The organism is Dyella sp. NPDC103356 (assembly GCF_055584465.1).
Genome location: NZ_JBVJLZ010000002.1, coordinates 517,553 through 575,020 on the forward strand (window position 1 = coordinate 517,553; position 57,468 = coordinate 575,020).

Consider the following 57,468-nt stretch of genomic DNA (forward strand, 5'->3'; position numbering starts at 1 on the left):
GACTCGACCGCGATCGGGTCATGGCCTGGATACGCAAGAGCGCCACGGCGGTAACGACTTATTTTGGTCGCTTTCCCGTTCGACACGTCGGTGTGTTGGTGATCGCCGAAGACAGTGGTCGCCTGGGTCCGGGCACCACGTACGGGTTCGATGGTTCGGCCATCCGCCTGCATGTCGGGCGCGATGCAAGCGACGATGCATATCGCAACGACTGGATGCTGGTCCACGAAATGACGCATCTGGCCTTGCCTGAAGTGCCGCAAGAAGGAGCATGGCTGCTTGAAGGCAACGCCACCTATATCGAGCCGATCGCGCGTGCGCAGGCCGGTCAGCTCGATCCTGACAGCGTATGGCAATGGTCGGTCGACGATATGCCCAAGGGGCAGCCCGCCAGCGGCGATCAGGGTCTCGATCACACCCATACCTGGGGCCGCACCTATTGGGGCGGCGCGACATTCTGGCTGCTCGCCGAGGTGGCGATCTACGAACAGACCCAGGGACGCAGCAGCCTGCAGGACGCCTTGCGCGCGATCAATCGCGAAAGCGGCGGCAATGGCAGTACATGGAGTCTGGACAAGGTCATGCAGGTCGGCGACAAGGCCACCGGTACGACCGTGCTCGCCAAGCTCTATGCCGACATGAAAGACAAACCCGTGCATGTCGACCTGGACGGCATGTTTCGCAAGCTCGGCGTCGGCGAGGCGAACGGCAAGATCGTATTCGATGACCACGCACCACTGGCACGCCTGCGCGAGCGCATCACCCGCAAGCCCTGAATGTCCAGACTCCGCATCGGCTAACATCATGCGCTTTGCGCCGATGGTTCCGAGGACAACGCCATGATGGCAACGCGCTGGTTTGCGATGATGTTGGGCGGCTTGGCCTTGTGCGCCTGTCAGGACAAAGACCCGAACACGGCGAAGACCGCGCCGGCTGTTGCAGCCGCCACCCCGGTATCGGTAGCCACGCCTCAGCCTTATCCGCGTTGCCCCGCCGATAACTACAAGTGCATCGATCTGCAGGATGCGTTGGATCCCGGCGAACACAGCAGCGTCCAGGTCCATTTCGCGGCGATCCCGCTGAAGATGGATACGCGTGTGGCCGATGGCGCGGTGTTGACCGGCACGGATGCCGTGCTGACGGATCTGCAGGTGTTGCCTTCAGGCAAGTTGATTGCGGTGGGCGGCTCCGGTCTTGCCGTGGCCCGTGCGGCGAACGAAGCGGCCGACACCTGGCAGATGGACAACTACTCGCACTTTGCCGATTCGCTGCGCGGGGTGAGCTTTCGCGACGATCAGCATGGTTTCGCGGTCGGCGACGGTGCACGTATCTTGCGTACGCAAGACGGCGGCGCGCACTGGGAAGTCTTCAATCGCAGTTTTACCGATCTGAAGAATCCGGAGTATCGCGACCTGAAGTTCGAAGGCGCGGCCTATTCGGTCGCGTTCGCTGATCCTCTGCATGGCGTGGTCGGCGGCGAAGGGCGTCTGTTGCGGACGAGTGACGGCGGCCAGCAATGGCAACGCGTGGCACAAGCGCTCGATGGCATTGCGATTCAGCGTGTGACCTTTGTCGACACCAAGCGTGGCTGGGCGGTCGGTAGCAGCGAGACCGTCTTGCGTACCGACGATGCGGGCGAGCACTGGGTCGTGGTGCCATTGCGTGTTGGAGCCTCCAGTGACCATGCAGACCGGCTCGCACATCTGATGGCGGTGAGTTTCGGTGACGCGATGCACGGCTGCATCGGTGGCGGCTTCAAGGTCTGGTGCAGCCAGGACGGCGGTGCCACCTGGACCGCCAGCGACGTGGCGTGGCCCAAGGGTGTCGACACCGGCGAAGACATGGCGATCACCGCATTGACGATGCGAGACGCTAACCAGGGCTGGCTGGTAACGCGCGAGGGCGCGCGGATTTTTCACACCGACGATGGCGGCCGTCACTGGTCGTTGTGGATGAGCGTCCCGCAGGCTTCCCAGGGCAAGCTTGGCGACGCGAATCTCTGGGGCCTGACTCTCGGCCACGATCACGCCTGGGCGGTTGGTGTCGGTACCCTGGCCAAGCCCGATGACGGCGTGGCACCTGAGAGCAAGCCCATCGTGGTGTCCTGGAAACTGTAGGGCACCCCTCCAAACGCGCTAGAATTAGGGGCTTACAAGCTCAAGGAGCGCGTTTTATGTGGTTTGCCATCATCGCCGAGGACGTTGCCGACTCCCTGGAAAAGCGTAAGGGTGCCCGGCCGGCGCATATCGATCGCTTACAGAAGCTGCTCGACGAAGGCCGCCTGTTCGTCGCGGGTGCCTTCCCGGCGATCGAATCGGAAGATCCGGGCCCGGCCGGCTTCACTGGCAGCATGATCCTGGCCCAGTTTCCCTCGCAGGCCGAGGCGCAGGCCTGGGCCGACGCCGATCCGTATGTGGCTGCCGGAGTCTATGCCCGGGTCACCATCAAGCCCTTCCGCAAGGCGTTGCCGGCGGCATGAGCATGGTCGACGACATCCGCCAGCGCCTCAGTGCAGCGCTGGCCCCGACTGAGCTGGACGTGCTCGACGAGGGCTATAAGCATGCCGGCCATGCCAATGAAGGCAAAGGACATTTCCATGTGCGTATCGTCAGTGCAGCCTTTGCGGGCCAGCTGCCGCTCAAGCGCCATCGCATGGTCTACGCCGCCCTGGATGGGCTGATGGACCAGGGAATCCACGCCTTGTCTATCGACGCGCAGGCCCCAAACCCGTAAATTAAAATAAATTCAATAACATGAATAATTAACCTCATGTTATTTCCACGCGCCAAACGCATTGCGGCTCCGGCCTGCGTTTGGCACAGTGCCTTGTCGCCCAACTGTCATGGGCCTACCCGATTCGCCGCTGGGAACGCATGCGCCTTACCACGATAAAACTCGCCGGTTTCAAGTCCTTCGTCGACCCGACCACCCTGCATCTGCCGAGCAATATGACCGGCGTGGTGGGGCCGAACGGCTGCGGCAAGTCCAATATCATCGATGCGATTCGCTGGGTGATGGGCGAAAGTGCCGCCAGTCGTCTGCGTGGCGATTCGCTGACCGACGTGATCTTCTCCGGCTCCAATGCGCGCAAGCCGGTGGGCCAGGCCACGGTCGAGCTGATCTTCGACAACTCCGACGGCACCATCCAGGGTGAGTACGGGCAGTACGCCGAAATCTCGGTCAAGCGCCAGGTGACCCGCGACGGGCAGTCGGGCTATTTCTTGAATGGTGCGCGCTGCCGTCGTCGCGACATCACCGATCTGTTCCTCGGCACCGGTCTGGGACCGCGCAGCTACTCGATCATCGAGCAGGGCATGATCAGCCAGATCGTCGAGGCCGCGCCCGATGAGCTGCGCACGCACCTGGAAGAAGCCGCCGGCATTTCCAAATACAAGGAGCGCCGCAAGGAAACCGAGAGCCGCATCAAGTCCACGCGGGAAAACCTCGATCGTGTGCGCGACGTGCGCGACGAGGTCGACAAGCAACTCGAACACCTCAACCGCCAGGCACGTGCCGCCGAGCGCTGGAAGGCGTTCAAGGAAGAGCAGGTACGCAAGGAAGCCGAGCTGCGCGCGCTGGAATACCGCGGCCTGAAGGGCCAGCACGATGGCGAAGGGGCCAGCCTGTCCGCCGCCGAAACCGAGATCGAAAAGCGCCTCGCCGAGCAGCGCCATATCGAAGCGCAGCTCGAAAGCGTGCGCGAGCGTCACACCGGCGCCAGCGAACACCTCAACAGCGTCCAGGGCGAGGTCTACAAGGTCGGCGCCGAGATCGCGCGCGTCGAACAGCAGGTGCGCTACAACCGCGAAACCGCCGACCGCCTGCAACGTGCGCAGAGCGATGCCGAGCGCGAACAGGCTGAATTGGCCGAACACATCGCCAACGATCGCCAACAGATCGAAACGCTGCGCACCGCGCTGGCCGAAGGCGAGCCGCGCCTGGAAGCGTTGCAGCAGATGCAGGACGACACCTCCGAAGCGCAGCGCGATACCGAAACCAAGCTAGCCGACTGGCAGCAACGCTGGGACGGCTACACGCGCACGGCTGGTGAAGCCAGTCGCGCGGCGGAAGTCGAACGCACCAAGCTGGCGTATCTCGATCGCCAGGCCGTCGATCTGGCCAAGCGTCGCGAAGCGCTGGAATCGGAGCAAAAAGCCACCGACGTGGCGGCGCTCGATGCCGCCGCCGAGCAGTTGCATACCGAACACGATACCCAGCGCGAGCGCGTCGAATCGCTAGGCACCTTGCTCGACACGCACAAGCTCAGCCATGAGAAGGTGCTCGACGAAGAGCGTCAGGTGCAGTCCGCACTGAACGAAGCGCGTCAGCAATTGCAGACCGCGCGTGGGCGCCAGGCCTCGCTCGAAGCCTTGCAGCATGCAGCGCTTGGCCAGGAAGAAAGCGCAGCCAGCGGTTGGCTGTCGCGCCTGGGCCTGGACAAGTCGCGCCGGTTGGGCGAAGCCCTGCAGGTCGACGCGGGTTGGGAAACGGCGGTCGAGACCGCTCTGATCGGTTTTATCGACAGTGTTCTGGTCGACGGTGCGAGCCACGTCGCGGGCGAATTTGCCGGGCTGGAAAACGCTGACATCGCTTTGATCGACGCTGCCGAAGGTAGCGCCGGCACGCCCGGTACCTTGGGCGCGCATGTGCGTGGCCCCGCAGCGGCGATCGCACTGCTCAACCAGGTCTATGCCGCGGAAACGTTGAGCGACGCGCAGCAGCGCGCCACTGGCTTGTCGGGCACGCAATCGGTCATGACGCGCCAGGGCGAATGGCTGGGTGCCGGCTGGGCGCGCCTGTTGCGCGGTCAGGGCAATCAGGTCGGCGTATTGGCGCGCGAACGCGAAATGCGCACGCTGGCCGAGCAGATCGTCACGCTTGAAGCGCGCATCGACGAGTTGACCGAGCAGCTCGATCAGCTGCGCACCGACAAGTTCGAGGCCGAACGCGCGCGCGACGACGCGCAGCGCGAGCTGTACAACGCGCACCGTCGCCAATCCGAACTCGCCGGCCAGCTGCAAAGTCACCGTGGCAAGGTCGAGACGGCACGCGCTCGCTCGGAAAAAGTCAGCGGCGAGCTGAGCGACCTGATCGCTCAGGTCGATGAATTGCAAAGCAGTACGCGCGAAGCGCGGGCACGCCTGGACGAATCGGTTGGCAACATGGGCGACCTGGAAGACCAGCGTCGCGAACTGGAAAACGAGCGGCGCGCCTTGCTCGAATCGCGCGAAGAAGCGCGCATGAATGCACGCGAGGCAGCCGACCAGGCGCATGCATTGGCCTTGAGCATGGAATCGAAGCGTTCCTCGCTGAGCTCGCTCGAGCAAGCGTTGGCGCGTATGGATTCGCAGCATCGTCAGGTCGAGATGCGCCGCAACGAGATCGTCGAGCAGCTGGCGGCCGGTACCGATCCGATCGCCGAACTGGAAGCCGAGCGTCAGACCTATCTCGATCAGCGCCTGCTGGTAGACAAGCAATTGGTCGAAGCGCGTCGCGCGCTCGACGACTGCGACGCCGAATTCCGTCGCCTGGATCAGGAGCGTCAGCGCACCGAGCAATCGTTGAACGGGCTGCGTGAAAAGCTCTCGGAGAAGCGCCTCGCCGCGCAGGCCTTGCAGCTACGCGCGCAGCAGCTCGCCGAGGCGATCACCGCCTCTGGCCTGGAACTCGATGCATTGTTGACCGAGCTGGCCGAAGACGCTGATGCCAGCCAGTGGCGTAAGGACCTGGGCGATCTGGCGCAGAAGATCCAACGCCTGGAGCCGGTCAACCTTGCCGCGATCCAGGAACACGCCGAACAAAGCGAGCGCAAGACCTATCTGGACAACCAGTTGGGCGATCTGACCAGTGCGCTGGAAACGCTCGAAGGCGCGATCAAGAAGATCGATCGCGAGACCCGCCAGCGCTTCAAGGAAACCTTCGACCGCGTCAATGCCGGCGTGCAGGAGCTGTTCCCGCGTCTGTTCGGCGGCGGCCATGCCTACCTGGAGCTCACCGGCGACGATCTGCTCGATACCGGCGTGGCCATCATGGCGCGCCCGCCCGGCAAGCGCGTGTCGAATATCACGTTGCTCTCCGGCGGCGAGAAGGCATTGACCGCCGTGTCGCTGGTGTTCGCGATCTTCGGTCTGAACCCTGCACCGTTCTGTCTGCTGGACGAGGTGGACGCGCCGCTGGACGAGGCCAACGTCGGTCGCTTCTCGAACATGGTCAAGGAGATGAGCGAAAAGGTGCAGTTCATCTTTGTCAGCCATAACAAGGCCACCATGGAGGCCGCCTCGCAATTGTGCGGCGTCACCATGCGCGAGCCCGGTGTGTCGCGTCTGGTGCAGGTGGATCTGGCCGAAGCGGCTAAACTTGCCGGAGCAGCTTGAGGAGCTATGGTCATGAGGATCGAACCCATCATCGCATTCGCCTGGAATCCCGCCGTGGGCATTCCGTTGGCCATTGTCGGATTGATCGTGGTGGCGCTGATCTGGTTGTTCGGACAGCCCAAGAAAGAGCAGGGCACACGCCGCCCATCGCCCGAGGCGCCACGTGGCGAGCGCCGCGAACCGAGCTTTGGCGACGACGCGATCGATAGCGATGATCTTTCTTTCAGCGCGCTCGACGAAGAAGAACACGGTCACGAGCCGGTCATCGGCGACAAACCCGCACAGGGCGAGTTGGAAATGGGGCTGCGCGGCGAACTGGAACGTCTCGGTGCCGCACTGGCCGGCGATCGCGGCCGCGTGACGGCCGCACCGTTGCCCAAGCCGACCGGCCACGCTGCATCGATCGTTGATGCGTTGCGCGCGCCGTCGATGCCCGAGGACGGCTTGATCGAACCCAAGCCCATCGTGTCGCCATCGATGGCTGCACCGGTTGCCGCACCCGCACCCGTTGCTGCACCGGCATCCGCTCCGGCACCGGTACAGCCAAAGACACCTGCGCGCTCCGACCTGGGACGTCGTCCGGTGCAGATGCCGGTGGAGCGTATCGTCACGCTGTTCATGGTGGCGCGCGAAGGCTCGCTGTTCAACGGTGCCGACCTGATCGTCGCCGCCGAAAAGGCCGGCCTCGAATTCGGCGACATGGGTATTTACCACCGACTGGTCGACGGCAAGCGCGAGCTCGGCCCGATCTTCAGCGTGGCGAACATGCTCAAGCCGGGCAATTTCGACCTGGGTCGGCTCGATGCCCTGCATACGCCGGGCCTGAGTTTCTTCATGACACTGCCTGCGCCGATTCCAGCGCTCGATGCATGGGATGCCATGTTGCCGACCGCACAACGCTTGGCCGAGCTGCTCGACGGACAGGTGCTCGACGAAGAACGCAACGCGCTAGGTCGTCAACGCATTGCACACATTCGTGATGAACTGCGTGGTTGGGATCGCGATCACGAAGGCAAGGAAATCACTTTCGGACGCTGATCCGAACCACGACAGAAATAGCGAAACGCCGCCTCAGGGCGGCGTTTTTTATGGGTGCCCTCACATGAACGCCGTCATTCATGTCTGTCACCGCGATGTGGATATGGCGTGGTTGCACGATAACGCTTCACAGCGCGATTCATGAAAGTGATCACTCGTTTGGAGCCACGTAGGCATTTGTCTCACACAGTGCCAACGCGATCTGCACGTTTCGATTCATACATTCGTTCCAACTTTGTCAGGGAGCGGAACCGATGAAATCATGTTTGACCAAACCCCTTGGATCACGCGCAGCTGGGTGTCTGATGCTTGTTCTACCGATGGCTGTCGCGAGCACGAGTGCTTTTGCCGATGACGATTTTTCGCATTCGCCGGCACTTGATCGTGTAAGCATCTGGGTGGGTGGTTACTATGCCAAGACCGATACCAATATCGGCGCCAGCGATAAAAGCGATCAACTCAAGGGTCACGTCAATCTCGAAGATGCTCTGGGATTCAACGAGCACAAGACCGTGCCGCGTGCGCGCGTGGACCTGTTGTTGGGCGAACATCAGGGTCTTTCGTTTGACTACTACAGCATTGATCGCAGCCGCAGCAAAACGCTGACGCAGGATATCAGCTACGGCGGTAACGACTATCTCGCCTCGGCACAGGTGCGTGGCAAGCTCGATTTCAACTTCGGCAGCGCCGCGTATCGCTGGTGGTTCGGCACCGGCAACGACGTATTCGGCGTGGGTCTCGGTGCGGCGTACTACGGCGTGCATGCGAGCATTCGCGGGCAGGCCTCGCTCAATGGCGAGACCGCACAAGCCTATACCAGCGCGGACGAAACTGCCTGGGCACCGATGCTTCAGCTAGGTTGGCGCCACGCGTTCAGCGACAACTTGCGCATGTATATCGATGCGTCGGGCGTAAAGAAGAACGGCAGCGATCTGGGCGGGCATATCTACAACGGAGCGATAGGCCTGGAATGGTTCCCGTGGCATAACGTGGGCTTCGGTGCCGAATACAACTACACGCGCATCAAGCTGCATCAGGATCATCACAACTTCAACGACAGTCTGGATATGAAGTTGAACGGGCCGTCGGCATACGTGCGCTTCCGTTTCTGATCCCGCAATACCTGCGCTCAATAGGGGATGGCATGCCGCATAGCGCGGCGTGCCAGTTCTCTTGCGATGGATAAGCCATCGCGCCCCAGCGGATGGCATGAGATGGATTCACGCACGCGTTGTGCCGCCGGAAGATCGCCGGCCTTTGCCAATAGGAGGCTATACGCCAGCCTGCCGGACAGACAATCGCGGCTTAGTCTCAGCGCCTGTGCCGTGTGGACTTCGGCGTCATCGACCTTGCCTTCATAAAGGCAGACGATGGCCAGGCCGCCATGTGCTTCGGCAAAGCCGTTGTCGACACGGCAAGCTCGTTCGAAACGCGCGCGTGCTTGTACCATGCATTGATTGAGCAGATGGACCCAGGCAGCCACTGCCCAGGCGTCGACATGCCGTTCCAACAGCAGGGCGGCCTGATCGAAACATGACGCCGCCGCCGCATGATTTCCGAAACCAAGCAGACACAGACCCTCTCCCAGTCGAGCGCGTCCACTGTTCGGGTTCAACGACACGGCCTGCCGGAAAAAAGCCAGGGCTGTTTGTCTATCGAGTACATCGAGTGCGAGAAGACCATTGGCCGTGCAGCCATCGGCGGTGCCATGGGCACGGTCGGCGAACTTGTGCGCGTCGTTGCAGCGGCCGGCATCGATCAACAGGTTGGCCAGCAAGCCGCAGATATCGTTTCTCAGTGTCGCGTGCGCCTGTGAGCGCATGCCAAGCTCGATCGAGTCGTCCAGGCGACCGAGTCGGTGCAAGGCGCGCATCTTGAGAACGATGGCGGTGGGCACATCCCGCATGGTGTCATCGTCGATAAGCACGATGACCTGCTCATGGCAGCCTAACTGCGCATGAGCATAGGCGAGCTGGTAGGCGACCTGCGAATCGCGGCCGCTTGCCGCGGCCATTTCCAGCGTGTGCACCGCCTCGTCCAGCCGGCCTTGTCCCATGAGACTCCGGCCACGCAGTATCAATAGCTCCGTGGGCAGCGGGCATTGCGCTTCGTAGCGAGCAAGCAGGGCATCGCATATCTCGTAGTCGCCCGATTGACAGGCTTCCTGGGCGGTATGCGAGATCAGCCGCTTGTTCTCCATGAGATCGGTTTTGCTGCAGAGGCGTGCCTGGAATGTCATGGCACAAAGGTTCCAGCGAACGTGCGGGGATATCCATTGAACTAATCCGAAAAGCACGGCTCAGTGGCCTTTTCTGATTCAGGCTTGTCAGGCTGCAATCGATCACTCATATTGAAACCCAGCTTCACAGTGGCACCTGCCCAAAGCCGATACCCATGGAATCCAGCGAAGTTCTATTGCGTCAGCATCAACTCGACGGCATGGCCGCCTTTCTGGCTGTAGCTGAAGAGAAAGGGTTTTCCGCCGCCGCCGTGCGTCTGGGGGTCTCGCCATCGGCGGTGAGCCAGGCGATTCGTCAGTTGGAGCAGCGCCTGGGCCTGCAGCTATTCAATCGCACGACCCGCAGTGTCAATTTGACCGAGGTCGGTGCACGTTATCTCGAGCGCATCCTGCCGGCGGTACACGAACTAATGGCCGCCGCTGACGATCTCGGTGCCGAAGCCGAAAAGCCGACCGGTCTGCTGCGCCTGAATGTCCCGCGGTCCGGCTATATGATCGCGCTACAACCGGTACTGAGAAAATTCCTCGCGGCTTATCCGGACATTCGCCTGGAAATCATCATCGAGAGCCAGTTGATCGATATCGTCAGTCGGGGATTCGATGCGGGTATCCGCTTTGGCGACCTGGTCGAGCGCGATATGGTCGCGGTGAAAATCGGGCCGGCGCTCGGCGCGCATATCGTGGCCTCGCCCGATTACCTGGCACGCCATGGCATGCCGAAACATCCGCGCGATCTGCTCGAGCACGAATGCATCAATTTTCGTCATGTCACCAGCGGTCAGATCGAACGCTGGGAGTTCGAAAAGGATGGCGAAAAAATCGAGCTCAATGTCGGTGGCCGCCTGACTTTCAACGATTCGGCGGCGTTGACCCAGGCTGCGCTGGACGGCCTGGGTATCGCTTACATGATCAACGGCTATATCGATCGCTTTATCGACGATGGTCGACTGGTGCGTGTGCTTGGCGATTGGAGCCCGCCGCTGGACGGCTTGTATCTTTATTTTCCCGATCGCCGCGGCGTGCCACCGAAACTGCGCGCCCTGATCGACTTCTTGCGCAGCGAGCCAGCGACAGAACATCCGGCGACCGATGTTTGGGTAGTGAGCGAATAAGGGAAATCTTCAATAGCCTCAGTTTTTATTATCGTCATCCCGGCGCAGGCCGGGATCCAGTGGCTTTAGTTTCCGATCTTCGCGATAGAGCGAAGTTTTGTTGGCTCTCGCGATAACCGATCACAAGGCCACTGGATCCCGGCCTGCGCCGGGATGACGACTAGGAGGTCATTCGCGTTTCCAAAAAGTTGCTTCCGCGATGGGGGATTTAAAAGCCGAATCAATCAAAACCCCGCCACGCGATGCGGCACATACGGTGCCTCCAGCACAGCGATCTCCTCGTCGGTCAGTTCCAGTGACAGCGCAGCTATCGCATCGTCCAGGTGGTGTGGTTTGGACGCACCGACGATCGGCGCGGTCACCGGAGACTTCTGCGCCACCCAGGCCAAAGCGACCTGTGCACGCGGCACGCCCCGCGCTTGTGCAATCTTCGCCACGGCATCGACCACGCGTTTGTCCGCTTCGGCCGTAGCGTCGTAGAGCGTACGTCCATACACATCGCTTTCCTGTCGCTCGCTGGTTTCATCCCACTCGCGCGTCAGGCGTCCGCGTGCAAGCGGGCTCCAGGGGATCACGGCAATGCCCATGTCTTCGCAGAAGCCAAGCATTTCCCGCTCCTCCTCGCGATAGAGCAGGTTAAGGTGGTTCTGCATGCTGACAAAGGGCGTCCAGCCATTGAGGTGCGAGGTATAGATCGCCTTGGCAAACTGCCAGGCATGCATCGACGACGCGCCGATATAGCGTGCCTTGCCCGCCTTCACCACGTCATGCAGCGCTTCGAGCGTCTCCTCGATGGGCGTGGAATGGTCCCAGCGGTGGATCTGATACAGGTCGACATAGTCGGTGCCGAGTCGGCGCAGGCTGTGGTCGATCTCGGTCATGATCGCCTTGCGCGACAAGCCGGCGCCGTTCGGCCCCGGCCGCATCCGATTGAATACCTTGGTGGCCAGCACGATGTCTTCGCGGCGTGAAAAGTCGCGAATGGCGCGCCCGACGATTTCCTCGGAGCTGCCGTCGGAATAGACGTTGGCGGTATCGAGGAAATTGATACCTGCCTCCAGAGCCTGCCTGATCAAAGGGCGACTCTTTTCCTCGTCAAGCGTCCAGGTGTGATTGCCGCGATCCGGAGCGCCGTAGGTCATGCAACCCAGGCAAATTCGCGACACTTCCAGGCCGGTAGAGCCGAACTTCACATATTCCATGAGGATTCCTTGCGCAGACTCGTTGAATAGATGGCGGCCGGGCCGCTTGCGTGGAGCCTAACCCGCCCCAAGTGTCTATGGAATGCACAAATCGCGGATGGGCTTTGAAGCAGCGGTAACGAATGATTATCCACCGCAGCTTCAAAAGGCATCGCGAGCAGCCTGGGTTATCGGCAGGGAGAGCGCGTCTTAGCATGCGCTTTCCTTTTCGGTGGAGACAGCTATGAACCAGTCGCAAATCAAGACGTTTTTAATTACGGGTGTAAGCACTGGTCTGGGGCGTGCCTTTGCCGAAGTCGCCTTGCGCGAAGGACATCGTGTGGTCGGTACCGTCCGCCATGAAGACGCCGCAAAAAGCTTCGAGGCGCTGGCGCCGGGCAGGGCGTTTGCGCGTCAGCTCGATGTCACCGAGACTGCGAAAATTGCGTCGTTGGTGGCCGATATCGAAGCCCATGTCGGGCCGATCGATGTGTTGATCAATAACGCCGGCTACGGTCACGAAGGCATACTGGAAGAAGCTTCGCTCGACGATTTGCGTCGCCAGTTCGAAGTAAACGTGTTTGGCGTAGTGGCAGTCATCCAGGCGGTGCTGCCCTATATGCGAAAGCGCCGCGCGGGGCGCATTCTCAATATCACTTCGATGGGCGGCATCATCACCATGCCTGGCATCAGCTTCTACCATGGCAGCAAGTTCGCGCTGGAAGGCATTTCCGAAAGCCTGGCCAAAGAAGTGCGTAGCTTGGGGATCTATGTGACGGCCGTGGAGCCTGGTGGTTTCCGTACCGATTGGGCAGGGCGCTCGATGGTACGCAGCGACCGCCATATTGCCGATTACGATGCCGTATTCGATCCGCTGCGCGAACGCCGCAAGAATTTCAGCGGCAATCAGCCGGGTGATCCGCACAAGGCAGGCGAGGCCATATTGAAACTCGTCGCCAGCGACGACCCGCCGATGCATCTCCTGTTGGGCCGCGATGCCATGAACATGGTTCGCGAAAAGCTCGGCTTGCTCAAAAGCGAGTTCGATGGCTGGGAGCAGGTCACGTTGTCTACCGATTTTTCGTAACGATCCATTTCATCTACTTGAGGACATCCCATGTCTAACGCAAACGCAGCTTCATCGGGCAGTTTCAAGATCGGCGGCGATATGCAGGTCAATCGTCTCGGCTTCGGCGCGATGCGCATCGTCGGCGACGGCGTCTGGGGCGAGCCCGCCGATCGTGCCGAAGCCATCCGCGTGCTCAAGCGCCTGCCGGAACTCGGCGTCGACTTTATCGATACCGCCGATTCGTATGGCCCGGATATTTCGGAGCAACTGATACGCGAGGCCTTGCATCCCTACAAGAATCTCGTTGTCGCAACCAAGGCAGGCCTCACGCGCACCGGCCCGAATATCTGGATCCCCGTCGGCCGCCCCGAATATCTGATTCAGCAGGCGCATAAAAGCCTGCGTCAGTTGGGTGTCGAGCGCATCGATCTGTGGCAGCTGCACCGCATCGATGCCAAGGTGCCGCGAGACGAGCAATTCGACGCGATCAAGTCATTGATCAAGGATGGCCTGATTCGCCATGCGGGTCTTAGCGAAGTGAGCGTCGATGACGTCAAGGCCGCTGCCAAGTTCTTCAAGGTGGCCACGGTGCAGAACCGTTACAACCTGGTCGATCGCACCAGCGAAGATGTGCTCGATTACTGTGCGCAGCAGAATATCGGTTTTATTCCGTGGTTTCCGCTTGCGGCAGGCGACTTGGCCAAGCCGGGTTCTTTGCTCGACAAGATCGCCAAGCAGCATAACGCGGCACCGAGCCAGATCGCGCTGGCGTGGGTGCTCAAGCGCAGCTCGGTGATGTTGCCGATTCCGGGGACGTCGAAGGTGAAGCACCTGGAAGAAAATATCGCTGCGGTCGATATCCGTTTGTCGGATGAGGAGTTTGCGGCGTTGGATAAGGAAGGCAAAGCGGCCTTCGCTCGCGGGGCCTGACCTGATCTGCTCCCTCTCCCCTGGCTTTGACGGGGGAGAGGGCTGGGGTGAGGGGGCGCTCTTAAGCGCTAGCCGCTGGCCGTCTACGTCGCGCCCGCCAAAACAAAAAGCCCGTCACCAACATAAACGACGGCATCAATCCCCCCAGTACCGCCAACGTATGCCACACCGGCCCACCAACTGCCGCCGAGTGAATCGGAAACAGTGAGTTAGCCAGCCGCCCACCGGTGCCAAGCTTGGTCGCGTCGTCACCGCCGATCACACGCGCAGCAAAGGGATCGAGCCAAAGCATGCTACGTCCGGCAAGATTCCATTCACCGGGTCGACGAACGCGTATTACCAAAGCGGTGTCGTTTTTCGCCGGCAAACTGATGCGCGTGATCGCGGCATCCGGTGCGGCAGCTTGTGCGGCAAGCAATACAGCGGACCAATCGACCTTGATATCCGGCGCATTCTGCAACTTCGGTGGCTTGGCTGGCGCAGGTTCGCCAAATGCATGCGCCAAGCCAGTGCGTACCGCACCGCGATACGCCATGGTCGTACCGGTACCGATCATGATCAGCAGCAAGGGCAGGCCAACCACACCCACAAAACGATGCCAACTGCCCCAGCGCAGAATCGGCGGTCGCGGGTGAGGGCGAAGGTGCGATAACGCTCGCTTGCGCCCCGGCCAATAAAGCCAGACACCGGAAAAAATCATGAATAAGCCGGTGCAGGCGACCACGCCCAGGATAGTCTCGCCAACATCTCCGGACAGCAGATGCGTGTGCCAATCGAGCAGGACCAGCATCGGATCGCTGCGCCCACTGCGATGCGTAATGACATCGCCGCTGGTCGGATCGAAGTAGACGCGGTCACCACCCTTGGCCGTACCCTCGAAAGCCGTCAGGTCGCCATTGGGCAAGGCGATACCGCGCAGCTTGCCGCCTTCGGGGGTCGCCAGAATATGTTCCAGCGAATGCCCCAGCCCCGCATTGTCGGGAACGGCGCGACCGGCCAGCTCGGGATGCATGGTCGTGAGCAGCGGCGCCTCGAACGTCAGGATGCAGCCGGTCAGCGTTACCAGCGCCAACACGAGGCCAAGGCTCAGGCCGAGCCACAGATGCAGAGTCTTGAGTACTTGGCGAACACGGCGTGGCGAACGACCAGGCTGGCGCGGTGTGTTGCTCATGATGGCTTAGAAATCCACGTTGGCTTGCACGTAATACGTGCGCGGCTGACCCACATAGAGACCACCGTTGTTATCGGTGGAACGCGTAAAGTAGCGACGATCGAAAACATTCTTTACGCCGACGCCCAGGCGTAGATTGGAAAACGCCTTGCCGAACGCGTACTCCGTGCGCAGATTCCAGGTCGTCCAGCCGGGGATGTCGCCCAACTCGCCGTCGGGTGTGCCGATGGTCTGGTAGGGCGTGGGGTTGGCCGGATCGAAGCTGGGTGAGCCGGGCGAATGCTGCCGCGATTGCGAGAACGCATCGACATTGAACGTCCATTGCGCCCGCGTGTAGCGCAGGCCGGCATTGGCAGTGCGGCGCGAGTAGAACGGCAGATCGCGACCGGCAAACGAACCGAACTTGGACACGGCATGCGTATAGGTGGCCGTGCCCCAGAGGGTCAGGCCGTCCAGGCGATCGTCGAACGCACCAAAATCGACATGGCCCGCCGATTCGACGCCCTTGTGCGTGGTGGCACCCAGGCTGGTCCAGCCATCGAACGAATCGGGCACGTTGGGCAGCTTGCCGACCAGCTGCAGTTCGTTGTCGAAATTGATTCGGAACAGCGACACCTCACCGCCCCATGCCGGCGTGTCGTAACGCGTGCCCAGCTCATAGGTACGCGCTTTCTCAGGCTGCAGGCCTTGGGCGAATTGATTGGTCGTGTCCTTCTGGCCGATCTGGAAATATTGCAACGCGCCGAAAGACGTTTCCGCATTCGCGTAAAGCTTCCAGGTATCGGTCAGGTGATAGATCACATTGAGCGACGGCAGCGGTTGCGAGTAGGTCTCGCGGCGGAACGTCGGGCCTTTGACGATTACCGTGCTGCTCGGGTGTGCTTCCCACCAGCTGTTGATGTGCTCGTAGCGCAGGCCGGGCGTGATCGTCCATTTATCGACATTGATCGTATCGTCGACATAGACGGCGTTGGCCTTGTTGGCGCCGGTGTTGTTTCCGCTCAATACATAGGGTGCGTTGTAGACCCCGCTGTCGAACGGTGTGAAGTCCTGCGCCGAAACAAACTTGCTGTTGCGCAGCGTCTGCTCGTGCATGTATTCGGTGAGATAGCGATAGCCCACGCTGATCTCGTGCGTCCACTGTCCCCAGTTGAACAACTGCGAGTAGCGCGGTTCGATCGCGAAGGTGTGGTAATTGCGCGGGTAGGCATTCAATTGATGCGTGTAGAGGCCGCTCTTCGGATCCTGCGTGATCGTTTCGATATGGCTGCCGCGGAAGCTGTCGGTGTAATAGGTCTGCAGTTCGAAGCTACGCACGTCGTCGCGGTGGCTGTACTTGAGCACGGCGTCCTGGCGGCGACCGTGGAAATCGTCGAAGGGACGCAGCGACTGGAACGGATTAGCCTTGTACTCGGCCTGGCTGAGGCCGCCGGGCATGCCCGCCTGACCGTCGTAGTAGTGCAGGCTGCCGGTAATCTCGTCGGTGCTGCTGATGGTGTACTTGGCCTTGAGCATCAAGTCGTCGATGCTTTCGTTATCTTCCTTCTCGCGATAACCCGGGCCATGCGCGCCGCTATAGAGCAGGGCAAGGCCGAAGCCCGATGCCGTAGTTCCACCGATAAACGCATGGCTCTGCGTGCGGATGCCACCGTACTCGCCACCCTGTAATTGCACGCCGGCATCGCCGCCGAACGTCTTTGGGATATCGCGGGTCACGAAGTTGATGATGCCGCCGACGTTCTGCGGCCCGTAGCGCACGGAACCGCCGCCGCGCACCACGTCCACCGCCTGCAGGTTGCCCAGCGCAACCGGTGCCATCGATACCTGCGGTTGACCATAGGGAGCCACAGCGATGGGAATGCCGTCGAGCAGCAAGGTCGAGCGCGGGGACAGGCGTGAGGTCAGGCCGCGTACGCCGACGTTGAGCGAAACATCACTACCGCCGGTGCCATTGCTTTCCTGCACTTGTACGCCCGGAACCATGCGCAGCGCGTCGCGCAGGTTGGTTGCGCCGCTTTCCAGTAGTTGCTCGCGGCGCACCACCGTGCGCGCTCCGGGATGGTTGACCACCACGTTCTGGTCCGCTTCGGCCAGCCAGTCGCCAACCACGCTGATGCCTTCCAGATTCGCGGTCGGCTTGTTCAAGGGCTTTTTGTTGCTGTCGGTACTGTCTTGTGACAGCGCGGTACCGGCATAGCCGCTACCGGCCAGGGCGATCAGGATGGCGGAGCAAAGGGAACGCATCTAGGAGGAATCTCGTTACGATAGCCCGCTATCGTAATTGCGACTCATTATCATTTCAATTGGCCATGCGATTTCCCTGGCCAGAAGCCAGGTAGGACATAAGGACGCCTATTCAATTGCCGCGTGCTCGCTTAATGTGATGGCTTACTCACTTCGGGGTGGCCCATGCCGTTGCACAACGTGGTCGAACAACCGCTCAAGGTGGGCGAGGAGCAGTTTGTCGAGGGACCTGCTCCGGGCGGCAGATATGCCGCCATCTTCGAAGACGATGGCGACACCGGCTATTTCTACGCCTTGGACCTGAGCGAGGCCGAGCAGCCCGTGCAGGACGCGCTGCATATCTACAATGTCGTCAACATTGTCGACCGCGATACCTTATCCACCGTTACGATCGGCTGGTCCGCCGACAGCCAGAAGGCGGCGCTGCTGATCAACGGCAACCCCCATGCCATCGTCGACTTCACCACCAAGCGCGGCTACTGCCGCACCGGCTTCCCGCCGCCGTCAACGGAAAGCGGCTGGACCGGGCACGATTGGGACGATGCGGCGGTGGATTTGTTTGCCTGAAGTCGCTCCCGCAAAAACCGGCTGGTTCTTAACCGCGCTTGAGCTCATCAAGCAAAAGCTGCACTGGCTTTTGCAATCGGTTGGGCAAGGGACGATGCACCAGCCACGAAATAACGTCGGTTTTAAAATCACTGACCGATAGCACCTTGAGCTCATGGCGATGACGGCTCGTCGCGAGCGCATCGGGCGTAACGAGCCCTATGCCCGCGCCACGAGATACCAGCGATAGCTGCAGATCGGAACCGAACGCCTCCACACCGACATTGAAAGGCAGACCTTGCCTCTCGACCGCGTGGCGCAAGGTGGAGCGCATGCCGCAGCCGTTCTGGCTCAATACCCAGGGATGCGGGGCCAGATCGCTCAGTGAAACCCGGCTCTTCAATCCCAGCTTGGGTGAGGCGACGATCTTGATCGTCTGGCGCTTGAATGCATGAGCGGTCATGCCGATAGGTGGTTGGGAGCTTTCGGCATAAACGATGGCAGCCACATCCAGATGGCCTTGTTCGACTTGCTCCACTAGCCCCGGCGACCACCCGCCCTGGATCCGCAGGGTCAGTTTCGGATAAGTCTCCCGCAGTGCATCGACCGGCCCGGCCAAGGCCATATCGGCCAGCATCGGCGGCATGCCAAGACGCAATTCGCCAAACGGTTCGATGTCCTCGCGAACGCTCGCCATCAAGTCGGCTTCGGCGTGCAGAATCTGCCGCCCCTTTTGATAGACCTCCTTGCCTGCTGCCGTAGGGCGTAGTGGCTTGGACTGACGGTCGAGCAATTCGACGCCAAGCAAGGACTCGAGACTCTGCACGCGTCGAGTAACGCCCGGCTGCGTGAGGTGCAGCGCGGCTGCAGCCTGCACGATCGAGCCGGTATCGACGACGGCGATAAAGGCGGTGATATCGCGGGTGTTCATGGGCGTGGTGGCCTCTTAAAAATTATGCTGAGTGAGCATAAAGGTGAAGATAGTTATCTTATTGGATCATATTGAGGTCTGTGGACGGCGGCCAGCGTTCAATTGCATATGCCGGACAGAGCGGTCGACAGCTACTCGAATTCGCAAGATCTTGCTGCTTGCAAAGCCGCTGGCTGGTAGCTACGTTTTTGCGAGCCCGTTCGCAAAGTACGGGCCTAAAGAAATCAGGGGAAAATCTATGTGGTCGCAAGTCCGGCGCGGGACGCGCTTGGTGTTGGGCGTAGTTTTTTTCGGCATGTTTTCGATGCACGCGTGGTCCCAATCGGCGCCGGTAACGCCCGAAAGCGAGTACCAGAAACGCATCAAGGTCAGTGAAGACATCCAACCGCTGGGCGAGAACCCATTCGGCGAGCACGTCAGCCTCTACACCGGCGCGACCTCGTTCGAACAGACGGACGTGAGTTCCAGCGGCATCGGTCCATCGATGCAGATCTCCCGGACATTCAATACGCCGGACCAGACGCCCAATGTTTCCTACCAGACTTTTCTAAACAACGCCTTTGTCGATTGGGCGCTCGAAGTGCCGCATATCGAGACGATGTCGGCGCCGGAAAAGAACACCGTCAATGGCCAGGTTGTGATTACCTGGTTTTTTATCGACGACTACTACGGCACGAATCGTTGCGATAGCTTGTCGCAGGCGCCGACGATGTTTGCCACTTCGGGCAACGTCACGGCCAACTACGATGTAGATAGCTGGTGGCATGGCTATCAGCTGATTGTTCCGGGAGCAGGGAGTCAGGATCTTCTAAGTCGAGACGCGTCCAACACCGTGGCTCCTCAGATGACTGCGGCGGATGGCTCTGCGATCTCGTTTCCGATCGTAACCAAAGAAAAATGGGCGGTCGGTTGTCTCGCCCAAACCGCCAATGGTTACCCAGGCAAGGGCTTTTTGGCTGTTTCGCCCGATGGCACCAAGTACTGGCTCGACTGGCTGATCTACAAGACCGCCGATGCCGTGGTTGGCCAGCCGGGCGTACCGCTGCAACGCCGTACCGTGATGATGATGGCGTCCAAGGTGCAGGACCGCTTTGGCAACACCGTCAACTACACCTACGACGGGAACGGCAATCTCACCGATATCCAGGCAAGCGATGGCAGGCAGATTCATCTGGCCTACGAGACCTGGCAGAACCCGACCAAGGATCCTTTCGGGAACTACTACAATCCAGCCGCATATCGCGTACATTCGGTAACGCTGCAGCCGTCGACTGGGTCGCCAAGAACCTGGAACTACACGTATGGCAGCGACCCTATTATTCCTCGCTTGAGTTCTGTCCAACTTCCGGATGGAAGCGCCTGGTCGTTCAACCTCGGTAGCATCGCTACGGTTCCGGGCGACGGTTATCTGATCGACGACGATAGTCCCTGCAACACCACGCCTAAGCCACAAGATGCGGTGACATCCTCAGCGAGCATGACGCATCCCTCGGGATTGTCGGCGACCTTTACCTTCCTGAGTACGATACGTGGGCGTTCTTATGTGCCCTATGTCTGTAACAACCCCAATGGCGCGGCGACGCTGCGCTTTCCCAGGATCTACAAACAAACGTCGCTGACTCAAAAGACCTTCACGGGAGCTGGCCTGCCCACGCAAACGTGGAGCTATAGCTATGCGGCGGCCAATTACAGTTGGGCGAGCGACTGTGCTTCGGGCTGCCCGGCTACCGCCACCACCGATGTGATCGATCCGGCCGGCCGCGATACCAAGTACACCTTCAGTAATAAGTTTGATGCCACCGAAAGTCTGCTTCTGGAGACGGACTATTACGTGGGCGGCGCGGGCTCTGCGTTGGCGCGCTCCGAAGTAAGCAGCTATGCCAGTCCCACCGGCAATACGTGGCCGGCGGTTATCGGCAATACGCAGCAGCTGTCGGTGAACAACGACCAGCTGGGTCGTTACGCGCCCGAAAACCAGCGTGTCACCACGCAGGACGGAGATACCTATACGTGGTTGGCCGAAGCGTTCGATGTCTTTGCGCAGCCGACCAAGATCAAGCGCTACAACTCGATTGCCGGTCAGACCGCGATCGAAGAGCAGACGACGCTACTGAACGATCTGCCGCATTGGGTACTGGGGTTGCCGCAAGAGACGGACAACCTCACCAACGGCGAGACCGAAAGCGTCAATACCTATAACCTGTCCAATGTGACGCTGCAGTCGCGTTCGCGCTTCGGCCAGTCGTTGATGAGCTACGGCTACGACGCGCAGGGCAACCTGGCGAGCTTCACCGATCCCAGCAATCACACGACGAACTTAAGCAACTACAAGCGCGGCATCCCGCAGACCATCGGCTATCCCGACGGTCATGGGCAGAGCCTCGTCGTCGATGACTTTGGTCAGATCAGCAGTCTTACCGATCAGGCAGGCAATACCACCAGCTACAGCTACGATGCGATCGGTCGTATCACGGGGATCACGTATCCGGCCGGCGACGAAGTGGCCTGGGCGCCCAAAACGTTCAGCTACGCCTTGGTCCCTAGCGCGGAGCGTGGTATCGCCGCCAATCACTGGCGTCGCATCACCACGCAAGGCAATGCCGTCAGCATGACCTACTTCGATACGATGCTGCGACCGATCCTGTCGGACACCGGTATCGCTGGCCAGACGTCGACCAGCACAGTGCGTACCGACTACGACTGGAAAAGCCAGAAGATCTTCGTGTCCTATCCGGGTTCGGCTAGTCCCGATATCACCGCGCTGACCACCGGCACGCACAGCGTGTACGACGCGCTGGAGCGCCTGACCGATACCCAGCAGGATTCGGAACTGGGCACGCTGACCACGCACACGGCGTATCTGTCCGGTGCTCGCCAGCAGGTCACCGATCCCAAGAGCAACGTCACTACGACGGCGTACCAGGTCTTCGATCAGCCGGCGTATCAGTCGGTGATCCAGGTTCAGGCGCCGGGTGGCATCACCCAGACCATCAGTCGCGATATCTACGGCAACCCGCTGTCGATCACCCAATCGGGCCTGTACGGCACCGAGACCGACACGGTCACCAAGACGCTGACCTACGACAGCTTCCATCGCCTGTGCCGCACGGCCGAACCGGAAAGCGGCAGCGAAGTCACCGCCTACGATGCGGCCAACAATATCGCCTGGACCGCCTCGGGTCTGAGCATCACCGGCACCGGGTGCGGCCAGGAACAGGTCGCGGATGCGGCCAAGACCAACCGCAGCTACGACGCGATGAATCGCGTGCTGACCCTGGTGCCACCCAGCGGCACGCAGAGCACGACCTATACCTACGATCCGTTGGGTAACGTGCAGACCAGTGCTTCCGGTATCGCTACCTGGACGGCGGCACGCAACAAGCTGGCCCAGCTGACCTCGGAAACCTTGAACGTCACCGGCAACGGCAGCAACGTGCTGCGTTATAGCCACGATGCCAATGGCCACGTGGCGACGATCAGCTACCCCGATGGCCTGGTGGTCAACTACGCCCCCGATGCCTTGGGCCGCCCGACCCAGGCCGGCAGCTTTGCCAGCAACCTGAGTTATTTCCCCGACGGCGATGTTGAGCACTTCACCTTCGGCAATGGCGCGGACTACCTGGTGCAGAAGAACACCCGCCAGCTGCTGAGCAACTTCAGCTACGCCAAGGGCAGCACGCTGAATCTGAGCGAAGACTTCGTCTACGACCCGAACGGCAATATCACCAACATCAACGATCTGGCCGGTGGCCCGCGCACCAAGAGCTTCGGTTACGACGCGCTCAACCGCCTGACCAGTGCCCAGGCCACCGGTCTATGGGGCACGGAAACCTACAGTTACGATCCGCTCAACAATATCCGCAGCCGGGTCAGTGACGGTCAGACCTATAGCTACAACTACGATGCGACGAATCGTCTGGCCAGCATCACCAACGGCAGCACGACCACCTTCAGCTTCGGCTACGACAACCGCGGCAATGTCACGACCAAGAACACTACCAGCCTGGTGTTCGACCAGAAGAACCAGCTGACGCAGATTCCGGGCCTCGACAGCTATGCCTACGATGCCTCGGGTCGGCGTGTATTGAAGACCCCAACCAGCGGCAACCCGACCTATTACTTCTATACCCAGGACGGCCAGCTGCTGTACCAGTTCGAGGCGAACTCGACCAAGAGCACCGATTACATCTTCCTGGGCAAGAAGCTGATTGCACGTAACGAGGGCTATGCCACCACGGTCACCGGCAATGTCGATGGCGTCAACATCGATGGCTCGGGCAATGCGACGGTCTCGGGCTGGGCGTGCTCAACGGGCATACCGGCGTCCATCACGGTGGAAGTGTTCGCCGGCGGTCCCTCCGGGGGCGGCGGGACGCGGGTGGCGGCCGCCACGGCGAACCAGGCCAGTGAGCCGGCGGTGGCAGCCATCTGCCAGACCAGCGGCACGACCTACCGTTTCAGCATTCCGCTGACGACGGCGATCCGCTCGCAGTACGCGGGCATGCTGATCTATATGTACGGCGATTCGCCGGTGGGTAACGGCAACCTGGTGTTGAACGGTTCGGGGAGCTTCCAGGTGCCGGCTGCCCCCACGGCCCCGGCTGCGCCGACCAGTGCCACGGCGACCGTTGCCGGCGATCTGAGCAGCCTCACCGTGACCTGGAGCAGTTCCGCCACAGCCACCAGCTACGTGCTGCAGCAGAAACAGAACAGCAACCCGTGGAACCAGATTCTCAACAGCAACGTCACCAGCTACACGCTGAGCAACCCGGTGGATGCCAGCTACAGCTACCAGGTGCAGGCGTGCAATGCGAACGGCTGCAGCGCGTTCAAGGCATCCAACACGGTCAGCGTGGCGCATCTGCCGACCACGCCGTCCAGCATCAGTGCGCCGAGTAGCAGCACGGGCACGATCGGTATCAGCTGGGCGGCCGCCACGTATGCGACCAGCTATACGCTGGAACAGAGTCTCAATGGCGGTGCCTATGCGGCGATCTACAGTGGTGCGGCCACCAGTAACAGCTTCAGCGTCGGAGCGACCGGCAGCTATACCTATCGCGTGAAGGCCTGTAATGCGAACGGCTGCAGTGGTTATGTCACCAGCGGTGCGGTGGCGGTGACGATCCCGCCAACCAGCGCACCCGGTATCGGTGTGCCCAGTAGCAGCAATACCGGTAGCTATACGGTGAGCTGGAACGGTGTCGCCGGTGCAACGACCTATGTCCTGCAAGAGCAGGTCAACGGTGGTGGCTGGACGACAGTTCAGAATGCCAATGTGGGTAGCTGGGCGGCGAGCGGAAAGGGCAACGGTACCTACGGGTATCAAGTGCAAGGCTGCAATGCTGGCGGATGCGGGCCGTTCAGTGCCACAGGTTCGGTAACGGTGGCGCTAGTTCCTGCGGTACCGACCGGGGCGTGGGTGCAAACATACTTCCCGAACTCCAAGGTCGAGGACTACCGAGCCACTTGGAATGCGGTCAGTGGGGCGACTCGTTACGAAGCCATACGCAACGATACCGGCGCCAGTGTTTATAGCGGTACAGCAACCAACTTTATTATCGGCTCGGCTTTCCTTCCGGATACACCGGAGTACTACCAGTTCTCCGTGCGCGCATGCAATGCGGTTGGATGTTCGGCTTGGGCGATTGGGGTCTGATCGTGGCGAATAGAGAAAATGAAGCAGTGAGCGATCAAGTTCAAGTGCAATGCGTTCGGAATGTGTGGCATTCATTGCATCCTGTCGACTTTTCTTCAACCAGAAGGTCGAATGCCATAACAATATTGCGAGGGGCATTTTTTATCCGCTTCACTATGCTTATGTTCGCAGTCGTGGCGGTGTCGTCCTCGCCTAAATTGTATGCTGGCAATGTAACCTACATTTATACAGATCCCCAAGGAACACTGCTTGCGGAGGCTGATTCTCAAGGCAATGTCATCAGTACTTCTGACTATAGACCATACGGTCGGCAAGCCCTGGGAAACGCAAAAGACGGCCCAGGCTATACCGCGCAGGTGAACGATACTGATGCCGGTCTAATGTACATGCAGGCTAGATACTATGATGAACAAGTTGGAGCGTTTTTGAGCACGGACGCACAGGGCGTACATGCTGGCAACATATTTAATTTTGACCGTTTTGGGTATGCTTACAACAATCCGATTGCTCTGCAGGATCCGAGCGGAATGGTTCCTACTCGGGGCAGTCAAGATGGCTATCCGTTTGAATACTACGGGCCAGATAGCGGTATGTGCGACAGTTGCAATAGCGCTACAGTGGCTCAGGCCCAATCCACGAGTCAGGGAACGGATTCGAACAATAAGCAGGTTCTATCATACAAGACGTTAAGTGACTCGAGAGGACTGGCTGATGGATCCTTAGACTGGAAGATAAAATGGATTTTAAAGTCGGCTTCGAAGAATGGTGGTTACATAATTCAGGAGTTTGCCGCAAGGGCTGACGCAAAAGACTCAGATGGTAAGAGTATGGGTACGTTTTACACGCATTTTTGGGAAGCTTTTCATGTAAGTAAAGGTGAGACGTCAATGGATAATATGAATGATTATGACGATGAATTTCGTTTTGGAGGTGCTCCGGGGAGTGCCAGTGGACACTATTCAGCGGAAGGTACCGCGAGATTCTATGAGGGCTTGACGCTCCCATCAGATTTTGTGCCGGGTTCAGTGAGATATGCTGGTGATCTTCCTGCGACGACAGTCAATCCAAATCTATCGTCGAAAAATGCAACAGATCCCGTGGTAAGAAAGGTCTCGACTTCCTGGGGAACAAAATGATTAAAGTGCTACTCTTTTTCTTTCTGTCTATGGCGCCGCTGACGTTATTTGCAGATCAAAGTAACCAAGTTGAAATGTCTAACAATGACAGGGTCTTGCTTGACCTGTTAAAAAAAGTTGCTTCGTCGCATGATGAGGCGGCACAGGTTGGTTTGATGAGTGATTTTCAAAAGAAAATAGAAGATATGGATATTTCGGATCGATCCAGATTGAATTTGTCAGTTATAAAGAATGTATCTGGTCTGCTTAGTAACAAGAATGCTTATATAAGATCATCTGCGGCGCGTTCTTTAGGGGATATTGGTCAGGCGGCCTGTTCAGAAAAGCCTTTATTGGAAAAGGCTTTATACGACGAAGAGCATCCGCCCGGTGTCTTTAAGGTTTTTCCATCACATGGAAACGAAGGTGTTTTAAGAGAGGCTATATTAAAGATGCATTGCGATTGACGTTTTGCTGGGCTATGAAGTGTCGTCCGACCTGGTTAGCCTCTGCTTTCCTTGCTATTTGTATGCGATGATCGCATAAAGACTATAAAGATTATTCAATTGAAGCATGGTGCGTGCCTATTTAGCATGATCAACCATTCTTCACGCAAGGCCTCGCTGTCATGCAGTACGCCACACGCCCCAAGCTGGCTGTCGAGCCCGCTCAGGAGCAGCTCGAAACCCTGACCGGGCCGTTGACCTTCCTGTTTGCGCTAGCCGTTGGCGTAATCATCGTGAATCTTTCGGCTGCACAGCCACTTACGGGGCCGGTGGGGCAGGCATTGCATCTACCGTCATCGTGGACCGGGTTGGTGGCGATGTTGCCACAGTTGGGCTATGCGGTAGGCATGTTGTTTCTGGTGCCGTTGGCGGATCTGTTCGAGAACCGGAGTCTGACGGTGGTGACCTTGAGCTGTTGCGCGGTGATGCTCGGTCTGGCGGCGATTGCGCCAACCGCTCCGTGGTTCCTGTTTGCCGTGTGCATCGCTGGCGCAACGTCGTGCGCAATCCAGATTCTGGTGCCGCTGGCGGCGGCGATGGCGCATCCGGATCGTCGTGGCACGGCGGTCGGTAATGTAATGAGCGGGGTGATGATCGGCATTCTGCTATCGCGGCCGTTGGCGAGCGTGGTGGCAGGTAGTTATGGCTGGCGCTCGTTTTACGGCCTGCTGGCGATGATGAATGCTGTATTGGCCTTCGCTCTGTTTCGCTGGTTGCCGCAGCGGCATCCTGAGCGTGTCAGTTCCTATCGGGCCTTGATGACCTCCTTGGTCACGCTGTGGAAGCGCGAGCCGGTGCTGCGCCGCTATTCGCTTTCTGCGGCGATCGGCATGAGTGCGTTCACCGCGTTCTGGACGGCAGTGGGTTTGCGGTTGGTGCAGCAGCCGTTTGGACTGAGTGCGCATGGCGTGGCGTTGTTCGCGTTTGCGGGTGTGGCGGGAACGGTGGTTGCGCCTATTGCGGGGCGTATCGGTGACCGCGGTTACAGCGTGGCTGGGATGCCGGTTGCGCATGCCATCATGGTTCTGGGCGTGTTGATTGCCGCGATGGCGGGAGCCGGCTGGTTTGGGTTTTCGCTTGATGCGCACCCGATGCTTGCATTGGGGGCGTTGGTGCTTGCGGCTATCGTTATCGATGCCGGGGCCATTGGCGATCAGACGCTTGGGCGGCGTGCGGTGAATATGTTGGATCCGGCAGCGCGCAGTCGATTGAATGGGTTGTTTGTCGGCGTGTTTTTTGTGGGTGGAGGTGCGGGGGCGCTGGCTGCAGGCGCTGCCTGGGCGGCTGCGGGGTGGAGCGGGGTGTGTGTGCTTTGCCTTGTGCTGTGTGCGCTGGCGTTTGCGTTGGATATTGTTTCCCGGCGGGCTATGTTGGCCTCGCGGATTTAGAGCGGTTGCGAATGCACGATTGCGCTGTGGTTGGTCGCGTATCCGCTCAGGGCTCGATATCGATCGGCCCGCCAGGCGCTTCGCTGATCGCCAACACATGCATATCGGCCCGATAACGATCCACATGAAAACCATCTGACTGCCGCTTAGCCGTCCGCTTTGCCTGGGCGGCCAGGCTGGCGACGCTCTCGGCTTCAGTGGGGAAATCGTCGACGATGGCTACGGCGCCGACCGAGACGGTGGTCAGCGGAAAGAAGCGCAGGTTGCCGTGGCGGTCCTCGGCTTCGATCCCGCCGCGTAGCCGGTCGACATCGTCGAACAAGGTGGCGGCCATGGTGTTGAAGCGCTCGCGCATCTGCCGGCAACGTTCTTCCCAGTCGTTGCTCTGAAACAGCACGATGAAATCGTCGCCGCCGATATGCCCGACGAAGTCGCTGTCCTGGCGCAGGTCGCCTGTCAGGGCGCTGGCCAGCAAGCGGATCATTTCGTCGCCGCGGAAATAGCCGTAGTGATCGTTGAAGGGCTTGAAGAAGTCCAGGTCGAAATAGGTCGTCACGAACGGCCGTCGCGCCTGCAACAGGCGCTCGAGATGTTCGGTAACCGGGATGTTGCCGGGCAGGAAGGTCAATGGGTTGGCATAGCGCGCGGCTTCGACACGAATTTCGGTCACTCTGCGCACCAGCGATTCGCCGGTGCCCAGGCCGAGATACATGCCACCACGCGTGATGATGAAACCATCACTCAGATAACGCTGATCTTCGCCGCGCAGGATGTCGGCCATGCTTTGCAGCGATTGCTCGGCATCGCAAAGCAGGGGCGCGTCGTTCATGAACGCGGTACAGACCTTGCGTGCGAACAACTCGCGCGCGAACGGCTGGGCCATCCGTTCGGTGAAATGGCGGCGATTGATGATGCCCACGGGCCTGCCTTGGTCGACCACGGCAATGGCGTGCAGACGCTCATGCAAGGAGAAGATCGCCGCCACGTGGTCGTTGTTCTGCGCTAGCGATACGGCCGGCGCTTCGATCAACAAGTGCTCCGCCTTGAGCGGCCGCGCGGTGACCGGGCCGCTTAAACTGGGCGGCACGACGACATCCGGATCGGTGACGGCATCGATGTATTGCCGGCTCACCTGGACGATCGGCACCGGCGCGGGACGAGCAATCAGAAAGCCTTGCGCATAGGGGATGCGAAGTTCGCGCAGCATGCGCAGGTCGTCGGCATCTTCGACACCTTCGCCGACCAGGTCCGCGCCCAGGGTTTCGGCCACGGTGCAGAGCGCACGCACGATGGCCAGCTTCTCCGCGCTGCGCGAAAGGCCGTTGATCAGGTAGCGGTCGATTTTTACCACCTCCGGATGAATCTCGTTCCACATCTCGAAGTTGGAATGGCCGTTACCGAAATCGTCCAGCGCGATGCGGATGCCGCTGGCGCGCAGGTAACCCAGGCTGTGCGCGAGCTTGGCCGCATCCTCGACGATGTCGCGTTCGGTCAGTTCGATGGTGACGCGGCTGAGGTCGAAGCCCGGCACGGTCAAGGCGTCGATCACGTCTTCGGGCCTGACGCCGGCTTGCAGGATGGCATGCGCGCTGAGGTTGATCAGCAGGCGACCACCAACGCCGGTTTGCGCAAACTGGTTGACGATGCAGCGCGCGGCGCCGAGTTCGAAATCGGCCAGGCGGCCGCGCGCCCGCGCCAGGTCCAACAGATCGATCGGTGTCAGCGCCGTGCCGGCCAGGACGGAACGTATCAGCCCTTCGTGCGCCACGACCGCATGCGTTTCGATATGTACGACCGGCTGGAAATGGGCGGTCAGCGCATCGGAGGCCAGCGCCTGGTCAAGCAGCGATCGTTCTCGCTCGGCGGCGTCGGACATGGCTTTGATCATCACAAGGCTGCTCTCGGAAAGCGCAGAACTGGCAGATTTCATCGGCGCTTCGGGCGGAAACTTGATGTCGGCGACGAGCCGACGTTGCAGCGCGACATGATGCGTCTGCTTATGTGGCAAACGGATGTCAAACACCCAAGATTTCATGACAGTGCCGGCCGCGACCCCTGCCAGAAGTCGTGTGTCCTCGGGTGTCGTTGCGGCCTATGATCGTTATGTTATAACGTTTCTTATCGAGCCGGAGCCGCCATGAAACTTGTCCTGTCGCTAACCGTCGGTGTGGTGCTGGCATCGTCCCCGGTGGCCGCGTCCGCTCAGACGGTGCGCCAGCAACAGCCCCATGTGCATGGCACGACCACGGTGGATGTCGGGCTGGACGCGACAGTGCTGCAGGTTGTGCTGGATGCCCCAGCCATCAACATGCTCGGTTTCGAACACCCGCCGCACGATGGGCAGCAGAGCAAGCAGGTGGCCGATGTTCTCGCCACCATGCGCGATCCAGCGCCCTGGTTGATTCCGGCGAGCGCGGCTGCCTGCGTGCTGACCCATAGTAGCGTGCAGGCGCGCGGGCTCGATCCAGCCGTGGTTACGCAAGGTCATGCGGATATCGATGCACGCTACGACTATCGCTGCACCCAGCCTGGTCGGCTGGACCATATCGATATCCACCTAGCTGATCGTTACCCCGCGACGCATCGCCTGGTGGTCAATATCGTGTTGCCGCAAAAACAGGATCGGCAAGAGCTGGGGCAGGGCGAATATCGCGTGATGTTGGCACCGTGATTCCGTGGGGCGATGCGATGTTGCTGAGTTGCCTCGATCTGCGCTTTGGCTGGGACAAGAGCGATGTCATTGCCTTGTCGCGCTTCGAGGTCGCGCGCGGCGAGCGCGTTTTCGTCTGCGGTCCGAGCGGCAGCGGTAAAAGCACGTTGCTCAGTTTGCTGGCCGGAATTGCGGTGCCGCGCGAAGGCCACGTGCGCGTCGAAGATACGGTGTTGTCCAGCTTGCCGGCTGCGGCACGCGATCGGTTTCGCGCCGATCATATCGGTTACATCTTTCAACAATTCAATCTGCTGCCGTATCTGGGCGTGCTCGACAACGTATTGCTGAGCTGCGCATTTTCGCCGCGACGCGAACAGCGCGCCGGCGGGCACGTGGCCGCTCGCCTGGAAGCCATCCGCCTGCTCGCGGCGTTGGGCCTGGATGAAACCAGCCTGCGCAAACGCAGGGTGACCGAACTGAGTGTGGGGCAGCAGCAACGCGTTGCCGCCGCGCGTGCCTTGATCGGCAGTCCGGAGCTGATCATTGCCGACGAACCTACCTCGGCCCTGGACACCGATGCGCGCGATATCTTTCTTCGCCTGCTGCTGGCCGAATGCGAACGCGCCAGCAGCAGCCTGGTGTTCGTCAGCCACGACATGGCGCTCGCCCGTCATTTCGATCGGGTGGTCAAGTTGGGCGCCCGCACCATGCAACGGGAGCCGGCATGATGGGTGCCTTGGGCCTTGCGCTACGTAGTTTGCGGCAGCGGCGTGTCGCCGCGGTGCTTACGGTGGTCACTATCGCCTTGAGCGTATGGCTGCTACTGGGTGTCGAGCGATTGCGCCAGGATGCGCGCAGCAGTTTTGCCAGCACCGTATCGGGTACCGACTTGATCGTGGGCGCGCGTTCGGGGCCGGTGAACCTGCTGTTGTACTCGGTGTTCCACCTGGGCGATGCCACCAACAACGTGTCCTGGCAGAGCTACAAGGAAATTGCCGCTTTACCCGAGGTCCGCTGGACCGTACCGATTTCCCTTGGCGATTCGCACCGCGGTTTTCGTGTCATGGGTACCACGGCGGAGTTTTTCCAACGCTATCGGTATGGCAGCGATCATGAGCTCGTGTTCGAGCAAGGCCACGCCTTTGGCGATCTTTACGATGCGGTCATCGGCGCTCAGGTAGCGCGCCAGTTGAATTACCACGTTGGGCAATCGCTGGTGATCGCACACGGCTTCGGCGGGATGCGGCAGATGCTGCATGCCGATAAGCCCTTCCGCGTGGCCGGCGTGCTCGCGCCGACCGGTACCCCGGTCGATGCGAGCGTCATCGTGAGCTTGCAGGCCATCGAAGCGATTCACGTCGACTGGCAGTCGGGCATGCGTCTTCCGGGGCAGGCGGTCAGCGCGGATCAGGCGCGTGGCATGGACCTGACGCCGACGTCGATCACGGCGTTCCTGGTCGGACTCAACTCACGGCTTTCGTCGTTCGCGGTACAACGCGCGGTCAACGAATACACCCAGGAACCCTTGCAGGCGATCTTGCCCGGCGTCGCGCTCAGCCAGCTATGGGGCCTCGTCGGCGCCGCCGAGGGCGCATTGCGTGCGATCAGTGCGATGGTTGTGCTGGTCGGCTTGTGCGGCATGCTGACCGCATTGCTGACGACGCTCAACGAACGTCGACGAGAAATGGCGATCCTGCGTGCGGTCGGCGCTTCGGCAAGAACCGTATTCCTGCTGCTGGTGCTCGAAGCAGGGCTGCTTGCGGTGGCGGGAATCGTGCTGGGTGTAGCGCTCATGTACGTCACTCTATTCGTCCTGCACGGTTTTCTTGCCGGGCAACTCGGGCTCAACCTGAGCCTTGGGTTTCCTGGCGCCAACGAATGGCTGTTGATCGCCGCTGTGATCGGCGCGGCACTGCTTGCCGGTTGCCTCCCTGCATGGATTGCCTATCGCCGTTCGCTTGCCGACGGTTTGCAGGTGCATCTGTGAGAAAGTTTGTTCTTATCGCGATCTTTGCGCTGGTCGGATGCGCCCGCCAGTCTGGTGACGAAGCGGGTCCCGCCACCGCGGGAACCAGCGCGCAGGCGGTATTAGCGCGTGCCGAAGCGAGTGCGCAAGCCGGTCGCCAGCAGCGTGCCAAGGCCATTGCCGATGGCACGCTTGCGGCGCAAGCGGTGGCTGCCTCGCGAGGCATCGCGCTGCCTGATGGGCTGGCTCCAGGCACGCTTGGCGATGCGGATGACGACGGTTACGCCGAGCTGGAATGGACGCGGATGATGCCCAAGGAAGACTACGACCAGCTGCAGCATGCGCCGCCGGTCGTGCATATCGGCAACAAGCAGGGCAAGCAGATCGGCACGTTGCATACGATCCCCGCACTGGCTGGTCGAAAGGTTCGGCTGTCCGGCTATGTCGTGCCGCTCGCTTCGGACGACCAGAACCGCATGACCGAGTTCTTTTTCGTGCCGTTCTATGGCGCCTGCATCCACGTACCGCCACCGCCGCCGAACATGATGGTGCACGTGGTGCTCGCACATGGCATCGACCCGCCGCAGCTATGGGATCCGTATTGGCTGCGCGGCGTGCTGCGTATCGAGACCACCAGCAACAGCATGGCTGCATCCGCCTACGACATGCAGCAAGCGGCCTTGCTTCCCTATAACGAAGATCACGCCAAGGATTTGCGCCACGCGTTCGAGTGATGCGTGCGCGCTGTTCCGTCCACCCTGCCCAACAGGTCAACGATCATGTCCGACCGCCTTCCCGTTACCGTACTTTCCGGCTTTTTAGGTGCCGGCAAGACGACTCTCTTGAACCATCTGCTGCTGAACCGCGAAGGGCGTCGCCTCGCGGTGATCGTCAACGATATGAGCGAGGTCAATATCGACGCCGACCTGGTACGCGAGAGCGGCTTTACGCTGACGCGCACCGACGAGCGCCTGGTCGAGTTCAGCAACGGCTGCATCTGCTGTACCTTGCGGGACGATCTGATGCGAGAGGTACGACGGCTCGCCGAAGAAGGCAGTTTCGACTATCTGTTGATTGAATCGACCGGCATATCCGAGCCGATGCCGGTCGCCGCAACGTTCCATGTTCGCGACGAGGCCGGTTTCAGCCTTTCTGACGTGGCACGGCTGGACACCATGGTGACGGTGGTGGACGGCCGCAGCTTCGTCAACGATTTCTGTTCCAGCGACATGCTGGTGGCACGCGGTGAAACGGCGGGCGAGGACGATCAGCGTGCGCTGGTGCATCTATTGACCGACCAGATCGAGTTTGCCGATGTCATCGTGATCAACAAATGCGACACCCTGGGCGAGGCGCAGTTGGCTCAGCTTCGTCGCTTGTTACGCGCGCTCAACCGCAACGCGCGTTTGATCGAGGCCGAGTATGGCCGTGTACCGCTCGACAGCGTGCTCGATACCCATGCATTCGATCACGAGCAGGCCAAGCTCGCGCCCGGTTGGGTACAGGAGCTGATGGGCCAGCATCTGCCGGAAACCGAGGCATACGGCATCACCAGTTTCGTCTATACGAGCCGGCGTCCCTTTCATCCGGCACGCTTGCAGGACCTGCTCACGGGTGGCATTCCGGGCGTGCTTCGCGCCAAGGGCTTTTTCTGGTTGGCTAGCCGCATGGATTGGGTTGGCGAACTGATCGTTGCCGGTGGCGCTACCGAAACCAAGCCCGCAGGACTTTGGTGGGCAAGCCGGCATCGAAGCCGCCGCACCGGACAGCCGTTCAGCACAGCAGATATCGGCGTGCCGCCGCCGGGGCCGGCCGAGCTGGCCGATGCCGAACAACGCGAGGCGCTTCGTGCCACCTGGGATCCAACCTATGGCGATCGTCGCCAGGAATTGGTGCTGATCGGCATCGACCTGCCCGAGAGCGACATCCGGGCGGCGCTCAACCGCTGTCTGTTACGCGATCATGAGCTGATGGTCGGGCCGTTGGCGTGGTCGATGTTGCTCGATCCCTTTCCGCATTGGGAATTGCCTGCACGGCGTGCTTCGTAGCCCACGATGAGGAAGCACTGGCTGTTCGGTTGTCTCGTCCTGGCGGCCGTGCTGGCGGGCATGGCCTGGTGGCGGGCAGAGCGGGGGCCGGATGTCTATCAGACGCTTGTCGTTGTTCGGACCGAACAGCATCGTGTCGATGCCGGTGCATGGTTGTCGCCAGACAACCGCGGCGCCGTCGCTCGGCAACTCGAAGCGCATGACGGTTTCGAACACGACCTGCTGTTCCTGTTCAATAGCAGTCTCTACGGTAGATGCCATCCCGAGCACGCGCATGACATGGGGCGAATGGCGGTTGCGGCACGCTTGCCTGTGCTCGATGCCATGGCACCGCTCTGGCATCAGGATCCATCGTTGCGCGATGAGCTCTACCGCATGATCCGGTCGGTCGTTGCCGCAGCCGACTGCGATCGGCCGTTGTCGCTGGCCATAGGAAACTATGCGGCCACGTTGCAGCCGGCGCGTTACGCGGCATTCTTTCCCGATAGTTATTTCGATCCGGGCCTTGCCGCGCCGCCTAATGAATTTGCCGGTCGCAGCCTGGCAGAGCGTGTGGCTGATTCCTGTACTGCGGTCGGTTATGCGGTGTTACCCCTAGGTGGCGATCGGTCCTGGGTATGCTTGGGCGCCCGGGCATCCATGCGCCGTCACGTAATTGCCGATCTATGCGGTTCGGCTTTTGATCATGCGGCGCCCGATGCGTCTGCGTTGGCCCGGCTGATCGATACATCGTTGCAGGCTCTTCCACCTGCTTGCCGATAAAGGACGGCGACAAAGCCGCCGTTGCGCCTCACCGAATCGATCAAGCGACCGAGGATTGATTTTTCTCTACCAGCGCGCGACCTTGTCCGGACAACGCCGGGAGACACTCGATGAAACTGGTGACATGCGAACATGAAGGGCCGGTGTGGGTTGCCGAATGGGATCCGGAGCGAAAAGTCGTTCATCCTTTGCGTTTGGCCGACGGCGAGCCCGTGCATAGCATGATCGGCCTGATCCAGGCGCATCTGGCAGGTCACGATCATTGGCAACGTGGCGCAGAGATCGCGGTCGGGCAGGTCGCGCTGCTTGCGCCGATTCCTCGTCCGGCGAGAAATATATTCTGCGTAGGCAAGAATTATCGCGCCCACGCCGAAGAGTTCACGCGCAGCGGCTTCGATGCCGGCCAGCAAGCGAGCGATGCCATTCCCACGGCACCGATATTTTTCACCAAGCCACCCGAAACCGTCATTGCCCATGGCGAGGCCATCTGGGATGCCCAGGGCGTCACCGACGCGCTGGACTACGAAGCCGAGCTGGCGGTGGTGATCGGCCAGGGTGGCCGAGGTATCCGTAAAGCCGATGCGATGAAGCATGTTTTCGGCTACACGATCATTAACGACGTTACCGCACGTGACTGGCAGAAGCGCCACCAGCAGTGGTTTCTCGGCAAATCTTTCGACACGTTCGCGCCGATGGGGCCAGCACTGGTTACGGCCGATGAGATTGACGGGCAAAGCCTCGACCTGCGTTGCTACGTCAATGGGCAACTACGGCAGAGTGCGAATACACGTGATCTGATTTTCGATATTCCGACACTTATCGAAACCCTGTCTGCCGGGATCACGCTATATCCGGGCGACGTTATTGCGACAGGCACGCCAGAGGGCGTTGGCGTGGGTTTCAAACCACCCCGGTTTCTGCATCGTGGCGACGTGGTGAGGATCGAGATCGAAGGTATCGGGATACTGGAGAATCCGGTCGGCTAGGTGTTGGCCGCCGATATCATTGGCGGTCTGACCATCGCACGCGCAGACTCCAGTGCCTCGATCAGGCTCTTGCGGCCATAGGGTTTCATCAGGAATAGCGCGCGCTCCAATTGGCCGCGTCTGCCGGAGAACGCCTCCGGGTCGCCGGAAACGATGATGAAAGACCCGCCCCAGCCCTTGGCGGCGATGGCTTCGGCGACACGCATGCCATCCACGCCGTTACCAAGATTGACGTCCGCCAGCACGACGTCGATATCGTCGTTTTCGGCAATCAGTTGCATCGCCGTCGCCGGGGTCTGGGCAATATGATGCCGATAGCCGTAGGCACTCAGCAACGCCGTGGTGACGTCCAGGATGGTCAATTCGTCGTCGATAACGAGGATCGAACTCATGGGCGGGTATCCGGGATAAACGTCAGGTGACTTAATCTACATTGACGAGATATTCATGATGGTTTTGTGAAACGCCCATTGCCTTTGAAGCCTCGGCCATCACAAGCTCATCACCCTGCCTGCGTTGCACTCCTATGTAATCAACGCGTTGAGGTAAACGTGGAAACCGTTTTATTGGTCGAAGACGATATCGATGTCATGGACGTCACAAGCCTGCTGCTTGAGGACGCTGGATATGTCGTATTGCAGGCAAAGAATGCGACTCAAGCTTTGCGTCTGGCCGAGGAGCATCCGGACATCGGCGCGGTGTTTACGGACGTGAACCTGCGTGATGGATTGAATGGCATTGAACTGGCCTACGAATTGCGGGCCAGGGGGAATTGGGCATCGGTGGTGGTGGTATCGGGCGATCTGGGTTGGGCTGATACGCCGCTCAAGGAAGACATGCGGTTTCTTTCCAAGCCTTACGGCCGCAAGACGCTACTGGCCGTCGTTCACGAGGCGTGTGCGCGAACGCAGACCCATCAGAGACTGTGATGGCCCCTATCGACGACAACCTGTTGAGGTTGCTACCGGGCTCGGACCTGAAGCCGGAGCCGGGCGGTGGTTTGTCGAGCGCCGGCTACGAGTTGCTGGTGCAGTCGGTGGTCGATTATGCGATTTACATGCTGGACCCGAACGGATTCATCACCAGCTGGAACAATGGCGCGCGTCAGATCAAGGGCTACGAGGCCTCGGAAGTGCTTGGCAGGCATTTTTCGATGTTCTATACCGAGGAAGACCGGTTGTACGGCGCTCCTGCCAAGGCACTGCTGATAGCCAGAGAGACTGGGCGATTCAACGGTGAAGCATGGCGTGTTCGCAGGGACGGCAGCAGCTTTCGCGCACTGGTGGCGATCGATGCGATTCGCGATTCAGGGGGCGAACTGATCGGTTTTGCCAAGATAACCCGCGATGTCACCGAACGCTGGGAAGCGCAAGCCCAATTGGAAGAAAGCGAGCGACGCTATCGGCTTTTTGTCGAGGGCGTGCCGGGCCATGCGCTATGCATGCTCGACAACGATGGGCGCATCCGCGACTGGAACCCGGGTGCCAAACGCCTTACCGGCTATGACGCCAAGGATATTATGGGCGCGTCGCTGACGATGCTTTTCCCGCCCGATGAACTGTCCCATACGGATATCGACCGAGCACTGAGCACTGCCGCGACCGTCGGGAACTACGAGGCCGATCATTGGAACCTGCGTAAAGATGGTTCGCGCTTCCTGGCCCACGTGCATTTGCGCTCATTGCGCGATGAGGTGGGGGTGTTGCACGGCTGTGCCTGCATCATGCAGGACATCAGCGAACAGCGTGCCACCGAAACGGAGCTGGAGGAAACACGTGCGCAACTGTTTCAAGCGCAGAAACTGGACGCGCTAGGCCAGCTCACAGGCGGCGTCGCGCATGATTTCAACAATATTCTGCAGGCGCTTACCAGCGGCCTGGACATTGCGCAGATGCGTCTTCAACGCGGGCAAATCGACATTGCCAGCGAGCAGATCGACAAGGCCATGCGCTCGGTGGAGCGCGCAATGCACCTTACGCGCCGGCTATTGGCTTTTGCGCGTCGGCAGCCGCTGATGCCCAGCTGCGTGGATGTCGGCCAACTCGTGCAATCGATGACGGAGCTGCTCGAGCGGACGGTTGGCAAACGTGTCCAGATTGCGATCCAGCTGGCGGACGCGCCGCTTTATGTCATGTGCGATGGCAACCAGCTCGAAACGGCCCTGCTCAACCTTGCCATCAATGGCCGGGATGCCATGCCCGATGGCGGTACCCTGCGGATATCGACCGAGCTGGACAGGAGCGACGCCAAGGGGCAGGCTTATGTCATGCTGGTGGTCGAGGACAACGGTATCGGCATGTCCCGCGAGATGGCTGCGCGGGCTTTCGATCCGTTTTTCACCACCAAACCGCAGGGGCAGGGCACGGGCCTGGGGCTTTCGATCATCCACGGCTTTGTGAAACAGTCTCAAGGTATGGTAAGACTCCGGTCCAGGCTGGGGATAGGGACGCGCGTGGAGCTGTGCCTGCCGAGTTGCAAGCCAACCGAATCGTGAGTTTGACGTTTTTAGAAAGGCGTTTTGTAGAAGAGCTTGTTGATGGTCACTGCGCATCGATTTTCAGCGCATGGGGCCAGGGTGTAACGCAGTCGCAGATTCCTTTGCGATGACGTGCAACCTGCCGGAGGATTGGAGATGAGCGATCAGAAGCGCAATACGGGCGGAATGAACGATCAGCAGCGACAGAAAAACGCCCAGCCGAATCAGGATAAACAGCACAGCAAGAACGCTGGCCCGCGTGACAACCAGCCGCAGCCGCAGCAGGGGCGTCCGAGCGACCAGAGTGAGAAGAATCGGGGTCAATGATCTCGTTTAGCGGCGCCGCGGCCGATGACAGTCGCGGCGCCTCCGCGTATGTTGCGCACGTACCACAGGAGAACTTCATGAATCGTCTTACCCTTTGTATCGTGACCGCAGGTGTCGCTCTGGCTCTGGGTGGTTGCCAGAAGCACGATAGCGACCAGGTGCAACCGGGAGCCGGTCAATCATCCACGGCAGCGACACCGCCGGCGGCTGCCCCGACCTCTTCGACCACCGCCATGACGCCCGCTGCACCGGCAAGCACGCCGGCACCGGCAGCAGCCAGCACCGCCGCTGGCGCCGCTCCGGCTTCGTCGGGTACGGCCGGACACTGAGCAGACCGTTTAGCCGCAGTGCGTTCACGCACTGCGGCTAACTGTCGGCGGCCACCCATGTCGGCACATGAAGGGCATGCATAAGCTCATGCCCAGATGTCCTTTTACCTGTTTCCCATGCCAGCGGTACTTTGTGACGTGAAGCCGTAAAGACGTCCAAAGGTGGCAATGTGAATGCGGTTCCCTGGCCCGATCCGGCCACATCGATCCTCGACGAAGACAAACGAGCCCTGTTGCATGAGCTCGTCATCGGCCTGAGCCCGGCTCAGCTCTACGCTGTCGCTGCCTATAGCGCCAGCCTGGCCGAACAGCGGCCGGGGACGGCACGCAGCCTGGCGGTCGTCGCGCCGACGAGCAAACCTGTTATTACCGTGCTTTATGGCAGCCAGACAGGCAACGCGCGAAGGCAGGCGGAGCAGTTGGTGCGCAGGTTCGAGGGCGAGGGCCTGCATGCGCGACTCGTTCGCGCCGATGCCTACCCCCAGCGCGAGCTCGCCCAGGAACGCCACCTTTATGTCGTCATCAGCACGCAAGGCGACGGCGAGCCGCCGGATGATGCGCGGGCCTTGTTCGAGTTTCTTTTCAGCAAGCGCGCCCCGAAGCTGCCGCAGCTCGCCTTTGCCGTACTCGGACTGGGCGATTCGAGCTACCCGCAGTTCTGCGTGATCGGGCGGCAGCTCGATGCGCGACTGGCCGAACTGGGCGGGCATCGCCTGGCGGCAGCAGGTGAGGCGGATCTGGATATCGAGACCGTCGCCGACCCCTGGTCGGACAGCGTTGTCGCGCTGACACGGGAGAGTCTGGGTCCTGCCGCTCAGGCGCCGGCCACCGTACGGGCAGTGCCCCGGGCGGCGCCCACGCAGCATTCGCGCGACAACCCCTTTACGGCGAACGTATTGGCCAACCAACGGATCGTGGCGCGCGACAGCGAGCGCGAGGTGCGCCATGTCGAGATTTCGCTGGCAGGGTCCGGTCTGCAGTATCTGCCGGGCGACTCACTGGGTATCTGGCCCGTTCATTCGCCGGCCCAGGTGACTCAGTGGCTGGAAACCTTGGGCCTGGACGGCGATGCCGAAGCCAACCGGGCGGGCCGTAGCCTGCCGCTGTCGCAATGGCTGGCGACCGAGCTCGAATTGACCCGGCCGAGCCGGCCATTCGTGGCGGCGCTCGCCGCGGGTGACGACACGCTCGCGCAGGTGCTCAAGCCGGAACACAGCGCAGCGTTGAGCGCACTGTTGAGGGCATATCGCCCGATCGACCTGCTGCGTCGCCATCGCCCGTCGTGGAGCGCACAGCAACTGGTCGACGCCCTGCGACCACAATCGCCGCGGCTCTACTCGCTTGCATCGAGTCCGCTGGCCGTGGGCGAGGATGAGGCGCAGCTCACGGTCACCGTGCTTGACTACCTGGCGCATGGCGCACAGCACCGCGGTGCGGCTTCGGGCTATCTTGCCGACGGCGGCGAGGATGTGCAGCCGCGGGTCTTTATCGAATCCAACGAACGTTTTCGCCTGCCGGCATCAGGCGAGCGCGACATCATCATGATCGGGCCCGGCACCGGCGTGGCGCCATTTCGTGCCTTCGTCCAGGAACGGCGCGAAACGGCCTCTACCGGGCGCAACTGGTTGTTCTTCGGCAACCGGCATTTCCAGCGCGATTTCCTTTATCAAACCGAGTGGCAGGCCGAGCTCAAGCGCGGGACGCTGCACAGACTCGATCTTGCCTTCTCGCGAGACCAGGCCGAGAAGATTTACGTGCAGCATCGATTGCGCGAGCAAGGGCGGGACGTCTATGCCTGGTTGAGCGAGGGTGCGCATCTGTACGTGTGCGGCGATGCCGAGGCGATGGCCAAGGACGTTCATGCCGCGCTGATCGATATTGCCGTTGCGCATGGCGGTCATAGCCGGGAGCGGGCGCAAGCGTGGATCGACGAACTCTTGCAGCAGGGGCGTTATGCGCGTGATGTGTATTGATGGGAAGACGGGACGGTCGCGACTGAAGTCGCTCCTACAAGATAGCGAGGCTTTCCCAAGTTTGTAGGAGCGACTTCAGTCGCGACCGCAGCGTCCCACGATAACCGGCTTTCCGAGATATCCCGATATGAGCAGCTACCCCTCCGACTTCGAACGCGTCAAAGGCGAAAGCCGCAATCTGCGTGGCACGATCACCGAAAGTCTGCGCGATCCAGTCACCGGCGCCATCGCCGACGACGACACCAAGCTGATCAAGTTTCACGGCAGCTACCAGCAGGACGACCGCGATCTTCGCGAGGAGCGTCGTCGCCAGAAACTGGAACCCGCCTACAGTTTCATGCTACGCGCCCGTTTGCCCGGCGGCGTGGTGACGCCAGCCCAATGGCTGACCTTCGATGCGTTGGCGCGCGACTACGCCAACGGCAGCCTGCGCATCACCAGCCGACAGACGTTTCAGTGGCACGGCATCATAAAGCGCAACCTCAAGTCCACGATCGCCGCGATCGATCGCGCGATGGCCACCACGATCGCAGCATGTGGCGATATCGCACGCAATGTTGTCAGCACGGCGCAGCCGATCGAACCTGCCGCCCATACGTTGGCTTATAGCTGGGCCACACGCCTGTCCGAGCATCTGGAGCCGAAGACGCGCGCCTATCATGAGATATGGCTGGATGGCGAGCCGCTGCAAGGGCCGGTCGAACACGAACCGCTGTACGGTCCGACGTATCTGCCGCGCAAGTTCAAGATCGGCATCGCCATTCCGCCGCTCAACGATGTGGACGTGTTTTCGCAGGATCTGGGCATCATCGCGATCATCGAGCACGGCGAGTTGCTTGGTTTCAATATCGCCATTGGCGGCGGCATGGGGGCGACGCATGGCGACCCGAGCACCTATCCGCGCCTGGGCGATGTGATCGGTTTTGTCGTACCCGAGCAATTGCTTGCGGTCGCCGAAGCGGTGATCGCGGTACAGCGCGACTGGGGCGATCGTGTGGAGCGCAAACACGCACGCCTGAAGTACACCATCGATCATCACGGCTTGCCGGCATTCAAGGCCGAAGTGGAATCGCGTCTTGGCTTCGGCCTGGCACCGGCGCGTGCTTATCGGTTCGACCACAATGGCGATCGCTTCGGTTGGGCGCAGGGGCATGACGGACGCTGGCATCTCACCTTGCATATCGATTCCGGCCGGCTGGCCGATGTCGGCACGCAACGCTGGTTGAGCGGGCTGCGCGAGCTGGCACAGATGCATACCGGCGACTTCCGCCTGACCTGCAATCAGAACCTTATCGTCGCCGGTGTTCCCGTCGATCAGCGCGAGCGCATCGATGCGATCGTCGCCGATCATGGGCTGGATACCTATCGACGGCACAGCGCCGTACGCCTGCACGCCCTGGCCTGTGTGGCCTTGCCGACCTGCGGTCTGGCGATGGCCGAGGCCGAGCGATACCTGCCCGATTTCGTCACGCGCCTGGACGCGCTACTCGATCGCTATGCGCTGCGCGATGTGCCGATCCATCTGCGCCTGTCGGGTTGTCCCAATGGTTGTTCGCGTCCCTATCTGGGTGAGATTGCCCTGATCGGTCGCGCGCCGGGGCGTTATGACCTGCGCCTGGGCGCGGATATTCGCGGACAGCGGCTCAATCGGATCTATCGCGTCAATGTCGATGAAGCTGCCATTTTCGATGCGCTCGAGCCTTTACTGGCTAACTACGCCAAGGAGCGTAGCGCGCATGAGGATTTCGGCGACTTTCTGCACCGCACTGGCGTGTTGCTCGACACCGTCGTGGCCTGACCGGATGTCAGGCCGCGGCAACGCCATCATCGGCAAGCTGGCGCTCGCGCCAGTGCGGCACGGCAACGCCTTCGGCGATATGCGTGCCGGCCGCCATCGCGCGTGTGATGTCGCGGCGATCGAGATGCGGCGCGAAGCGCTCGATGAACTCCAGCACGTATTCGCGCAGCACGCTTTCTCGCCGCAACACGATCCAGGTGGTGCAGCGGGCAAACAGATGATCCGCCGGAAGCGCGCGCAAATCGCCGGTATCGCGCGGCAGCAAAGCCATTTCGGCGAGTATGCCGATGCCAAGGCCCGCACGGACATAGGTCTTGATCAAATCGGCATCGCCGGCGGTAATCGCGATCTGCGGTAGCAAGCCGGCGGCGTCGAAGGCGCGGCGCAGCGAGGATTCGGGCTTTTGCGACGAGTCGTAGCTGATCAGCGGCTGGGCGGCGAGGTCGTCCAGGCTCAACTCCCGTGACAGCTTGGCCAGCGCATGCGTATCGGGTGCCAACACCACTCGGTTCCAGCGATAGGCGGGCAGGGCGATACCGGCCGGCGGCGGGGTGCCGGAAGTGCTGACGATGGCCATATCGACCTGGCCGCCGTCGAGCAGCGCCAGTGCATCGTTTTCGCGACCGGGCTGCAAATGCACGCTGACTTGCGGATAGATGCGGCTGAGCGCGGCGATGGCGTCGGTCAGGACAAAGCGTGCCTGCGTATGCGTGGTGGCAATACGCAGATCGCCGCGTGCCTCGTTGCGAAGGTTCGCAGCGATCGAGCGAATATTGGCCGCCTCGGCCAGGATGGTACGTGCGCGCTCCAGCACGTGCCCACCGGCATGCGTGATGGTTTCCAGGCTCTTGCCCTTGCGGGTGAAGAGCTGAAAACCCAGCTCGTCTTCGAGTTGTTTCAGTTGTTTGCTGAGCCCCGGCTGGGTCGCGTGGACGCGTTCGGCGGCTAGCGTGATGTTCAGGCCGGCATCAGCGATGGCGACCAGAAAGCGGAGTTGAGTAAGAGTCATGAAAAGCTCGCGGCAAAGGATTCGGGACGTGGGTGCGGCCAATGGTTGGGCACATACATCGCCACGCGCCTTTCGGCCTGGCTTGCATGCGCAAACCGGGGCGGGAACCAGCGGGCAGGGCGGAATCGTCTTTCATGAACAGACGTCTATACATCCATTTAATGCTTCAGTCAAATTTTTTGGGGCATCTCATAACGCCGAGCTATATGGCTTTCTTGACAAATCATTTTGATCTACCGGGCCGGCTTTGTAGCTTGCATGGGAGTTCCCAGGCCCAGAGATGCCTCCGCCGTCATGAAGCTTTACCCCCTGTTCGCGGATCTTCGTGGGCGCGCTGTCCTGGTCGTGGGCGGAGGCGTGGTCGCCGAACGCAAGGTGGCCGCTCTGTTGGAGGCGCAAGCGATGGTTCGCGTTGCGGCACCGGTACTCAGTTCGGTACTGACGGCATGGGCCGATGCCGGGCGCATCGCCGTCAATCGAGGTCGCTTTGTCGACACCTTGATGGACGACGTGTGGCTGGTCATCGCCGCCACCTCGGACAAGACGCTCAACGCCCGCATCGCAGCCCTGGGTGAGACCCGGCGGATCTTCGTCAATGTGGTCGATGACGCGTCGCTGTCCCATTTTCATGTGCCGGCGGTGATCGACCGTTCGCCGGTGATGGTGGCCATCTCCAGCGGCGGCGAGGCGCCCATGCTGGCGCGCTTGCTGCGCGAGCGGCTGGAGGTATGGCTCGACCATGCCTGGGGTCCGTTTGCTGCCTTGCTTGGCCGTACGCGCGATGCGATTCGTGCGCGGTATAGGGATCCAGCGGCGCGCAGGCGATTTTACGAGCGAGTGCTCAGCGGCCCCGTGCTGGATCGTCTTCGCGCGGGGCGCTCCCATGAGGCCGAGCAGTGGATTGACGAAGCACTGAGCGGCCAGCCGCCGTCCGCGGCAGGTGAAGTGATCCTGGTCGGTGCCGGGCCGGGCGATCCGGGCCTGTTGACGCTGCGCGGCCTGCGCGCACTCAACGAAGCAGATGTCATCCTGCACGATCGATTGGTCAGCGACGAGGTGCTGGCGCTGGCTCGCCGGGATGCCGAGCGGATCGAGGTCGGCAAGGAGGCCGGCAACCATCACGCGACCCAGGACACCATTCATGCACTGATGCTGCGCCATGCACGCGACGGCAAGCGCGTCGTGCGATTGAAAGGCGGCGATCCGTTCGTGTTCGGACGAGGCGGTGAGGAGTTGGAGGTGCTACGCGAACACGGCATCGCCTATCAGGTCGTTCCGGGTATTACGGCGGCACTGGCTTGTGCAGCGTATGCCGGCATTCCCTTGACCCACCGCCACTATGCATCGTCTGCGCGCCTGGTCACCGCGCACAGTCAGTCGTCGAACGATGCGCTCGACTGGCGGGCGCTGGCGCAGGAGCGGCAGACCTTGGCGGTCTATATGGGCGTAAGTGAACTCAAGAACCTGCAGACACGCCTGATCGAGCATGGTCGCGCCGGTCATACGCCTTTTGCGCTAGTGGAAAATGGCTCGCGCAAGGCGCAACGTGTAGTGATCGGTACACTCGATCAGCTCGATCAGCGCGCCCGCGACTATGCGGTACGTTCCCCCGCGCTGCTGATTCTGGGCGAGGTCGCCGCGCTGGCCGAACGCCTGGCCTGGTTTGGCGATGCGCCACTTGGCGCCGAAACAGCCGATTCACCGCGGCGCAACGACACGACGGTAGTATCGTTGGCCGCTCAAGCCTGATTTCTCCCCGCGTTCTTTACGGAAAAGAAGACATCTCATGATCTATGAAAGCATTGTCGACACGATCGGTAATACGCCTATTGTCAAGTTGCATCGCCTGACTCCCAAGCATGTGCAGCTTTACGTCAAGGTCGAGGCCTTCAACCCGGCCGGATCGGTCAAGGACCGGCTGGCGTTGGCTATCATTCTCGATGCGGAAAAAACCGGTGCGCTCAAGCCCGGCCAGACCGTGGTCGAGGCTACCTCGGGCAATACCGGCGTCGCACTCGCTGCGGTATGCGCTGCGCGCGGCTATCCCTTCGTGGCTGTCATGTCCGAAACTTTTTCGATCGAGCGGCGCAAGCTGATCCGCGCTTACGGCGGCAAGGTGGTGCTGACGCCAGCCGCAGCACGCGGTTCGGGCATGGTCAAGAAGGCCGAAGAGCTGGCTGCGGAGCACGGCTGGTTCCTCGCGCGTCAGTTCGAGAATCCGGCCAATCCGGCGTATCACCGCAGCACCACGGCCGCGGAAATTCTTCGCGATTTTGCCGGCCGCCGCCTGGACTACTTCGTCACCGGCTGGGGTACCGGCGGCACGTTGACCGGCGTGGGCGAGGTGTTGAAAGTCGCACGCCCGGAAGTGCGCATCATTGCCAGCGAGCCTGCTGGTGCTGCGTTGCTGACGGGTAAGGAATGGCAGCCGCACAAGATCCAGGGTTGGACGCCGGACTTCGTGCCCGCCGTGCTCAATCGCAGCGTTGCCGATGCTGTGTTGCCGGTCGACGATGTCGTCGCTCGCGATACCGCGCAGCGTCTGGCCAAGGAGGAGGGCATCTTTGTGGGGCTGTCATCGGGTGCTACCGTGGCTGCGGCCCTGCTGGCGGCCAAGGATGCGCCTGAAGGCTCGGTTCTGCTTGCCATGTTGCCCGACACGGGTGAGCGCTATCTCTCGACCTTCCTGTTTGAAGGCGTGAACGAAGGCAGCGACGAGGTTTAACGCCGCGGCGGCACGACGGCGACAACCGTCGTCGTGCGTTGCCCATGGCAGCGTGCACGCTTCTTTCTCGTCATGACGACTGGTGATAGCCAACACTCGATTCGACAGCATCGATGTCGGCCACGGAGACAAGTCATGACGAACCCTATACGCGCCCATAACACGGACGCCGATGCCAAGCGTCGAGCGGCGGAGCAGGCCGCCGATGACGGTAAGAAGCAGCGCAATGCCGCGCCTGGTAAGCCGAAGAACGCACCAGAACGCGTTCCAGGCCAGAACATTCCTGTGGAAAAGCGCGAGCAGCCACAGCGATAAGCATGGCGCTACCAGCTCGACAGCTACCCGTTTGGCCATGCATAGGCTGACGATTAAAAGCATCGCCTCCTATCCGTCGCCCCGGCGAAAGCCGGGGTCCAGTGCCTTGCGCTCCAAGGTACTGAAGACGCTGGGCCCCGGCCTTCGCCGGGGCGACGATGAAGACGGAGGTTCTCAAAACCAGTTACTGGCGCCCGCTACCCCATGCGCCATCCGACGGCCGCACACGAAACGCCGCGCTGATGCGCGACCCCACCGTCTCGCGCGTCTTGGGAATGCCATGGTCATAGTGGAATTGGCACGTCCAATCCATCGTCAGTACATCGCCTGCGCGTAGATCCAGCACGATACGGCGATGCGGTGCGTGCTTGCCGCGTATCACCATTTGCCGAGTAGCCCCAAGCGACAGCAGTACGATCGGCATGTCCGGGACCAACTGGGCGACCTTGTCGTTGTGTGGCGCGACGCTATCGTTGCCGTCTCGATAGAGATTCAGACCGATGCTGTTGAAAGGCGCATCTTCGTAACGCCCGACCAGGGCCAGAGCGTCGCGCAAGCAACCCGGCAGTTCCGGATCGTTGAGCGAGCGATGGGCAAGCAGGCGCGGTACATCCACCTCGCGGTCGTACATGAGGCGTCGATCCGCATGCCAGGCGACGTTCGCGTGCAGCTCGTCAAACCAGCGTGCAGCCGTCGTCGCGTCGATCGCATTGGCGATATGCACGATTCGTCCGGAAGCGTCGTCGATCAGGACTTCGCCCTGTCCCTGCGAGGCAAAAAGCGATAGCTGATTCATCTCATCGGGCGGCGTTGTGCCGGCTTTCACAGGGTCTGAGCGAATGAGATTGGGCGGCCACGGCTGATTTCAATGTACCCGGGCACAGCCCGTCAGGACGATTGTTTGCCAGGCTTCTTTTTGGGGTTGTTCTGCGGTTCGTGCGGCGTTTTTTCGTTAGGCATCCGCTGCCCTTTCTTCGGGGTCGGCTGAGGCTCGGGATAGCCCGACGTACCCGGCGGCTGGCGGGGCTTTTCGTTGCTCATGGACGGTCCTCCTGCCAGACCTTATGTACAAGGCATTGCCTCTGTTTCTGATAACGTCATCATCCCGAGGCGACTGTCAACGAGGCGGCAAAGCCCGCGCTGATCGATGGTTGCCTGTGATCGTAGGGTGACGTCGATGTTGTTTCTTGGCTAGTCGGGGTGAATAGCATGCCTGCTTCGATCAAAACCACGTGTTGCATCGCCGGTGGCGGCCCTGCGGGGATGATGCTGGGCTACTTGCTCGCCCGGGGTGGCGTGCAAACCGTCGTACTCGAAAAACATCAGGATTTCCTGCGTGATTTTCGCGGCGATACAGTGCATCCCTCGACGCTGGAAGTCATGCACGAACTAGGGCTTCTCGATGGCCTCCTGAAGGTGCCGCATCAAAAACTGGAACGCATATCGGGCTGGTTCGGCACGAACAAGATCGACATCGCGGATTTCACCGGCCTAAAAGTCAGGTGTCCGTATATCGCCTTTATGCCGCAGTGGGATTTCCTCAATTTTCTTGCGGCGGAAGGGCGGCGATTTCCGCAGCTTCAAGTGTTGATGAGGGCGGAGGCGACGGAGCTGATCCACGAACAGGGGCGCGTTGTCGGTGTGCGGGCGCAGACAGAGCAGGGGATGACGGAAATCCGCGCCGATCTGACAGTGGCGGCCGATGGGCGTCATTCGAGGCTGCGTGAGTTGGCGGGGTTGGAGTTGCATGACAGAGGCGCGCCGATCGACGTGCTCTGGTTCCGGGTCAAGCGCGATAGCAGTCGATTCGACCAGACCTTCACCCATGTCGGCGAAGGCAAGATCATGATCACGCTGGACCGCGGTGATTATTGGCAATGCGCGTATGTGATTCCCAAAGGCGGTGCCGAGCAGACCCGGCAGCGTGGCCTGGAGGCGTTTCGCGCCGATGTCGGCTCGATTGCCGAGGAACTTGCGCCGCATATGCATGAGATCGAAAGCTGGGACGACGTCAAACTGCTCGAGGTCAAGGTGAACCGATTGGAGCAGTGGAGCATGCCCGGGTTCCTCTGCATCGGCGACGCCGCCCATGCGATGTCGCCGGTGGGCGGCGTGGGTGTCAACCTGGCTGTTCAGGACGCAGTGGCCACGGCGAATTTGCTCGGCGAAGCGTTACGACAGGGGCATCTGACCGATGACGACCTGCTCAAGGTACAGCACCGTCGATTGTTTCCGACGCGCACGACGCAGGCGTTTCAGGTGGCCGTGCAAAATCGTATTCTCGACCCGGTGCTGAGCGGCAGTAATGCCGAACTGGAACCGCCGCTGCCGCTGCGCCTGCTAAGCCGTCACCGTTGGTTGCGAGGTATGGCGGCGCGTGCGGTGGGCATGGGTGTACGTCCCGAGCATGTGTTGTGGCCGGCCAACGGCGAGAAGTGAGCGGTTGGCTCGCTTCGCATCGCCTCCAAGGGCCCCCTCACCCCAACCCTCTCCCCCGGCAAGCCAGGGGAGAGGGTTGGGGTGAGGGGGGCTCTCGGGAGCAGCAACAATCACATATCCCTGGCTGCCGACATCAGCACAGCTTCCAACGCAAGCGTAGCCTTCGACACGCTCGCTGGACGATCGATGACATAGTCGAGTTCCCCCAGTTCCGGCAGCACGCCTTCCAGGCGCACCAGACCTTCGGGAATCACATAAGCTCCAAACGCGCTCACACCAAGCCCGGCCATCACGGCTGCCTTGAGCACCACGATACTGCTGCTGACAATAGCGACCCGATACGGCCGGTTGGCCGTCTTGAGCGTTTCGAAAATCCGCGTACGCGTGACACTGGGCTCCGGATGCAGCGCCAACGGCAGCACCGTTTCTTCTCCGGTCAATGGCGAACGCGGCCCGGCGCACCAATAGAGCGGCTCGCTGCGGATCATGCGGCCGCGCTGGCTGCCGCTCAGGCGCTTGGCGAACACCAGGTCGTATCGACCTTCGTCGAGTTCGCGGAACAGATCGCCGCTCATGCCGGTGGTAATCGCCAGTTCGACACCAGGGTTGCGTTGCACAAAATCCGCCAGTGCAACGGTCAGACCGCTGGACGCAAAATCCTCCGAAAGTCCCAGTCGCACCACGCCGTCGAGCACCGGGCCGCAAAGTGAGGTGACTGCTTCGTCCATCAAATTCAGGATGCGCTCGGCATAGCGATAAAGGGCTTCGCCATGTGCTGACAGGCGCACATTGCGCGTATCGCGCTCGAACAACGGCTGGCCCAGAACATCCTCCAGCCGGCGAATATGTTGGCTGACGGTGGACTGCGAAAGATTCACGCGTTCGGACGCGGTGGTGAAACTGCCATTTTGTGCGACAGCAACAAAACTTCGCAGAAGTTCGGGCGGCAGTGAACGCATCGGATTTGCCTCTGAATGGCTGTCGATAATTTCATAAATACCGTCCGGCGTCAGGTCTACCATGACGCCGGTACTGACGAGACGGAGAATCTGTGATGACGGCTTGGGATACGGCGAGACGGGCACGGGATGCCAGATGGCAGGCCGGAGCCCGTTATGCCCAGGGCAAGCGGGTGGACGCGCGTGATGCGACTGCCTTGCTGGAGGCTGTACTGCAACCCGGCGACCGGGTCTGCCTGGAGGGCGACAACCAGAAGCAGGCTGACGTGCTGGCCGCAGCACTGGCTGCCGTGGACAAGGCCAAGGTTCATCACCTGCATATGGTGCAGTCGGGCATCGTGTTGCCCGAACACCTCGACGTGTTCGAAAGCGGTGTGGCCAGCCGGTTGGATTATTCCTATTCCGGACCGCAGTCGCAGCGCATCGCCAAATTGTTGTTCGCCGGCAAGATCGAGCTGGGCGCGGTGCACACCTACCTGGAGTTGTTTGCGCGCTACTTTATCGACCTGACCCCACAGGTCGCCTTGATCGCGGCGGTCAGTGCCGATCGCGACGGCAATCTCTATACCGGTCCGAACACCGAAGACACGCCGACCGTGGTCGAAGCCACCGCGTTCAAGGACGGCATCGTGATCGCGCAGGTCAACGAGATCGTCGACAAGGTGCCGCGCGTCGACATTCCTGGCGACCGCGTGCATTTTGTCGTCGAGGCCGGCAAGCCGTTCTATGTCGAGCCCTTGTTTACGCGCGATCCGGCGGCGATCACCGAAACGCAGATCCTTACCGCGATGCTTGCGATCAAGGGCATCTATGCGCCGTATGGCGTGACGCGGCTCAATCACGGCATCGGCTTCAACACCGCGGCGATCGAGTTGCTGTTGCCCACGTATGGTGAAAAGCTTGGCCTGAAAGGCAAGGTCGCCAGCCATTGGGCGCTCAATCCGCATCCAACCCTGATCCCGGCGATCGAGTCGGGCTGGGTCAAGCAGATTCACAGTTTCGGTTCCGAAGTCGGCATGGACGAATACATTCGTGCACGCTCGGACATCTACTTTACGGGTGCCGATGGCTCGCTGCGCTCGAACCGCGCATTTAGCCAGGTCGCGGGCCTGTATGCCTGCGACATGTTTATCGGCTCGACCTTGCAGATCGATCTGCAGGGGAACTCGTCGACGGTGACGACCGACCGCGTCGCCGGCTTCGGTGGGGCGCCGAACATGGGCAGCGATGCACGTGGTCGTCGCCATCCCAGTGAGCCCTGGTTGAAGGCTGGACTGGAGGCCGATCCCGACAGCCCGGCAGCGATGCGACGCGGGCGCAAGCTGGTCGTGCAGATCGGCGAGACCTTCGGCGACAAGAATGTGCCGATGTTCGTCGAGCAGTTGGATGCCCTGGCCCTCGGCGAGAAGCTCAAGCTCGATCTTGCTCCGGTGATGGTCTACAGCGATGACGTAACCCATATCGTTACCGAGGAAGGTATCGCCAACCTGCTGCTATGCCGCGACAAGGACGAGCGCGAACAGGCGATTCGTGGTGTGGCCGGCTACACCGATGTCGGTCGTGGACGCGATGCCGGGATGGTGCAGCGTTTGCGCGAGCGCGGGGTGATTCGACGCCCGGAAGATCTTGGGATTGATCCGCTCGACGCCGACCGCCGCATGCTGGCGGCCCGTTCGATCAAAGACCTGGTGCGCTGGTCGGGCGGCCTGTACGCACCGCCGTCCAAGTTTCGCAATTGGTAAGGAGACGAGACGATGGAACACCTGAACTACCGTCACACCACCCAACGCCGCGCTGCCGGTAGCAGCAAGCTCGCTATCGTGGGCGTGGTCGCCTCCGGCAATCTCGAGGTGCTGGCCGAGCGCGTACTGCCGGACAACGAGTGCGAAGTGGATATCAACACCGCGGCCGAAGGTTTCGGCGAGGTATGGCAGGCTGTGGTTGCCGACTTCGTCGAGCGACGCGCCAGCGGCGGCGTGCGGCTCTCCGTCAACGACGGTGGTGCGCGACCGGACATGGTGGCCTTGCGACTGGCGCAGGCGGTACGTGCGCTGGAAGGAGAGTCGGCATGAGTGCGAGCAAGATCGATGTGCAGGCAGATAACGCCTTGCTGTCGCCCAGTTGGTACGAAGCCTCCGCACGCCAGCGCGTCGATGGATTGCTCGATGCGGGCAGTTTTGACGAATTCATCGGCCCGGCGGCGCGCGAAACCAGCCCGCATTTGCCGCTGTTCGATCTGCCGCGGCAATTCGATGACGGCATGATCGTGGGGCGTGGTCGCCTAGGCGGAAAGACGGTATTTGTCGCGGCGCAGGAGGGGCGCTTCATGGGCGGCTCGTTCGGCGAGGTGCATGGCGCCAAGTTGACCGGCCTGCTGCGAGCCGCGCGGGACATCGGTTCGGTACCTGTACTGGTGTTGTTCGATACCGGCGGCGTGCGCTTGCAGGAAGCCAATGCCGGCGAACTGGCGATTGCCGAAATCATGCGTGCGCTGATCGAAGCGCGTCTGGCCGGCGTGCCGGTCCTTGGCCTGATCGGCGGCCGGGCCGGCTGTTATGGCGGTGGCGGTCTTATCGCTGCTTGCTGTTCAGCGCTGGCCGTGTCGGAGCAGGGACGCATCAGTGTCTCCGGGCCGGAAGTGATCGAAACCAACCGTGGTGTCGAGGAGTTCGACTCCAAGGACCGTGCCCTGGTATGGCGCACGATGGGCGGCAAGCACCGTCACCTGATCGGCGGGGCCGATCGTTTTGTCGACGACAGCATGGCGGGTTTTCGTGCGGCAGCTTCCGCGTTGCTGACCCACGTGCCGGCAATGCAGCTGGCAACCCTGGTAGCCGAACAACAGCGTCTTGAGCAACGGCTGCAACGTTTCGGTAGCAGCGAGGACGCGGTCGATCTATGGCGGACCCTGGGTATCGCCGAGCCGGCACAGGTTCCTGGCATGGCTTATGGCGACTTTGTCGAACTCGTCGCCTCGTTGAAGGAGCCGCATCATGACGCCCGATAAGATTCTCGCTTCCCTATTTCCCGAAGGCCATGCGGTGACGCGTGAGGGTGGGTTGATGCTCGGCCATGGAAACTCCGGTGGTCGCAAGATCGAAGTGATCGGTGTGGTCGATCGCACCGCGCTCGGGGTCGATGAGGCGGCCCGCTTGTCGCAGTACGTGCTTGAGGTCATTGAGCGCGGCGGAGACGATCCGATCCTGGTGCTGATCGACAGCGACAGTCAGCGTATGAGCAAGCGCGACGAGCTGCTTGGACTCAACGAGTTTCTCGCGCATCTGGCCAAAAGCCTGATTCTTGCCGATACGCTGGGTCACCCCACGATCGGCCTGCTGTATGGCTACACGGCGGCAGGCGCATTTATCGCCACCGCCCTTGCCACGCGCGCCCTGCTGGCCCTGCCGGGAGCCGAGCCCGCAGTCATGGATCTTCCGTCCATGTCGCGGGTCACCAAACTGTCGCTCGATGTGTTGCAGGAGAAGTCCAAGACCACGCCGGTATTTGCACCGGGCCTGGCCAACCTCACGCAGACCGGTGCTGTTGCCAAGACACTCGACCCCAACGGATCGCTGGCCGAACAGTTGTCGGGCTTGCTCGCCGGGCTTTCCGATACGCGCGACACACGCGATCGGCTCGGTAAAGAACGCCAGGGTCGGCCGAAAGCCGCGGATATTGCCGAGCGTGTCTATGCATTGGCACGCGCTTCGGCCTGACGCGCCGCTTCAGCGGCATCAGCTGGTTCGGCTCAAGCCAGCCAGCTGGAGCGAGCTGCTGCATGCGCGTAGCGACTTGGCCGACGAGGCCTTGCTGCAGGGGTGGGCAGACTGCGGCTGGCCCTTGATTGCGCGGCGCCCGCTACCTGGCGAGGCGGGAGGATATGCGTTGGGGTTGCCGTTGCCGCCAGCGGCAGGCAAGCGCCGCATCGCGGTGAACGTACAGCATGAGGATATCGATGCCGTGTCGTCCCTGCCGTATCTGCAGGAGACGATCCATAGTGCGCCGGCAGCGTGGGCAAGCAGCATGGATCGCTTGACGACGCTCGCCGCGCGGCATGCTATCGAGGCACGGGTTTTCGGAAGTCTTGCCTGGCAATGGCTGACCGGGCTGGCATACCTCTCGCCAAGTTCCGATCTCGATGTCATCTGGACCTTGCCGCCGCCTGGACATATCGCCCCGTTGCTTGCCGAACTGGCCGAGATCGAAACCCTGGCGCCCATGCGACTGGATGGCGAACTGATTCGCGCCGATGGATCGGGCGTCAATTGGCGCGAGCTATATGCCGGGTCGAAAGAGCTCGCACTGAAAACGCCTGTCGATGTGCAGCTATGTTCGTATGAGGCGTTTGTCGCATGAACGAAGCTCTCGCCGCTTCCGTGTCAAACGTGTCCGGAACGGCGAGCGTCGCGACGGTCGAGTCATATGCCAAGTACATCGGCCAGCTCGCCGAGCAATGCCTGCGACTGGAGGTGCAGACGTGGCCCAAGCCGGGTCTGGTCAGCCATGTCGACAACGGTAGCCATACCGACATGGACGCGATCACGTTTTCCCGTAGCGCCGAGGCGTTACGTCCTTTCTTTGCTGAGCTTGCCGAAGCCGGCGCCCAAGGCGCGGCGATGAGCACGTTACGAAAGATCGGCCTGCGCGCTGAGCGCGCCATGCTTCAGGCCACGGGCGGTATCAATACCCATCGCGGCGCGATCTTCGGACTGGGCCTGCTGAGCGCCGCTGCCGGGTGGCGCAACGCGCATCCTGGCGATCGCACATCGAGCCTCGGCGACATCGTCGCGCGGCACTGGGGCGATGACATTCTCGGTGGTCCGCGCTTGACGACGAGCCATGGTGAAACCGCGCATCGTCGCTATGGCGCAGGTGGCGCGCGGCAGGAAGCGGCAGATGGGTTTCCAAGCATTTATAACGTCGGCCTGCGTGCACTGGAAGCCGCTCGGGACATCGCGAGCGGCGAGGCGGAAGCCGCTCGCGTACAAGCCTGCTTCGCGCTGATTGCCGTCGTGGAAGACACCAATTTATTGCATCGCGGCGGGATCGCGGGGCTGCGCTTCGCGCGGCAGGCGACGCGTGCATTTTTACGACGGGGTGGGGTGGGGCAGGTGGCGTGGCGGCGCGACGCCGAAGCGATCCATCGCGCCTTTGTGGAACGTCGACTCAGTCCGGGCGGGGCAGCGGATCTCCTGGCGATGAGTCTTTTCGTAAGTGCGCTCGGGAGGGACGGGTGATTTCGATTATTTTGGCGGCGCTGGTGCCGATATTCTTTGTACTGCTGCTGGGCTATTCGGCCGGCAAGTGGCGCGTGGTCGACAACAAGAACGTCGCGCAACTCAATGCCGTCGTGATGCGCTATGCGATTCCGGCATCGCTGTTCGCGGCAACCGCGACCACGCCGCGCCAGGCCATGCTTGCCCAGTGGCCGATCGTGGTGATTCTTGGTGGCGCGATGATGGTGGTCTATCCGCTATGGTTTTTTCTGCAGCGGAGCGTGTTGAAACGTTCCCTGGCCGAATCGGCGGTACAGACACTGTCGGTCTCCTTGCCCAACTATGCGGCGGCCGGCTTGCCGGTGGTAGCGGCCTTGCTGGGACCAAACCAGATTGTGCCGGTAGCGGTGGCCATTGCCACCGGCGCGCTGTTGCCTTCGCCGATCACGTTGGCGTTGCTGGAACTGTCCGCCGCCAAGAGCGGCACACAGGGCGGTCATGGTCAGGGGCCGATCAGGCACGCTATCACGCATGCCTTGACGCGTCCCATTGTGCTGGCGCCGATCGCAGGCACGCTTTGTTCTTTGCTCGGGCTTGAGTTGCCTGCGGTGGCGATAGCCTCGTTTCGCTTGATCGGCCAGGCCGCGGGCGGCATGGCACTGTTCGTGACCGGTCTGATTCTTTCCGCACAACAGTTCCGCCTGCGCTGGAACGTGGTGCTGGCCGCCGTGACTACCAATATCCTGCAGCCGCTGATCGCATTCGGTATTGCCAGCCTGCTGACGGCGCCCAGGGAGATCCTGCAAGTGGCGGTGCTGATGGCGGCACTGCCATCGGGTTTCTTTGGCATCCTGTTTGGATCCAGCTATGGGCACAGTTCCGAAGATGCCGGTTCGGCGGTGATTGCCAGTACATTGGCAAGCATGTTCACGCTGGCCGTGGCGATTGCCTGGCTTTACGGATAACGGAGTGCACGATCCATGACGCTGGCCATTCTCTGTTCCGGCCAGGGCGCACAGCACGCTGGCATGTTCGAGCTCACCGGCAATGCACCGGCTGCCGCGTCGTTGTTCGAACGTGCCGGGGCATTGTTCGGACATGACCCGCGTCGTCTGGTGCGCGAGGCGGCGAGTGACGTGCTTTTCGAAAACCGTACCGCGCAGTTGCTCTGCAGTTTGCAGGCGTTGGCAGCGGATGCCTTGCTCGCCGATGTGTTGCCGAAACGTCGCTGTGTTGCCGGTTACAGCGTGGGCGAAGTAGCAGCCTGGGGTGTTGCCGGTTTGATTGAACCCGTGACGACGCTCGAACTGGTGGGCGCGCGAGCCGATGCAATGAATGCGGCCAATCATGGGCAGCAGGGCATGTTGTTCGTGCGCGGTTTGGCGCGTGATGTCGTTGAGCAGCTATGCGAGGGGCAGGATGCGGCGATCGCCATCGCCAATCCTGGCGACGCCTGGGTTATCGGCGGCTTGCAGTCTGCTTTGGATGCCGTTGCGGTAAAGGCCAAGGCGTTGGGTGCATTGCGGGTCGTGCCGGTGCACGTGGCGGTGGCATCGCATACGTATCTGCTGGCTGAGGCGTCTGTGTCGTTTCGCGATGCACTCGCGGCTACGTCGATAGCACGTGCGCCCAAGCCGGGTATTCGATTGCTGAGCGGGCTGGATGCTGCGTCCGTATTGAATGTCGACGAAAGCGTGCAGAAACTTGCGCGGCAGATATCCGAACCGATCGATTGGGCGGGTTGTCTGGCGGCTTGTGTCGAAGCTGGTGCGATTGCGTTTCTGGAGCTGGGGCCGGGGCGTGCGTTGGCGGAGATGGCTGCCGGGGCGTATCCGGGGATACCTTCGCGCAGCCTGGATGAATTCCATTCGTTGGCTGGTTTAACGACGTGGTTGTCGCGGGTTTGATCGGGAGCGGCAGGAGCGCCCCCTCACCCCAACCCTCTCCCCCGGCAGAGCCAGGGGAGAGGGAGCAGGTTTCGGAAATATGA

At 61.1% G+C, this 57,468-nt stretch carries 51 protein-coding genes (1 of these 51 running past the window's edge); 40 read left to right on the top strand and 11 right to left on the bottom strand.

From position 1 onward, the window contains the following. From ACZ6WW_RS05780 to ACZ6WW_RS05810, 7 genes are all read left to right on the top strand, one after another. On the top strand, positions 1–776 hold the 3' portion of the coding sequence (locus tag ACZ6WW_RS05780; protein WP_465273331.1) for a hypothetical protein. Its footprint begins 190 nt before the window's first position; 776 of the gene's 966 nt are visible here — the last part of the coding sequence; the start codon falls outside the window, past its left edge; its stop codon occupies positions 774–776. Positions 777–839: 63 nt separating this feature from the next. After that, a complete protein-coding gene (locus ACZ6WW_RS05785) occupies positions 840–2,117 on the top strand; it encodes a WD40/YVTN/BNR-like repeat-containing protein (RefSeq protein WP_465273332.1) in 1,278 nt (425 codons plus the stop codon). A 56-nt stretch (positions 2,118–2,173) separates the two neighbouring features. Then, positions 2,174–2,479, top strand: coding sequence for a YciI family protein (locus ACZ6WW_RS05790; RefSeq protein ID WP_465273333.1), 306 nt, complete (start codon positions 2,174–2,176; stop codon positions 2,477–2,479). Then, a complete protein-coding gene (locus ACZ6WW_RS05795; RefSeq protein ID WP_465273334.1) occupies positions 2,476–2,733 on the top strand; it encodes a BolA family protein in 258 nt (85 codons plus the stop codon). Before ACZ6WW_RS05790 ends, ACZ6WW_RS05795 begins: the two co-directional genes overlap by 4 nt. Positions 2,734–2,873: 140 nt before the next feature. After that, on the top strand, positions 2,874–6,374 hold the full coding sequence (gene smc / locus ACZ6WW_RS05800; protein ID WP_465273335.1) for a chromosome segregation protein SMC: 3,501 nt from the start codon (positions 2,874–2,876) through the stop codon (positions 6,372–6,374). A gap of 12 nt (positions 6,375–6,386) precedes the next feature. After that, entirely contained in the window at positions 6,387–7,412 is a 1,026-nt protein-coding gene (zipA, locus tag ACZ6WW_RS05805) for a cell division protein ZipA (protein WP_465273336.1), read from the top strand. Positions 7,413–7,717: 305 nt separating this feature from the next. Further along, positions 7,718–8,524 (top strand): autotransporter outer membrane beta-barrel domain-containing protein, encoded by an 807-nt coding sequence (locus ACZ6WW_RS05810; RefSeq protein WP_465273337.1) that lies wholly within the window; start codon positions 7,718–7,720, stop codon positions 8,522–8,524. A gap of 17 nt (positions 8,525–8,541) precedes the next feature. On the opposite strand, the gene ACZ6WW_RS05815 is transcribed toward ACZ6WW_RS05810, so the two are convergent. Beyond that, on the bottom strand, positions 8,542–9,651 hold the full coding sequence (locus tag ACZ6WW_RS05815) for a tetratricopeptide repeat protein (RefSeq protein WP_465273338.1): 1,110 nt from the start codon (positions 9,649–9,651) through the stop codon (positions 8,542–8,544). A gap of 155 nt (positions 9,652–9,806) precedes the next feature. Between ACZ6WW_RS05815 and ACZ6WW_RS05820 the strand changes: the two genes are divergently transcribed. Continuing rightward, positions 9,807–10,763, top strand: a complete 957-nt coding sequence (locus ACZ6WW_RS05820) for a LysR family transcriptional regulator (RefSeq protein WP_465273339.1) — start codon at positions 9,807–9,809, stop codon at positions 10,761–10,763. A gap of 224 nt (positions 10,764–10,987) precedes the next feature. Here the strand turns inward: ACZ6WW_RS05820 and ACZ6WW_RS05825 are convergent, their stop codons facing one another. After that, a complete protein-coding gene (locus ACZ6WW_RS05825; protein WP_465273340.1) occupies positions 10,988–11,965 on the bottom strand; it encodes an aldo/keto reductase in 978 nt (325 codons plus the stop codon). Positions 11,966–12,188: 223 nt separating this feature from the next. On the opposite strand from ACZ6WW_RS05825, the gene ACZ6WW_RS05830 reads away from it, so the two are divergent. After that, positions 12,189–13,031, top strand: coding sequence for an oxidoreductase (locus ACZ6WW_RS05830; protein ID WP_465273341.1), 843 nt, complete (start codon positions 12,189–12,191; stop codon positions 13,029–13,031). Positions 13,032–13,061: 30 nt separating this feature from the next. Beyond that, positions 13,062–13,943: an aldo/keto reductase gene (locus ACZ6WW_RS05835; protein WP_465273342.1), complete on the top strand. Its 882-nt coding sequence runs from the start codon at positions 13,062–13,064 to the stop codon at positions 13,941–13,943. Positions 13,944–14,004: 61 nt separating this feature from the next. Here the strand turns inward: ACZ6WW_RS05835 and ACZ6WW_RS05840 are convergent, their stop codons facing one another. Together ACZ6WW_RS05840 and ACZ6WW_RS05845 are read right to left on the bottom strand one after the other, a co-directional pair. Then, positions 14,005–15,114 (bottom strand): PepSY-associated TM helix domain-containing protein, encoded by a 1,110-nt coding sequence (locus tag ACZ6WW_RS05840; RefSeq protein ID WP_465273343.1) that lies wholly within the window; start codon positions 15,112–15,114, stop codon positions 14,005–14,007. Positions 15,115–15,120: 6 nt separating this feature from the next. Continuing rightward, positions 15,121–17,358, bottom strand: a complete 2,238-nt coding sequence (locus ACZ6WW_RS05845) for a TonB-dependent receptor family protein (protein ID WP_465273344.1) — start codon at positions 17,356–17,358, stop codon at positions 15,121–15,123. A 165-nt stretch (positions 17,359–17,523) separates the two neighbouring features. On the opposite strand from ACZ6WW_RS05845, the gene ACZ6WW_RS05850 reads away from it, so the two are divergent. Further along, complete coding sequence (locus tag ACZ6WW_RS05850; RefSeq protein WP_281848501.1) at positions 17,524–17,925, top strand: DUF2251 domain-containing protein; 402 nt, start codon at positions 17,524–17,526, stop codon at positions 17,923–17,925. 28 nt (positions 17,926–17,953) lie between these two features. Here ACZ6WW_RS05850 and ACZ6WW_RS05855 read toward each other — a convergent pair whose 3' ends face one another. Then, entirely contained in the window at positions 17,954–18,835 is an 882-nt protein-coding gene (locus ACZ6WW_RS05855; RefSeq protein ID WP_465273345.1) for a LysR family transcriptional regulator, read from the bottom strand. 304 nt (positions 18,836–19,139) lie between these two features. On the opposite strand from ACZ6WW_RS05855, the gene ACZ6WW_RS05860 reads away from it, so the two are divergent. The 4 genes from ACZ6WW_RS05860 (at position 19,140) to ACZ6WW_RS05875 (ending at position 27,500) form a co-directional block, all read left to right on the top strand. After that, positions 19,140–24,491, top strand: a complete 5,352-nt coding sequence (locus ACZ6WW_RS05860; RefSeq protein WP_465273346.1) for a hypothetical protein — start codon at positions 19,140–19,142, stop codon at positions 24,489–24,491. After that, the gene (locus ACZ6WW_RS05865) at positions 24,473–25,627 is read left to right on the top strand and encodes an RHS repeat domain-containing protein (protein ID WP_465273347.1); all 1,155 of its coding nucleotides are present in this window, start codon (positions 24,473–24,475) and stop codon (positions 25,625–25,627) included. Before ACZ6WW_RS05860 ends, ACZ6WW_RS05865 begins: the two co-directional genes overlap by 19 nt. After that, a complete protein-coding gene (locus tag ACZ6WW_RS05870; RefSeq protein ID WP_465273348.1) occupies positions 25,624–26,073 on the top strand; it encodes a hypothetical protein in 450 nt (149 codons plus the stop codon). The genes ACZ6WW_RS05865 and ACZ6WW_RS05870 overlap by 4 nt, the downstream gene beginning before the upstream one ends. 161 nt (positions 26,074–26,234) lie before the next feature. Continuing rightward, positions 26,235–27,500 (top strand): MFS transporter, encoded by a 1,266-nt coding sequence (locus tag ACZ6WW_RS05875; protein ID WP_465273349.1) that lies wholly within the window; start codon positions 26,235–26,237, stop codon positions 27,498–27,500. Between the two features lie 46 nt (positions 27,501–27,546). Here ACZ6WW_RS05875 and ACZ6WW_RS05880 read toward each other — a convergent pair whose 3' ends face one another. Beyond that, positions 27,547–29,535, bottom strand: coding sequence for a GGDEF domain-containing protein (locus tag ACZ6WW_RS05880; protein ID WP_465273350.1), 1,989 nt, complete (start codon positions 29,533–29,535; stop codon positions 27,547–27,549). A 102-nt stretch (positions 29,536–29,637) separates the two neighbouring features. Here ACZ6WW_RS05880 and ACZ6WW_RS05885 point away from each other — a divergent pair, with 102 nt between their 5' ends. The 7 genes from ACZ6WW_RS05885 (at position 29,638) to ACZ6WW_RS05915 (ending at position 35,912) form a co-directional block, all read left to right on the top strand. Further along, positions 29,638–30,171 (top strand): ZrgA family zinc uptake protein, encoded by a 534-nt coding sequence (locus ACZ6WW_RS05885; protein ID WP_465273351.1) that lies wholly within the window; start codon positions 29,638–29,640, stop codon positions 30,169–30,171. Positions 30,172–30,188: 17 nt separating this feature from the next. Continuing rightward, on the top strand, positions 30,189–30,878 hold the full coding sequence (locus tag ACZ6WW_RS05890; RefSeq protein ID WP_465273352.1) for an ABC transporter ATP-binding protein: 690 nt from the start codon (positions 30,189–30,191) through the stop codon (positions 30,876–30,878). Continuing rightward, complete coding sequence (locus tag ACZ6WW_RS05895; RefSeq protein ID WP_465273353.1) at positions 30,875–32,137, top strand: ABC transporter permease; 1,263 nt, start codon at positions 30,875–30,877, stop codon at positions 32,135–32,137. Before ACZ6WW_RS05890 ends, ACZ6WW_RS05895 begins: the two co-directional genes overlap by 4 nt. Then, the gene (locus tag ACZ6WW_RS05900; RefSeq protein ID WP_465273354.1) at positions 32,134–32,850 is read left to right on the top strand and encodes a DUF3299 domain-containing protein; all 717 of its coding nucleotides are present in this window, start codon (positions 32,134–32,136) and stop codon (positions 32,848–32,850) included. The genes ACZ6WW_RS05895 and ACZ6WW_RS05900 overlap by 4 nt, the downstream gene beginning before the upstream one ends. Before the next feature lie 45 nt (positions 32,851–32,895). Continuing rightward, the gene (locus ACZ6WW_RS05905; RefSeq protein WP_465273355.1) at positions 32,896–34,164 is read left to right on the top strand and encodes a GTP-binding protein; all 1,269 of its coding nucleotides are present in this window, start codon (positions 32,896–32,898) and stop codon (positions 34,162–34,164) included. A 6-nt stretch (positions 34,165–34,170) separates the two neighbouring features. Beyond that, positions 34,171–34,926: a hypothetical protein gene (locus ACZ6WW_RS05910; protein WP_465273356.1), complete on the top strand. Its 756-nt coding sequence runs from the start codon at positions 34,171–34,173 to the stop codon at positions 34,924–34,926. 110 nt (positions 34,927–35,036) lie between these two features. Further along, positions 35,037–35,912, top strand: a complete 876-nt coding sequence (locus ACZ6WW_RS05915; protein ID WP_465273357.1) for a fumarylacetoacetate hydrolase family protein — start codon at positions 35,037–35,039, stop codon at positions 35,910–35,912. Here ACZ6WW_RS05915 and ACZ6WW_RS05920 read toward each other — a convergent pair. After that, positions 35,909–36,304, bottom strand: coding sequence for a response regulator (locus ACZ6WW_RS05920; protein ID WP_465273358.1), 396 nt, complete (start codon positions 36,302–36,304; stop codon positions 35,909–35,911). The two genes, ACZ6WW_RS05915 and ACZ6WW_RS05920, sit on opposite strands and share 4 nt — an antisense overlap. Before the next feature lie 159 nt (positions 36,305–36,463). Between ACZ6WW_RS05920 and ACZ6WW_RS05925 the strand changes: the two genes are divergently transcribed. The 6 genes from ACZ6WW_RS05925 (at position 36,464) to cysI (ending at position 42,815) form a co-directional block, all read left to right on the top strand. Next, positions 36,464–36,841, top strand: a complete 378-nt coding sequence (locus ACZ6WW_RS05925) for a response regulator (RefSeq protein WP_465273359.1) — start codon at positions 36,464–36,466, stop codon at positions 36,839–36,841. Then, entirely contained in the window at positions 36,841–38,406 is a 1,566-nt protein-coding gene (locus ACZ6WW_RS05930; protein ID WP_465273360.1) for a PAS domain S-box protein, read from the top strand. The genes ACZ6WW_RS05925 and ACZ6WW_RS05930 overlap by 1 nt, the downstream gene beginning before the upstream one ends. Before the next feature lie 138 nt (positions 38,407–38,544). After that, on the top strand, positions 38,545–38,715 hold the full coding sequence (locus ACZ6WW_RS05935; protein WP_465273361.1) for a hypothetical protein: 171 nt from the start codon (positions 38,545–38,547) through the stop codon (positions 38,713–38,715). A gap of 77 nt (positions 38,716–38,792) precedes the next feature. After that, a complete protein-coding gene (locus ACZ6WW_RS05940) occupies positions 38,793–39,044 on the top strand; it encodes a hypothetical protein (RefSeq protein ID WP_465273362.1) in 252 nt (83 codons plus the stop codon). A 170-nt stretch (positions 39,045–39,214) separates the two neighbouring features. Next, positions 39,215–41,017, top strand: coding sequence for an assimilatory sulfite reductase (NADPH) flavoprotein subunit (locus tag ACZ6WW_RS05945; protein ID WP_465273363.1), 1,803 nt, complete (start codon positions 39,215–39,217; stop codon positions 41,015–41,017). Between the two features lie 127 nt (positions 41,018–41,144). Further along, the gene (gene cysI / locus ACZ6WW_RS05950) at positions 41,145–42,815 is read left to right on the top strand and encodes an assimilatory sulfite reductase (NADPH) hemoprotein subunit (RefSeq protein ID WP_465273364.1); all 1,671 of its coding nucleotides are present in this window, start codon (positions 41,145–41,147) and stop codon (positions 42,813–42,815) included. A 7-nt stretch (positions 42,816–42,822) separates the two neighbouring features. On the opposite strand, the gene ACZ6WW_RS05955 is transcribed toward cysI, so the two are convergent. Next, positions 42,823–43,824 (bottom strand): LysR substrate-binding domain-containing protein, encoded by a 1,002-nt coding sequence (locus ACZ6WW_RS05955; protein ID WP_465273365.1) that lies wholly within the window; start codon positions 43,822–43,824, stop codon positions 42,823–42,825. A gap of 294 nt (positions 43,825–44,118) precedes the next feature. Between ACZ6WW_RS05955 and cysG the strand changes: the two genes are divergently transcribed. From cysG to ACZ6WW_RS05970, 3 genes are all read left to right on the top strand, one after another. Beyond that, positions 44,119–45,573: a siroheme synthase CysG gene (gene cysG / locus ACZ6WW_RS05960; protein ID WP_465273366.1), complete on the top strand. Its 1,455-nt coding sequence runs from the start codon at positions 44,119–44,121 to the stop codon at positions 45,571–45,573. 37 nt (positions 45,574–45,610) lie between these two features. Further along, a complete protein-coding gene (cysK, locus tag ACZ6WW_RS05965) occupies positions 45,611–46,549 on the top strand; it encodes a cysteine synthase A (protein WP_465273367.1) in 939 nt (312 codons plus the stop codon). Positions 46,550–46,684: 135 nt separating this feature from the next. Further along, positions 46,685–46,864 carry a hypothetical protein gene (locus tag ACZ6WW_RS05970; RefSeq protein ID WP_465273368.1) on the top strand — a complete coding sequence of 60 codons (180 nt, stop codon included), beginning with the start codon at positions 46,685–46,687 and terminating at the stop codon, positions 46,862–46,864. A gap of 184 nt (positions 46,865–47,048) precedes the next feature. On the opposite strand, the gene ACZ6WW_RS05975 is transcribed toward ACZ6WW_RS05970, so the two are convergent. Together ACZ6WW_RS05975 and ACZ6WW_RS05980 are read right to left on the bottom strand one after the other, a co-directional pair. Further along, a complete protein-coding gene (locus tag ACZ6WW_RS05975) occupies positions 47,049–47,690 on the bottom strand; it encodes an alpha-ketoglutarate-dependent dioxygenase AlkB (protein ID WP_465273369.1) in 642 nt (213 codons plus the stop codon). A 62-nt stretch (positions 47,691–47,752) separates the two neighbouring features. Further along, positions 47,753–47,905, bottom strand: a complete 153-nt coding sequence (locus ACZ6WW_RS05980) for a hypothetical protein (protein WP_281848530.1) — start codon at positions 47,903–47,905, stop codon at positions 47,753–47,755. Positions 47,906–48,073: 168 nt separating this feature from the next. Between ACZ6WW_RS05980 and ACZ6WW_RS05985 the strand changes: the two genes are divergently transcribed. Further along, positions 48,074–49,303: an FAD-dependent oxidoreductase gene (locus tag ACZ6WW_RS05985; protein ID WP_465273370.1), complete on the top strand. Its 1,230-nt coding sequence runs from the start codon at positions 48,074–48,076 to the stop codon at positions 49,301–49,303. Between the two features lie 110 nt (positions 49,304–49,413). On the opposite strand, the gene ACZ6WW_RS05990 is transcribed toward ACZ6WW_RS05985, so the two are convergent. Next, positions 49,414–50,262 (bottom strand): LysR family transcriptional regulator, encoded by an 849-nt coding sequence (locus ACZ6WW_RS05990; RefSeq protein ID WP_465273371.1) that lies wholly within the window; start codon positions 50,260–50,262, stop codon positions 49,414–49,416. Between the two features lie 92 nt (positions 50,263–50,354). Here ACZ6WW_RS05990 and mdcA point away from each other — a divergent pair, with 92 nt between their 5' ends. Genes mdcA through ACZ6WW_RS06030 form a run of 8 tightly spaced genes read left to right on the top strand, consistent with a single transcriptional unit; the run spans position 50,355 to position 57,385 of the window. Continuing rightward, on the top strand, positions 50,355–52,004 hold the full coding sequence (gene mdcA / locus ACZ6WW_RS05995; RefSeq protein ID WP_465273372.1) for a malonate decarboxylase subunit alpha: 1,650 nt from the start codon (positions 50,355–50,357) through the stop codon (positions 52,002–52,004). Between the two features lie 12 nt (positions 52,005–52,016). Continuing rightward, positions 52,017–52,334, top strand: coding sequence for a malonate decarboxylase acyl carrier protein (gene mdcC, locus ACZ6WW_RS06000; protein ID WP_465273373.1), 318 nt, complete (start codon positions 52,017–52,019; stop codon positions 52,332–52,334). Further along, a complete protein-coding gene (locus tag ACZ6WW_RS06005) occupies positions 52,331–53,269 on the top strand; it encodes a biotin-independent malonate decarboxylase subunit beta (protein ID WP_465273374.1) in 939 nt (312 codons plus the stop codon). The genes mdcC and ACZ6WW_RS06005 overlap by 4 nt, the downstream gene beginning before the upstream one ends. Beyond that, a complete protein-coding gene (mdcE, locus tag ACZ6WW_RS06010) occupies positions 53,256–53,978 on the top strand; it encodes a biotin-independent malonate decarboxylase subunit gamma (RefSeq protein ID WP_465273375.1) in 723 nt (240 codons plus the stop codon). The genes ACZ6WW_RS06005 and mdcE overlap by 14 nt, the downstream gene beginning before the upstream one ends. Beyond that, positions 53,953–54,618: a malonate decarboxylase holo-[acyl-carrier-protein] synthase gene (gene mdcG / locus ACZ6WW_RS06015; RefSeq protein ID WP_465273566.1), complete on the top strand. Its 666-nt coding sequence runs from the start codon at positions 53,953–53,955 to the stop codon at positions 54,616–54,618. Before mdcE ends, mdcG begins: the two co-directional genes overlap by 26 nt. Beyond that, the gene (gene mdcB, locus ACZ6WW_RS06020) at positions 54,615–55,499 is read left to right on the top strand and encodes a triphosphoribosyl-dephospho-CoA synthase MdcB (RefSeq protein ID WP_465273376.1); all 885 of its coding nucleotides are present in this window, start codon (positions 54,615–54,617) and stop codon (positions 55,497–55,499) included. The genes mdcG and mdcB overlap by 4 nt, the downstream gene beginning before the upstream one ends. Then, entirely contained in the window at positions 55,496–56,443 is a 948-nt protein-coding gene (locus ACZ6WW_RS06025; RefSeq protein ID WP_465273377.1) for an AEC family transporter, read from the top strand. The genes mdcB and ACZ6WW_RS06025 overlap by 4 nt, the downstream gene beginning before the upstream one ends. Before the next feature lie 15 nt (positions 56,444–56,458). Beyond that, positions 56,459–57,385 (top strand): acyltransferase domain-containing protein, encoded by a 927-nt coding sequence (locus ACZ6WW_RS06030; protein ID WP_465273378.1) that lies wholly within the window; start codon positions 56,459–56,461, stop codon positions 57,383–57,385. Positions 57,386–57,468: the final 83 nt, after the last annotated feature.

Bases quoted from the DNA above. Each gene is read 5' to 3' on its own strand.
- ACZ6WW_RS05785 (WP_465273332.1), top strand. From the start codon at position 840: ATGATGGCAACGCGCTGGTTTGCGATGATGTTGGGCGGCTTGGCCTTG.
- ACZ6WW_RS05790 (WP_465273333.1), top strand. From the start codon at position 2,174: ATGTGGTTTGCCATCATCGCCGAGGACGTTGCCGACTCCCTGGAAAAG.
- ACZ6WW_RS05795 (WP_465273334.1), top strand. From the start codon at position 2,476: ATGAGCATGGTCGACGACATCCGCCAGCGCCTCAGTGCAGCGCTGGCC.
- smc (WP_465273335.1), top strand. From the start codon at position 2,874: ATGCGCCTTACCACGATAAAACTCGCCGGTTTCAAGTCCTTCGTCGAC.
- zipA (WP_465273336.1), top strand. From the start codon at position 6,387: ATGAGGATCGAACCCATCATCGCATTCGCCTGGAATCCCGCCGTGGGC.
- ACZ6WW_RS05810 (WP_465273337.1), top strand. From the start codon at position 7,718: ATGCTTGTTCTACCGATGGCTGTCGCGAGCACGAGTGCTTTTGCCGAT.
- ACZ6WW_RS05815 (WP_465273338.1), bottom strand. From the start codon at position 9,651: ATGACATTCCAGGCACGCCTCTGCAGCAAAACCGATCTCATGGAGAAC.
- ACZ6WW_RS05820 (WP_465273339.1), top strand. From the start codon at position 9,807: ATGGAATCCAGCGAAGTTCTATTGCGTCAGCATCAACTCGACGGCATG.
- ACZ6WW_RS05825 (WP_465273340.1), bottom strand. From the start codon at position 11,965: ATGGAATATGTGAAGTTCGGCTCTACCGGCCTGGAAGTGTCGCGAATT.
- ACZ6WW_RS05830 (WP_465273341.1), top strand. From the start codon at position 12,189: ATGAACCAGTCGCAAATCAAGACGTTTTTAATTACGGGTGTAAGCACT.
- ACZ6WW_RS05835 (WP_465273342.1), top strand. From the start codon at position 13,062: ATGTCTAACGCAAACGCAGCTTCATCGGGCAGTTTCAAGATCGGCGGC.
- ACZ6WW_RS05840 (WP_465273343.1), bottom strand. From the start codon at position 15,114: ATGAGCAACACACCGCGCCAGCCTGGTCGTTCGCCACGCCGTGTTCGC.
- ACZ6WW_RS05845 (WP_465273344.1), bottom strand. From the start codon at position 17,358: ATGCGTTCCCTTTGCTCCGCCATCCTGATCGCCCTGGCCGGTAGCGGC.
- ACZ6WW_RS05850 (WP_281848501.1), top strand. From the start codon at position 17,524: ATGCCGTTGCACAACGTGGTCGAACAACCGCTCAAGGTGGGCGAGGAG.
- ACZ6WW_RS05855 (WP_465273345.1), bottom strand. From the start codon at position 18,835: ATGAACACCCGCGATATCACCGCCTTTATCGCCGTCGTCGATACCGGC.
- ACZ6WW_RS05860 (WP_465273346.1), top strand. From the start codon at position 19,140: ATGCACGCGTGGTCCCAATCGGCGCCGGTAACGCCCGAAAGCGAGTAC.
- ACZ6WW_RS05870 (WP_465273348.1), top strand. From the start codon at position 25,624: ATGATTAAAGTGCTACTCTTTTTCTTTCTGTCTATGGCGCCGCTGACG.
- ACZ6WW_RS05875 (WP_465273349.1), top strand. From the start codon at position 26,235: ATGCAGTACGCCACACGCCCCAAGCTGGCTGTCGAGCCCGCTCAGGAG.
- ACZ6WW_RS05880 (WP_465273350.1), bottom strand. From the start codon at position 29,535: ATGAAATCTTGGGTGTTTGACATCCGTTTGCCACATAAGCAGACGCAT.
- ACZ6WW_RS05885 (WP_465273351.1), top strand. From the start codon at position 29,638: ATGAAACTTGTCCTGTCGCTAACCGTCGGTGTGGTGCTGGCATCGTCC.
- ACZ6WW_RS05890 (WP_465273352.1), top strand. From the start codon at position 30,189: ATGTTGCTGAGTTGCCTCGATCTGCGCTTTGGCTGGGACAAGAGCGAT.
- ACZ6WW_RS05895 (WP_465273353.1), top strand. From the start codon at position 30,875: ATGATGGGTGCCTTGGGCCTTGCGCTACGTAGTTTGCGGCAGCGGCGT.
- ACZ6WW_RS05905 (WP_465273355.1), top strand. From the start codon at position 32,896: ATGTCCGACCGCCTTCCCGTTACCGTACTTTCCGGCTTTTTAGGTGCC.
- ACZ6WW_RS05910 (WP_465273356.1), top strand. From the start codon at position 34,171: ATGAGGAAGCACTGGCTGTTCGGTTGTCTCGTCCTGGCGGCCGTGCTG.
- ACZ6WW_RS05915 (WP_465273357.1), top strand. From the start codon at position 35,037: ATGAAACTGGTGACATGCGAACATGAAGGGCCGGTGTGGGTTGCCGAA.
- ACZ6WW_RS05920 (WP_465273358.1), bottom strand. From the start codon at position 36,304: ATGAGTTCGATCCTCGTTATCGACGACGAATTGACCATCCTGGACGTC.
- ACZ6WW_RS05930 (WP_465273360.1), top strand. From the start codon at position 36,841: ATGGCCCCTATCGACGACAACCTGTTGAGGTTGCTACCGGGCTCGGAC.
- ACZ6WW_RS05935 (WP_465273361.1), top strand. From the start codon at position 38,545: ATGAGCGATCAGAAGCGCAATACGGGCGGAATGAACGATCAGCAGCGA.
- ACZ6WW_RS05940 (WP_465273362.1), top strand. From the start codon at position 38,793: ATGAATCGTCTTACCCTTTGTATCGTGACCGCAGGTGTCGCTCTGGCT.
- cysI (WP_465273364.1), top strand. From the start codon at position 41,145: ATGAGCAGCTACCCCTCCGACTTCGAACGCGTCAAAGGCGAAAGCCGC.
- ACZ6WW_RS05955 (WP_465273365.1), bottom strand. From the start codon at position 43,824: ATGACTCTTACTCAACTCCGCTTTCTGGTCGCCATCGCTGATGCCGGC.
- cysG (WP_465273366.1), top strand. From the start codon at position 44,119: ATGAAGCTTTACCCCCTGTTCGCGGATCTTCGTGGGCGCGCTGTCCTG.
- cysK (WP_465273367.1), top strand. From the start codon at position 45,611: ATGATCTATGAAAGCATTGTCGACACGATCGGTAATACGCCTATTGTC.
- ACZ6WW_RS05970 (WP_465273368.1), top strand. From the start codon at position 46,685: ATGACGAACCCTATACGCGCCCATAACACGGACGCCGATGCCAAGCGT.
- ACZ6WW_RS05980 (WP_281848530.1), bottom strand. From the start codon at position 47,905: ATGAGCAACGAAAAGCCCCGCCAGCCGCCGGGTACGTCGGGCTATCCC.
- ACZ6WW_RS05985 (WP_465273370.1), top strand. From the start codon at position 48,074: ATGCCTGCTTCGATCAAAACCACGTGTTGCATCGCCGGTGGCGGCCCT.
- ACZ6WW_RS05990 (WP_465273371.1), bottom strand. From the start codon at position 50,262: ATGCGTTCACTGCCGCCCGAACTTCTGCGAAGTTTTGTTGCTGTCGCA.
- mdcC (WP_465273373.1), top strand. From the start codon at position 52,017: ATGGAACACCTGAACTACCGTCACACCACCCAACGCCGCGCTGCCGGT.
- ACZ6WW_RS06005 (WP_465273374.1), top strand. From the start codon at position 52,331: ATGAGTGCGAGCAAGATCGATGTGCAGGCAGATAACGCCTTGCTGTCG.
- mdcE (WP_465273375.1), top strand. From the start codon at position 53,256: ATGACGCCCGATAAGATTCTCGCTTCCCTATTTCCCGAAGGCCATGCG.
- mdcG (WP_465273566.1), top strand. From the start codon at position 53,953: ATGCATTGGCACGCGCTTCGGCCTGACGCGCCGCTTCAGCGGCATCAG.
- mdcB (WP_465273376.1), top strand. From the start codon at position 54,615: ATGAACGAAGCTCTCGCCGCTTCCGTGTCAAACGTGTCCGGAACGGCG.
- ACZ6WW_RS06030 (WP_465273378.1), top strand. From the start codon at position 56,459: ATGACGCTGGCCATTCTCTGTTCCGGCCAGGGCGCACAGCACGCTGGC.